Below are 51,655 nucleotides of genomic sequence, written 5' to 3'. Positions count from 1 at the left end.
CAGGCGGCGCGCCGCCTGTGCAGCCAGGGGATCCGCCAGGCGGTGCTGGCCGGTCACTGGGAACGTGAGCAGCAGTGGGCCTTCGCCCAGGGCTTTCAGACCCCCAAGGCGGAGGTGGAGTTGCAGTGGGCCACCTGTGACGAGGCTGACCGCGCCGAGCTGGAGGCCCGCTGGCTGTGTGGCCGCTGGGTGCGCGAGATGACCAACGCCACCCCGGAGCAGCTGGGGCCGCTCGAGCTGGCGGTCGAGGCGGCTGCCTTCATCACCGAGCTGGCGCCGGACAAGGTGAGCCACCGCATCCTCAAGGGCGAGGCGTTGCAGCAGGCGGGCTGGGCCGGGATCTGGGCGGTGGGGCGTGGCAGCGAGCGCGAGCCGGTGCTGCTCGAGCTCGACTTCAACCCGGGGCGCGATCCCAAGGCGCCGGTCGCGGCCGCCCTGGTGGGCAAGGGGATCACCTTCGACTCGGGCGGCTACTCCATGAAGAGCTCCGAGGGGATGCTCACCATGAAGAGCGACATGGGGGGCGCCGCCATCGTGACTGCGGCATTGGGGCTCGCCATCCTGCGCGGTCTGCGCCAACGGGTGAAGCTCATTCTCTGCTGCGCCGAGAACCTGGTCTCGGGCCACGCCTACAAGCTTGGCGACATCCTCACCTACAAAAACGGCACCACGGTCGAGATCGTCAACACCGATGCCGAGGGGCGGCTGGTACTGGCCGATGGCTTGCAGTTGGCGGGGGCATCCGGGGCTGCGCTCATCATCGATGCCGCGACCCTGACCGGCGCCGCCGTGATGGCGCTGGGGGGCCACTACAACGCCCTTTTCGGCCTCGACAAGGCGCTGGTGGAGCGGGCTCGCCAGGTGGCGGAGGCAGAGCATGAGCCCGCTTGGCCACTGCCGCTTGAACCCTGGCATCAGGGGATGTGCCCCTCCCACTATGCGGACACCGCCAATAGCCGGCCGGTGAAGGGAGGTGGCCCAGGCGGCGCCTCCAATGCGGCGGGTTTTTTGTCGCGCTTTGTGCCGCGCGAGGGGGAGGGGTGGCTGCATATCGATCTGGCGGCCTGTTTCAGCGACAGCGGTGATGGACTGTGGGCGCCGGGGGCGACAACGCTCGGCATGCGCACCATAGCGCGCCTGCTGGATGAGGCCTGAGCATAAAAAAAACCACCTCGTATGAGGTGGTTTTTGTTTGGGGGCCTTACTGGGGCTGGTGGGGCCAGCTCTGTTCAAAGATGCGGGCCCGCTCCCAAGGCGCATCAGGCAGGGAGGAGGAGAGTCCCTGGTACTTGCCGACATCATCCACCACCAGGGCGGAGAGGATCGGCAATTGATGCTCAGTGCAGTACATGCGGATGCGTTGCAGCAGGGTGCGTAGCTCATCCTGGTCGTGTTCCAGCCCGGCCAGTTTGGCCAGCTTGGAGTAACGGATGGTGGCCCGCTCGTGGGCCAGACCGGTCAGAATCGTCCATAGTCGGGTATCGCACAGACCTTGTGCCGGAATGGATGAAAGCGTCATGAGATGTCTCCGGTGCGATGGTCGCTCGGGTTGGATAGTGAGCGTCACGGCGCCAGAGTACCATGATCTGGCGCAAAACTGGGGATGCTAGAGCACCATGGGGGCGGCAACCTGGCGTGCCAGCTCGGGGCCGGCCAGCTGCTTGAGGATGGCCAGTACGAACTCGATGCTGGTGCCCGGCCCCTGGCTGGTGATAAGGCGGGTGGCCTCATCGACCACCACCCGCTCGCGGCTGCGCTGCGTCGCTGGCAACTGCTCCCAGAAGCCGGGATGGCTGGTGACCTTGGCCGCGCCGAGCAGATCGTGGTGAGCCAGCACCAGAGCGGGCGCCGCGCACAGGGCGGCGCGCCAGCGACCTTCTGCCGCCTGAGCGCGCAGCAGGGCGATCGCCGCAGGACAGTCGCGGATCGCCTCGCTACCGGGCACGCCGCCGGGGACGGCCACCAGATCCCAGGGATGGGCAGGGAGTTCACCGATATGGCAGTCGGCCACCAGCTTAACGCCGCGCGAGGCGGTGAGCTGCAGGGCACCGTCGGCGGCGCAGGAGGCGAGCGTCACCTGCACTCCTCCGCGCACCAGTACATCGACCAGGGTGACGGTCTCGATCTCTTCCGAGCCGGGGGCAACCAATACGACGGCGTGCATCATCATCCTCGCTTACAGGCCCTGGGCCTGTTTTTCCTTGATCGCCTGATAAAGAGTGCGGCTGACGGGCACGGCGATGCCGTGGCGCTCGGCGCATTCGAGTAAAAAGCCGGTGATGGCCTCGATTTCGGTCGGCCGGCCAGCCTCCATATCCTGCAACATGGAGGAGTGGTTCTCGGCCGTCAGCTCCGCCACCGCCAGGGTACGGCGCAGCAGTTCATCGGCGCTGACGCTCATCCCTTCGGCCTGCATCACATCGGCCAGCTCGACGGAAAGCTGCTCCAGCGCCTCGGCAAAGCGCGGTGCGGTCAGCTCGCCATTGGTGACCCGGTGCAGGGCGGTGAGGGGGTTGATCATGCAGTTGATGGCGAGCTTTTGCCACTGACGCCCGGTTATCTGCTCATCCCAACCGGCCTGGCCGAGGGCGCGCGCCAGATCGTCGGCCAGCGCCGTGTGCTGCTGCGCTGCCGGGTTGTAAGGGCCGACCCAGCTCTCCCCCTTGCCGGTGTGGCGGAAGGTGAAGTGGCCACTGCGCAGGGCGCCGTGGCTGGTGACGGCGAGCAGCAGCGGGTTATCGGGGAACAGGGCCGCGACCTGCTCGGCGATCCCCATGCCGTTGTGCAGCAGCACGATGGGCACCTCGCGCGGCAGTTTACCGACCAGGGGACGCAGCGCCGGCAGGATCTGACCTGCCTTGGTGACGACCAGCAGGCGCCGGGTCTGGGCGATGTCGCTTGGGAAGGCGCGGGGGATATCCAGCACATGCTGGTTGCCATCGAGGGAGGTGAAATCGAATTGGGGATGCAGTCGGGCGCGCTGTTCGTCGCGCAGCATGACCCGCACGCTTTGGCCGCTCAGCTGCAGCAGGGAGGCCAGGACGCCGCCAAGCGCCCCCGCACCGAGGATGGTCCAAAGGGGGGGCTGGGAAGCCGGCATGATTCTGCGTGGCATAGTGCTCTCGTGGTTTCGCTGTTGGTTTGGGCTCCGCCACACCATGACAGCCTTGACGTCGTTGAGGGGGGTGAGGCCTACCAAGGCCCATCCATGACTCACCGAGCGAGGATTCTAGCAGGGGGCCGATCGAGGATCAGCATTTTTACCGGGATTTTGGTAGAGTGAGCGCCTGCAAATTGAGAGAGGAGGCCAAGATGCCGTCATTTGATATTGTGTCCGAAGTGAAGATGAACGAGGTGTTGAACGCAGTCGACAACGCCAATCGCGAGCTGTCGACCCGGTTCGACTTCCGCGGGGTCGAGGCTTCGTTCACCCTCAGCAAGGAGGTGGTAAAGCTGGAGGCCGATGCCGACTTCCAGCTCAAGCAGATGGTCGATATTCTGCGCGAGAAGCTGATCAAGCGCGGTATCGAGACCAACTCCATGACGGTGGGGGACTCTGTCCACTCCGGCAAGCGTTTCTCCCTGGACGTCTCCTTCAAGCAGGGGCTGGAAAAAGAGGCCGCCAAGAAGCTGGTGAAGCTGATTAAGGATTCCAAGCTCAAGGTGCAAGCCGCCATCCAGGGCGAAGAGGTGCGGGTGACCGGCAAGAAGCGCGATGACCTGCAAGAGGTGATTGCCCTGCTGCGCGCCACCGAGTTCGAGCAGCCGCTGCAATACCAGAATTTCCGCGACTAAGCCGTCTGCGGGGATAAAAAAACCGGAGCCATGGCTCCGGTTTTTTGTTTCCGCCTGACCTTAGAACTTGTAGGTCACGGAGAAGTAGTGGCTGAAGCCGGAGCTCTTCCACGGGGTACCGTCGAACGCGGTGGAGCCATCCTTGGTGCCGTAGGCATCCATGAAGTACTTCAGGCCGTAACCGACGGCGTAGCGGTCGGAGTGCCAGTAGATACCGTGGAAGGTGGCCAGGTTGTCGCTGGTACGATCGGTACGGTTGTGCTTGTCCAGATCGAAGGCGTAATCCAGGTAGCCCTGATAGGAGATGAAGCTGCCGTTGGAGAAGGTGTAGAAGGGCTTGAACCAGTTCATGGCGAACCAGTAGCCGTTCCAGTCACCCTCTTCTTCCTGGAAGAACTGGTTCTCGGAGGAGTAACGGGCATAGACGTTCATGCCGACCTTACCGAACCAGGGAACCATGACATCGGCACCCAGACCGATCATGTTTTCCATCTGGTGGTCACCCACGTTGTTCAGGGAGGCGATGTAGACCTCTTGCACCGGGCCAAAAGAGAGATCCTTGCCGGTCAGGGCGTCCAGCGACATGCGCGGGGCGAACTTCATGAACAGGTTTTGGTCTTTGTGCTTGTTGCTGTGCTTGTTATCGAAGATATCGAACACATCGACATAGCCGTAGAGATCGAACAGGCCGGAACGACCGCCGAATTCCATTTCCAGGTAAGTGTCGTTGTAGTCATCCTGACCAGTGGTGAAGGGACGCTGGTCGATGGTGTGCATCACGTTGAACTGCATCCACTTGTAATCGTTCTTATGGATGTCACCGCTGTAGTCGGCCGCCATTGCCGGTGTTGCGGAGGCAGCCAGCACGCTGGCAGCGATCAGAGATTTGCTGAATTTGGCCATGTTTTCGGTCTCTTGTGGTCCGTTAGTTGAGGTTTTCCGTAGCCTGCTCCAGTGGAGCGGAGGGATTCTAGGCCAAACATGGGTGGGGGATAAACGATTTATTAGGAACTTTCGTAGTGAAGTGTGAGTCTAATCACCCCTCACTCTTGCGCGAACGTTTGTCTTGTGTACAGCCTGGCGCCGCTATTTTGACCCGGCGGGCCACCAACGGAATGAGACACATGGCCGGAATGCCAAGCAGGGCCGTACCGATGAAGAAGTGGCTGTAGCCTATCTGCTCGACGATGGTGCCGGAGAAGCCGGCCAGAAATTTCGGCAGCAGCAGCATGATGGAGCTGAACAGGGCGTACTGGGTCGCGGAGAAAGCGACGTTGGTCAGGCTCGACAGGTAGGTGACGAAGGCGGCGGTGGCGATGCCGGCGCACAGGTTATCCAGCGAGATGATGACCGTGAGCAGCCAGGTGCTGTGGCCGACTTGCCCCAGCAGGGAGAAGAGCAGGTTGGTGGTGGCGGTCAGCACGGCGCCGAGCATCAGGATGCGCAGGGTGCCAAAGCGCATCACCAGCACGCCGCCGAGGCTGGCCCCGACCAACGTCATGATGACGCCATACACCTTGGTGATGGTGGCCACTTCGGTCTTGCTAAACTGCAAATCGACATAGAAGCTGTTGGTCATCACCCCCATCACCACGTCCGAGATGCGATAACAGGCGATGAGCGCCAGGATCAGCAGCGCCGTCTTGCCGTAGCGCTCGAAAAAATCGGCGAAGGGGCGCCAGATAGCCTCAATACACCAGGCGCCGGTGCCGGCCATCCCATGGCACCATCCCCGCTCCAGCAACATCTGTTTGCGTGCTACCTGATCCTCGCTCTGACGCGCCAGATCGATATCCGGTTCATGGCAGAGCAGGGTCGTCAGCACGCCCACCCCCATCAAGGCGGCCATGATGAAGTAGGTCTGCCGCCACCCTTCCAGGTCATATTCCACATTGCTGCCGAGCCAGGCGGCCAGCGCCAGCGCACCGGCGCCGGCCATGATCATGGCGAGGCGATAGCCGGTCATGTAGGCCGCCGCCATGGCGGCTTGCAGCCGCTCCGGGGCCGACTCGATACGAAACGCGTCGATGACGATATCCTGGGTGGCGGAGGCAAACGCCACCAGCAGAGCAAACAGGGCCAGGTGGCCGAGATCGCGCTGGGGATCGCTCAGCGCCATGCCGCACAGGGCCAGTACCACCAGCGACTGGGAGAGCAGCATCCAGCTGCGGCGACGCCCCATCAGGCGCGAGAGCAGCGGCAACGAGAGGCGATCGACCAGAGGGGACCACAACCACTTGAAACCGTAAGCCAGGGCAACCCAGCTCATGTAACCGATGTCGGTGAGGCTGACCTCGGCTTCGCGCAACCAGAAGGAGAGGGTGCCGAACACCAGCAGCAGTGGCAGGCCGGAGGAGAAACCGAGCGCAAGCAGGGTCAGCACCCTGGGTTCGAGGTAGATGGCGAGGGACTGCAGCCAGCCCGGTACGGTGCGCGGTGTGGTCATGAACGGCTCTGTGTGGTGCAAATGAAACGGGCAGGTTGCCCTGCCCGGTTGCTTACTTGGTGCTCGTGTCGGCGAGCAGAGTGATGTGGCGCAGGATCACCGGGGTGGTCGGCACATTCTCGGCACGCAGTATGCTGCTGTACTGGGTCGGGGTCTGGGCCACCTTGTCCAGCACCTCCATGCCGCTCACCACCTTGCCAAAGACGGTGTAACCGGCATGACCGGTGCCATCCAGGCTGGGGTTGTCCACCAGATTGAAGTAGAACTGGCGAGTGGCGCTGTCGACGGCCTGAGTGCGGGCCATGGCGATGGTGCCACGCAGGTTGGGCAGACCGCCGATAGACTCGTTGACCACAGGGTCGTAGGTGGGCAGTTGCTGGTATTGCTGGTTGTAGCCACCCCCCTGCACCACGAAGCCCGGTACGATGCGATGGAACAGGGAGCCATCGTAGCTACCGTCGGCCACGTAACGCAGGAAGTTCTTCACGGTTTGGGGCGCCTGCTTGGGGGCCAGCTCGATCACCAAATTGCCGTGATTGGTCTCAATCTGTACCTGAGGCGCGGCCAGCAGGGTGGGGGAGAGCAGGGCCGCGGCCAGCAGCAGCGCCCCGCGAATCAATGAAGGCATGGTGACTCCTTAGGATGCGCTTGGTTGGCCTTTGAGGTAGCTGCGCAGCTGCTGATCGTCGAGGATCTGCTGCATCAGGTTGCTCAAGTGGACGTTGAGGATGGCCTCGAGATCGACCACGTTAGGCTGGCCCGGCCCCTCCTTGGAGGAGGAGGCGTTGAACTGCTTGCTGACCCGGTTGCCCTGGAAGTCGGCGGTGGCGCGCAGGCTCACCTTGGACTTGGTCACATAAGTGAACGTCTTCTCCTCGACGTCAACCGAGGCTTGCACGACCTCGACCCGCAGGTTGGTGGTGCCGATATTGGCCACGTTCAGCCCCTGGCTGCGGAACCCTTCGGTCAGCCGTGCGGCGATGATATTGGGCAGCGGTTGTCCGCTGTTGATGAGGACGACCGGTTTTTCCTTCTTCTTAACCGAAATGACATAGGCGGACGGGCGGCTGTCGACCCCTTCCAGCGTGACGCTGTTGCCCGAGTAGTACTGCTGGTTGGCGGGCACGATGGGCGGGTTGATGTAGGCCGTTTCCGGCCAGCTGGTGGCGCAGCCACCCAGTAGCGTGGCGGCCAGCAGCAGAGCTGTCTTTTTCATTGCGGTTCCCTTTAGCGTTTGATGGCTCTCAAGATAACGAATTTTTTATTGGCTGCAACGACTTGTGCGTTGCCAAACAGCCGCTTGAGCTTGTGGTGATAGTCCAGGTGGCGGTTGCCGATGACCCAGATATCACCGCCCCGTGGCAGTACCCTGTGGGCATCCTTGAACATCTGCCACGCGATATGATCCGTGATGGCCTGCAACTGATGGAAGGGGGGGTTGCACAAAATGCGATCAGCACTGCCTGGCGTCACGCCATCGAGACAGTTGTTGACCATGAAGGCCGCCCGTGCGCTGGCCTCTGGCAGATTGTGCTCCACGTTCTCTCTGGCGGAGGCGACCGCCATGGTGGATTCATCGCAGAAGGTGACGTGCACCTCGGGGTCGCGTGCCAGCAAAGAGAGGCCGAGCACGCCGTTGCCGCAGCCAAGATCAACCACCTGGCGCGCGCTCATCAGCGGCAGGTGCTCCAGCATGAAGCGGGCGCCGATGTCGAGGCTGGTGCGCGAGAAGACGTTGGCGTGGTTGCGGATCACCATGGTGGTCCCTTCCAGCGGCCAGAGCGTCGGATAGGGGCTGGGGGCGTTCAGCGGTTGCGCCCGCGGGGTGCAGTGGATGAGGCGCGCCTTCTTCCAGGCCAGCGAGGTGGTGGTGACGCCGAGCCATTTTTCAAACAGTTGCAAGGTCGAGGTGTGGATCTCCTTGGCCTTGCCGGCGGCGAGGATGCGGGTCTGCGGCGTGACCACCTGGGCCAGGGCGATGAGTTGGTGCTCGAGCAGCGCCTGGTACTTGCTGACCTTGATCACCACCAGTGCCGGGGCGCTCGGCAGGGGGGCGAGGGCATCGAGCCATGTCACCGCCGCGCCGTCCAGGCCGTTGCGTCTGAGGTTCTCCTCGGCACCGCGGCGACTGATGAAGGAGTCGCTCACAAAATAGGGCTGGTGGGAATGCAGGTAGGCGGTCAGGGCGCCGAAGCCGTCGTTCATGACGATGACCCCCCCCTCGGGCACACCTTCGTCGGCCAGGGTGTTGATCAGGTATTCGTCGGCGGCATCCCAGGCTTGCAGCGGATCGTCCGCTTGTGACGGATAGCGCAGCAGCTCAAACTGGCAGTGCGGGGTGACGAGTCGGGTCAACATCTTGGCTCCGGCGGGATGACGATGAACGGGGGCGCTATTCTAGCGGCTTGCGATGGGAAGTAACACGGTGCAGTGGCAGGATCTGGGAGAAGGGGCGCTGACCCTGTGGCCCGATTGGCTAACGGCGGCGGAGTGTCAGCGGCTGTGGGCGGAGTTGCAGGCGCTACCTTGGCGGCAATATTCCCTGCGCCTGTTTGGCCGCGAGGTGCGGCAACCCAGGCTGACCGCCTGGGCCAGCGATGCCGATTATCGCTATTCGGGCCTTATCCTGCCGGCAACTCCCTGGCCGGACGAACTGGCCCGCCTGCGCGATCGGGTGCAGGCAACCACGGGTCAGCGCTTTAACTCTGTGCTGCTCAACTATTACCGCGATGGTCAGGACTGCATCGGCTGGCACAGCGATGATGAGGCGAGCCTTGGCCCCCAGCCCGCCATTGCGTCGTTGAGCCTCGGGGCGACCCGCCGTTTCCTGTTGCGCCGGCGCACAGACCACGGCGAGCGCCACGAACTGCGGCTCAATGCCGGTGATCTGCTGCTGATGGGGCCTGGCATACAGGAGGCGTGGCAGCATGCTCTGCCGCGCCAACGCCAGCTGACGCAAGAACGCATCAACCTCACCTTTCGTTTGCTCCATCCTGACCGTTACAATGTTGCAACCATTGCCCCTATTGAGGAGTCATCATGAACCTGCAAACCCAGCTGGAGCAGAAGCTGCGCCAGGCTTTGTCGCCCAGCCATCTCGAGGTGATCAACGAAAGTTACATGCACCGCGTCTCTCCCGGTGCCGAGAGTCACTTCAAGGTGATTGTCGTGAGTGATCTGTTTGAAGGGGAGCGCCTGTTGGCGCGGCACCGGCGGGTCAATGCGGTGCTGGCCGATGAGTTGGCGGGAGCAGTCCATGCCCTGGCTCTGCATACTTACACCGCGGCAGAGTGGGCCGCCAGGGAGGCGGCGCCCATCACGCCCAGTTGCATCGGTAAGCCGGGGGCGTAGACGCCATCGCGGTTTTATTCATTAAAATTTCTTGACTGATGAGGCCCCCAATATGGGGTGTCTCCCAAGGGGCGATATTATCTCTTTCCCTGCTATGGCTGGCCCAGCGGCAAGGTAATCTGCTGATTAATTTTGTGATTGCGGATGAATTTTCCTGTTTTGTCATGGCAGGGCCAAAGCGTGAAGTGATAAACTCGGTCGCTTGTTGAATTTCCATGACGTGGCCCGTGGCGTCTCGCCGGCAGTAAGGCCATATCCTGGAGAGTCAATCCGCCCGTCGGGAGCTCTCTCGACGCTTACCAACCTGTCTTCCCGTAACGGTAGTGCAAGTGAGTATGATTACAATTAAAAGAGGACTGGACATCCCTGTGCTGGGTGCGCCAGAGCAAGTAATCTACGATGGCCCCGCCATCACCCGTGTCGCTACACTCGGCGAGGAGTACGTGGGGATGCGACCCACCATGACCGTCAAGGTCGGGGATCGCGTCAAGAAAGGTCAGGTTCTCTTCGAAGACAAGAAGAATCCTGGCGTGAAATTCACGGCCCCTGCTGCCGGTGTGATCGCAGAGATCAACCGTGGTGACAAGCGTGTCCTGCAATCCGTCGTTATTGATATCGACGGTGACGAGCAGATCACCTTCCCCTCCTTCCCTTCAGCCGAATTGCCCAAGCTGGAACGCGCCAAGGTCCAAGAGACCCTGGTTGAATCCGGATTGTGGGTTGCGCTGCGGACTCGTCCGTTTAGCAAGGTGCCCGCCATCGGCAGCGCGCCGCGCGCCATCTTCGTGACGGCCATGGATACCAATCCGCTGGCGGCCAGCGCTGAGCTTATCATCCGCAGCGAAGAGCAGGCCTTCCTCGACGGTCTGGCGGTGCTGACCCGTTTGACCGACGGCAAGGTGTATGTGTGCAAGGCTGAGGGCAGTCTGCCCAAGTCATCGCTGGCTCAGGTGCATGAAGAGGTCTTCGTTGGCCCGCATCCGGCCGGTCTGCCGGGCACCCACATCCATTTCATCGAGTCCGCCAGTGCCCAGAAAACCGTCTGGCACATCAACTACCAGGATGTGATCGCCTACGGCAAGCTGTTCACCAGCGGTGAGCTGCCGGTCGAGCGTATCGTCTCCCTGGCCGGGCCCAGTGTGCTCAAGCCGCGTCTGCTGCGTACCCGCATCGGTGCCAGCCTGACCGAGCTGACCGACAACGAGCTGCGTGCCGACGAGAACCGTGTCATCTCCGGTTCGGTGTTGAGTGGCGTGCATGCCAAGGATGTGGTGGCCTATCTCGGCCGTTACCACAACCAGGTCAGCGTGCTGGGGGAAGGGCGTGAGCAGGAGTTCCTTGGCTGGGTTAACCCGAGTGCCAACAAGTTCACCATCACCCGTACTACCCTGTCTCACCTGTTCAAGGGCAAGCTGTTTCACTTCACCACCACCACCAACGGGAGTGATCGTGCCATGGTGCCTATCGGCAACTATGAGCGCGTGATGCCGCTCGATATCCTGCCGACCCTGCTGCTGCGGGATCTGGTGGCCGGTGATACCGACAGTGCCCAGACCCTCGGCTGCCTTGAGCTGGATGAGGAAGACCTGGCCCTGTGCACCTTCGTCTGCCCGGGCAAGACCGAATATGGTCCGCTGCTGCGCCAGTGCCTGACCAAGATCGAACAGGAAGGTTAAGCGATGAGTTTCAAGCAACTTCTGGAGAAGATGGAGCACCACTTCGAGCCGGGCGGTAAGTACGAGAAGTACTATGCCCTGTTCGAGGCGGCCTACACCCTTTTCTACACCCCGGGTTCCGTAACCCGTAGCAGCTCCCACGTGCGTGATGCGATCGATCTCAAGCGCATGATGATCATGGTGTGGCTGGCTGTGTTCCCGGCCATGTTCTGGGGCATGTACAACGTCGGTAACCAGGCCATCGCCGCGATTGCCCAGATGGGCAGCGCCGCCGGTGCCGATTCCTGGCGTTATGCCCTGGCGACCCTGTTCGGTGCCTCGCTCGATCCGGCCGTGGCCGGTGTCGGCAGCAAGATGCTGATCGGGGCGGCCCACTTCCTGCCCATCTACCTGACCGTGTTCCTGGTCGGTGGTTTCTGGGAAGTGCTGTTTGCCATGGTGCGCAAGCACGAGATCAACGAAGGCTTCTTCGTCACCTCTATCCTGTTTGCCCTGATCGTGCCGCCCGATCTGCCCCTGTGGCAGGCCTCCCTCGGCATCACCTTCGGTGTGGTCATGGCCAAGGAGGTGTTCGGCGGTACCGGTAAGAACTTCCTGAACCCGGCCCTGGCGGGTCGAGCCTTCCTGTTCTTCGCCTACCCGGCGCAGATCTCCGGTGACGCCGTGTGGGTCGCCGTGGACGGCTTCTCCGGTGCCACGGCCCTGAGCCAGTGGGCACAGGGCGGTCAGGCTGCGCTCATCAACGCTACTTCCGGTCAGACCATCAGCTGGATTGATGCCTTCCTCGGCAATCTGCCGGGCTCCATCGGTGAGGTCTCCACCCTGATGATCCTGCTCGGTGGTGCGATGATCATCTATATGCGCATCGCCTCCTGGCGCATCGTGGCCGGCGTCATGCTCGGCATGGTCGCCACCTCCCTGCTGTTCAATGTGATCGGCTCCGACACCAACCCCATGTTCAGCATGCCGTGGCATTGGCATCTGGTGTTGGGTGGTTTCGCCTTCGGCATGATGTTCATGGCCACCGACCCCGTCTCCGCCTCCTTTACCAATACCGGTAAGTGGTGGTACGGCGCCCTGATCGGGGTGATGGTCGTGCTGGTGCGCGTGGTCAACCCCGCGTTCCCGGAAGGCATGATGCTGGCCATTCTGTTTGCGAACCTGTTCGCCCCGCTGTTTGACCACTTCGTGGCCCAGGCGAACATCAAGCGGAGGATCGCTCGTGGCGTTTAATAAAGATTCCACCCTGGGCACCATCGGCGTCGTTGCCGTATTGTGCCTGGTCTGCTCCATCGTGGTGTCTGTCGCAGCCGTCGGCCTGCGTCCGGCGCAGCTCGCCAACAAGGCGCTCGACAAGCAGACCAATATCCTCGCCGTCGCCGGTCTGGATGTAAGCAACGTCGCCAAGACCTATGGCGACAGGATTGAAGCCCGCCTGGTCAACTTGACCACCGGTGAGTTCGTGACCGACGGCAGCTTCGGCGATCCGGACGACTTCGACATGCTGGCGGCCGCTAAAGATCCGGCCAAGAACCAGCTCCTGGCTGGGGCTGATGACCGTGCTGGTCTCAAGCGCATCGCCAAGGTGATGCCGGTCTATCTGGCCAAGGGTGAAGACGGTCAGGTTGACTCCATCATTCTGCCCATCTACGGCCAGGGTCTGTGGTCCACCATGTACGCCTTCCTGGCGGTGGCACCGGACGGTCAGACCGTCAAGGGCATCACCTACTATGACCACGGTGAAACCCCGGGTCTGGGCGGTGAGATCGAGAATCCGGCCTGGCGCGAGCTGTTTATCGGCAAGAAGTTGTTCGGTGACGACGGCAAGCTGGCCCTGCAGATCATCAAGGGGCATGCTCCCGAGGGTTCCGAGCATGAAGTGGATGGCCTTTCCGGCGCCACGCTGACCTCCAACGGCGTCCAGCACACCTTCGAGTTCTGGATGGGTTCCAATGGCTTTGGTCCGTTCCTGGCCAAGCTGCGTGCAGGAGAGCTCAACAATGGCTGACAAGAGCGAAATGAAAAAGCTGCTGCTCACCCCGGTGCTCGGCAACAACCCCATTGCCCTTCAGGTGCTGGGTGTCTGTTCCGCCCTGGCGGTGACCAGCCAGATGAAGACCGCGTTCGTGATGACGCTGGCCGTGACTGCGGTGACCGCCTTCTCGAACCTCTTCATCTCGATGATCCGCAACCAGATCCCCAACAGCGTGCGGATCATTGCCCAGATGGCGATCATCGCCTCCCTGGTTATCGTGGTGGATCAGGTGCTCAAGGCCGTGGCCTATGACATCTCCAAGCAGCTGTCGGTGTTCGTCGGTCTCATCATCACCAACTGTATCGTGATGGGCCGTGCCGAGGCCTACGCCATGAAGAGTGCGCCGCTGCCCTCCTTCCTGGATGGTATCGGTAACGGTCTTGGCTATGGTGCCGTGCTGCTGGCGGTTGCTACTGTGCGTGAAATCCTGGGCTCCGGCTCCTGGTTCGGCATCGAGCTGCTGCCGCTGGTGAACAACGGTGGCTGGTATGTGCCCAACGGCCTGCTGCTGCTGCCGCCGAGCGCGTTCTTCCTGATCGGCCTCATCATCTGGGCAGTTCGTACCAAGGATCCCAAGCAGGTGGAGGCGAAGGAGTAAGAGATGGAACACTATATCAGCCTGTTGATCCGTTCGATCTTCATCGAAAACCTGGCGCTCGCCTTCTTCCTCGGGATGTGTACCTTCCTCGCGGTCTCCAAGAAGGTGAAGACGGCCATTGGCCTCGGTATTGCCGTGGTCGTGGTGCAGACCATCGCCGTGCCGGCCAACAACCTCATCTACAACTTCGTGTTGAAAGACGGGGCCCTGGTGTCCGGTCTTGATCTGAGCTTCCTGAGCTTCATCACCTTCATCGGGGTGATTGCGGCCCTGGTGCAGATCCTGGAGATGGCGCTGGACAAGTACTTCCCGGCCCTCTACAACGCCCTCGGCATCTTCCTGCCGCTCATCACCGTGAACTGTGCCATCTTCGGTGGCGTCTCCTTCATGGTGCAGCGTGACTACAACTTTGCCGAGTCTGTCGTCTATGGCGTTGGCTCCGGCTTTGGCTGGATGCTGGCGATCGTGGCCATGGCGGGGATCCGCGAGAAGATGAAGTACTCCGATGTCCCCGATGGCCTGCGCGGTCTGGGCATCACCTTCATCACTGCCGGCCTGATGGCGCTGGGCTTCATGTCCTTCTCTGGTATCTCCCTGTAATCGGAAAGGAACGATAGATGGAAATTATTTTGGGTGTGGTCATGTTTACCGTGATCCTGCTGGCGCTGGTGGCAGTCATTCTGTTCGCCAAGTCCAAGCTGGTGGCCGCGGGCGACGTGACAATCTTGATTAACGACGACGCAGGCAAGGCGGTGAAGACCCCGGCCGGCGGCAAGCTGCTCGGCGCCCTTGCCGGCAGCGGTATCTTCGTCTCCTCCGCCTGCGGTGGCGGCGGCTCCTGCGGCCAGTGCCGCGTGCGCGTCAAGTCCGGTGGCGGCGACATCCTGCCGACCGAGCTCGATCACATCAGCAAGCGCGATGCCCGCCACGGCGAGCGTCTGGCCTGCCAGGTGACCGTGCGCCAGGACATGGACATCGAGCTGCCGGAAGAGATCTTCGGCGTGAAGAAGTGGGAATGTACCGTCATCTCCAATGACAACAAGGCCACCTTCATCAAGGAGCTCAAGTTGCAGATCCCCGATGGGGAGAGCGTGCCGTTCCGCGCCGGTGGTTATATCCAGATCGAGGCGCCGGCCCACCACGTCTACTACAAGAACTTCGATATTCCCGAGGAGTATCGCGGTGACTGGGATCGCTTCAAGATCTTTGAGCTGGAGTCCAAGGTCGATGAGCCGATCATCCGTGCCTACTCCATGGCCAACTATCCGGAAGAGTTCGGCATCATCATGCTCAACGTGCGGATCGCCACCCCGCCGCCGAGCAACTGGAGCGCCCCTCCGGGACAGATGTCCTCCTACATCTTCAACCTGAAGGCGGGTGACAAGGTGACCATCTCCGGGCCGTTCGGTGAGTTCTTTGCCAAGGACACCGATGCCGAGATGGTGTTCATCGGTGGTGGTGCGGGCATGGCGCCGATGCGCTCCCACATCTTCGACCAGCTGCGCCGCCTGAAGAGCAAGCGCAAGATGAGCTTCTGGTATGGTGCCCGCTCCAAGCGCGAAATGTTCTACGTGGAAGATTTCGACATGCTGGCAGCCGAGAACGAGAACTTCGTCTGGCACGTGGCGCTGTCTGATCCGCAACCGGAAGACAACTGGGACGGTTACACCGGCTTCATCCACAACGTGCTCTATGAGAACTACCTCAAGAACCACGAGGCGCCGGAAGACTGCGAGTTCTACATGTGCGGGCCTCCCGTGATGAACGCCGCCGTCATCAACATGCTCAAGAGTCTGGGTGTGGAAGACGAGAACATCCTGCTCGACGACTTCGGTGGCTAACCGGTGCGTTTGGCAGTAAGGACATGGCTGGCCCTCTTCGGGCTGGCCTTTTTCTTGACGGGGTGCGGTCAGGAAAAGGTCCAAACCCGGCCGGAGATCCACATCACCGGCAGCACCATGGGGACCTACTACTCCATCAAGGTGGCTGACGATGTCATCCCCGACGTCAAGGCCTTCCAGACCCAGATCGACCTTCTGCTCGAGCGGGTCAACGATCAGATGTCCACCTACCGCCCCGAATCCGAACTGTCGCGCTTCAACCAGAGCCGTGACAACCGGCCCGTGGTGGTCTCCCGCGATACCGCGCGGGTGGTGATCGAGTCGCTGCATCTGGGGCGCGAGAGCCGCGGAGCCCTCGACGTGACCGTGGGGCCGCTGGTCAATCTGTGGGGCTTTGGCCCGGACAAACGGCCGACCAAGGTGCCAAGTGACGAGCTGATTGCCCAGACCCGCCAGAAGAGCGGCCTTGGCAACCTGCACGTAGTCACTTCGGCCGATGCCGACACCTTGCAAAAAGATATCCCGGATCTCTATGTGGATCTCTCCGCCATCGCCAAGGGGTTTGGCGTCGATAAGGTGGCCGAATACATCGAGTCGCTCGGTGCGCGCAACTACTTAGTCGAGATTGGCGGTGAGCTGCGCCTCAATGGTCACAACGGCAAGGGGCACCCGTGGCGGGTTGCCATCGAAAAGCCGGTGGCCGGCAGCGAGCAGGGCTCGGTGCAGGAGGTGATCGTGGTGGGCGACAACGGGGTGGCCACCTCGGGGGATTACCGCAACTATTACGAGATGGATGGGCAGCGCTTCTCCCACACCATCGATCCGGCCACCGGCAAGCCGATCCAGCACCGGCTGGTCTCGGTCACCGTGGTGCACCCCTCCTGCATGACTGCAGATGGATTGGCCACGGCGCTGACCGTGATGGGGCCGGAGAAGGGCATGGCCTTTGCCAAGGAGAAGGGGCTGGCCATCTTCATGGTCGTCAAGACCGACGAAGGGTTCCGCGAGGAGTACTCGGAGGCCTTCAAGCCGTATCTGGTGAGAAAGTGATATGCAAGTCTTCCTGATTACCTTTGTCGTCTTCCTGTTGGTGGTGCTGGGCATGGCCATCGGCTACATCGTCAAGAAGAAGACCATCTCCGGCTCGTGCGGGGGGCTTGGCTCCATCGGCATCGAGAAGGAGTGCGACTGTCCCGAGCCGTGTGACAATCGCAAGAAGAAGATGGCCGCCGAGGAGGCGCGCCGCAAGATGCTCGAAGAGAACCGCATCCTGTAATGCAACGACGGGGCCCACTGGGCCCCGCCGCTTTTTTCCTCCCCATCGCCTCAGTAGTCGTACTGGCGGCACTGTTTGTTATGAAACTCCACCCGCCAGCGCGCCAGCTCCTCCCGGGTACCTAGGGTATCCCCCTGCTTGATGGCCAGCTCGAGGGCGGCCATCCGGTCATACAACCAGCGGCACTCGGCGGTCGGGTGGTTCTTGGCGCTCAGCGGCAGGGCCAACAGGCTCAGGATGAAGATAACGGCTCGCATGGTGATGACTCCTCGGCAATGAAATGAGAGAGATAGGCCGCTTTTCCTATCTGGGGGCTGTCAAAACTGGCAGTTAACTGGGGTATACTGGGTTTTTATCCAGTTAAGGAGGCGGCCATGGGGTTTTCATCGTCCGAGCGCACGGCACTGCTCTCCCTCAAGGGGGTGGGGCCGACCGTGTTGACCCGGCTCGAGGCCGTGGGCATCGACAGTCTGGCGATCCTGGCGCAGAGCGAGGCGGATGAGCTGCTGCGCACCCTTTCCCTGATGCTCGGCTCGACCTGTTGGCGCAACAGCCCGCAGGCGCACGCCGCCATCACCGCCGCCATTGCGCTGGCGCGTCAGCACGGTGAGGAGCGCCCCCGGTGAGCGAGGGCGTGCGCAAGATCATCCATGTGGACATGGACTGCTTCTATGCCGCGGTGGAGATGCGCGACAACCCGGCGCTGTGCGAGCTGCCCATCGCCGTGGGGGGCGCGACAGAGCGGCGCGGCGTCATCTGCACCTGCAACTATGTGGCGCGCCGTTTCGGGGTTCGCTCGGCCATGCCGACGGCGCTGGCGCGCAAACTCTGCCCGCCGCTGGTGCTGCTGCCGGGGCGCATGAGTTATTACAAGGAGGTGTCGCGTCAGCTGCATGGCATCTTCCGCCGCTATACCGAGCTCATCGAGCCGCTCTCCCTCGACGAAGCCTATCTGGACGTGACCGGCAGCCCGCAGTGTGACGGCTCGGCCACCCTGATCGCCGCCGAGATCCGCCAGACCATCCGCCGCGAGCTGGGATTGACCGCCTCGGCCGGGGTGGCCCCGAATAAGTTCCTGGCCAAGATCGCCTCCGAGCACAACAAGCCGGATGGTCAGTTCGTCATCGCCCCGCATCAGGTGGATGAGTTTGTGCGCCAGCTGCCGCTCTCCCAGATCCCCGGCATTGGCCGCAAGAGTGCCGAGCGGCTGGCGGCCTTTGGCCTGTTCACCTGCGAGGACGTACGGGGCCTCTCGCAAGAGGAGTGTCACCGCCACTTCGGCAAGATGGGAGACGTGCTGCAAGAGCGCATCTGGGGCCGTGATGAGCGGCCGGTACAGGTGAGCCGCGAGCGCAAGTCGGTCGGGGTTGAGACCACCTATGAGAGCGATCTGCCGCCGGATGAGGCTCTCTGCTGGCAGCAGATCGAGCGATTGCTGCCCGAGTTGCAACGGCGTCTGCTGCGCTACCACGGCGAGCGCCCCATCGGCGGGCTCGGTCTCAAGCTCAAATTTGCCGATTTCCAGCAGACCACCGTCTATCGCAGTTGCGATCACATCCAGCTCGAGCTGCTTCACTCCCTGCTGCGTGAGGGGTTGCAGCGGGGGACGGGCCGGGGGATCCGCCTCATCGGCCTGGTCGCCGGGGTGGGCGTGCGCCGTGAACAGCTCTCTTTCGATCTCTAGCCGCTTCCCCGATAACCCACCCGGCTCAGCCTGATGGCGAGCATGCGCATGGGCCCATGCGGCGCAGCCCTTGGGCACGACGGTGTTGGCATCCAGTGGGGTCGGCTCGAGTCGATGGGCGGCCACTCTCTGGCTAAGCGCAGAGGCCGAGGCGGGACGTTCTGACCGTGTTAGGGCGGGGAGGGGAGGGGCACAGTGCCGGCAGAAAAAAGGCGCCAACACAGGAAGGCGCCAAGCTATTCAGATGACAGACAGGGTCAAATCGGAGGATTTGAACCTTTTCTCCCCGCACGGGGAAGAGAACACAACACCACAATCGGTCGCCATGGGCTCCGGCAGAGGCCGCACATCGAGCAGGCATCATGGATGCGAGCCATATGACAACGAATTGTTGACGCGAATTATGTTTATTCGCTGGTGGGCTGGCAACCGACAATTTATAATGCCGTTCATTAGAAAAACTCATCTTTTCGGCAGGAGTCATGTCGCGTCGTCTCCCCCCCCTCAATGCGCTCAAGGCCTTCGAGGCGGCTGCTCGGCATCTGAGCTTTACCCGGGCTGCAGAAGAACTTTTTGTCACCCAAGCTGCCATCAGCCACCAGATCAAGGCGCTCGAGGAGTACCTTGGTATCAAGCTGTTTCGCCGTAAGAACCGCTCGCTTCTGCTGACCGAGGAGGGGCAGGGCTACTTCCTCGATATCAAGGATATTTTTGCCTCTATTTCAGAGGCGACCGACAAGCTGCTGGCGCGCAGCGCCAAAGGGGCGCTCACCGTCTCGTTGCAGCCGAGTTTCGCCATCCAGTGGCTGGTGCCGCGGCTGGTGCGCTTTAGTGAGCGCCACCCGGATATCGATGTGCGCATCAAGGCGGTCGACATGGACGAAGGCTCGCTCACCGATGACGTGGACGTGGCCATCTACTATGGCCGGGGCAACTGGCCGGGAGTGCGGGCCGACAAGCTGCACACCGAGTACCTGATCCCGGTCTGCTCGCCGCTGCTGCTGACCGGCCCCAAACCGCTGCGTACCCCCCAGGATCTGACCGGCCACACCCTGCTGCACGACACCTCGCGCCGCGACTGGAAGGCGTGGTTCCGTCAGCTCGGCATCGATGCGCCCAACGTCAATCAGGGGCCCATCTTCAGCCACTCCACCATGGTGATCCAGGCCGCCATTCATGGTCAGGGGGTGGCCCTTGGCCACAGCGTGCTGGCCCAGCCCGAGATCGATGCGGGTCGCCTCATCTGCCCGTTCGAGCAGGTGCTGGTGAGCAAGAACGCCTTCTATCTGGTGTGCCAGGAGCAGCAGGCCGATCTCGGCAAGATAGTGGCGTTTCGCGACTGGATGCTCGAGCTGGTGGAGCAGGAGGAGGCGCGCCGCCTCTCCCAGGTGTCGGCATGAGTGAGCACGCGTGGGTGCGCGCAGGCGATCCGGCGGCGCCAGTGCGTCTGCTGCTGGCCCATGGGGCGGGGGCTGGCATGGATCACCCCTTTCTGGCCCGCCTGAGCGAGTTGCTGGCTGGTGCCGATATCGAGGTGGTGCGCTTTAACTTTCCCTATATGATCGCCATGGCCGAGAGCGGCAAGCGGCGTCCGCCCGATCGGGCCCCGCAGCTGCTGGATCACTGGCGCTCCATGATGGCGCGCTTTGCCCACCCCAGGTTGTTTCTGGCCGGCAAGTCGATGGGGGGACGGATGGCGGCCGAGCTGGCCGATGAGAGCGGCGTCGCCGGGCTGGTGCTGCTGGGCTACCCCTTTCATCCGGTCGGCAAGCCGGAGCGCTGGCGTGGCGAAGTGCTCAAGTCGATCCAGACGCCCACCCTGCTGCTGCAAGGGGAGCGCGACAGTTTTGGCTCGCGTGCCGAGCTGGCCGATTTTCCCTTCTCGGCGCGGGTGAGCAAGCACTGGATCCCCGATGGGGACCACAGTTTTGTACCGCGCAAGGCGAGCGGGCGTGACGAAGCGGCCAACCTGAGCCTGGCGGCGGGTCTTATCACCCGCTTTATCGAGGAACGAGCGTCATGAGTGAAAAACGTCACTGGGTGGTGCTGGCCGCCCTGTTTGGCCTCTCGGCCACGGCGCTGGGGGCGTATGGCGCCCACGGCCTGCCTGCCACCGGCATCGCGGCCGACAAGCTCTCCGCCTTTCACAGTGCGGTGCAGTACCAATTTATCCATGCCCTGGCGCTGCTTGCGCTCGGGATCTCTTCCCTGCGCGGGCGGGCCGTGGCCATTGCCTGCGCCCTGTTCGTGCTGGGGACCCTGGGTTTTTCCGGTAGCATCTATGCCATGGTGCTGCTCGGCACCAAGGGGATCGGCCTGCTGACCCCGGCCGGCGGACTCTGTTTCATGTTGGGATGGGCAACTCTGATCTGGGTTGGCTGTCGTCTTGGAGGAAAGAATGAATAACCTGCTGATTTATTGCCGTCCCGGCTTCGAGAAGGAGGCGGCGGCAGAGATCACCGAGCGAGCCAGCGAGCTGCAATGCTACGGTTTTGCCCGGGTCAAGGACGACAGCGGCTATGTGCTCTTCGAGCTGTATGAAGAGGGGCAGGCCGATCTGCTGGCGCGCAAGCTCCCCTTCCGCGAGCTGATCTTCGCCCGCCAGATGCTGGTGCTGACCCACGATCTCTCCGATCTCGATCCGGGCGATCGCATCCGCCCTATCGTCGACGCCTGCCGTGGCTACGCCATCTGCGGCGATCTGCGGGTTGAGACCGCCGACACCAACGAGGCCAAGGAGTTGTCGGGTTTTTGCCGTAAGTTCACCGTCCCCCTGCGCCAAGCCCTGCGCAGCAACGAGATCCTGACCCAGAAAGAGACCCGGCATCGCCCGGTGTTCCACGCCTTCTTCCTGGCCACCGACCATGTGCTGCTCGGCTACTCCTACTCGTTCAACAACTCCGAGTTCCACATGGGGATCCCGCGCCTGCGCTTCCCCTCCGATGCCCCGAGCCGCTCCACCCTCAAGCTCGAGGAGGCGTTCCACGTCTTCGTACCGAAAGAGGAGTGGGACGTGCGCCTGACCTCGGGCATGAAGGCGGTCGATCTCGGCGCCTGCCCAGGGGGCTGGACCTATCAGCTGGTGCGCCGTGGCATGATGGTCACCGCCGTCGATAACGGCATGATGGCTGACTCCCTGATGGAGACCGGCCAGGTGAAGCACCTGCGCGAAGACGGCTTCCAGTGGAAGCCGGTCAAGAAGAATAACTACTGGCTGGTGTGTGACATGGTCGACAAGCCGGCACGGGTGGTGCACATGGTGGCGGACTGGTTCCAGGATGGACTGTGCCAGGAGGCGATCTTCAACCTCAAGCTGCCGATGAAGAAGCGCTTCGTCGAGGCCGAGCACAACCTGAATGTGCTGCGCGAGCGGTTGGCCGAGGTCGATCCGAGTTTTGTCATCCAGGCCAAGCAGCTCTATCACGATCGCGAGGAGATCACGGTACACGTCTATAACCGTTATGCCCTCTCCAAGCTGGTGCCTCAGTCTCAGAAGCGGTAATCGAAGCGCAGGCTGGACTCGTCGTCGGTCAGTTTGACCTCGACCTGTAGCGGGATGCGTTTGTCGGTCGGGTTGAATTGCAGTTTCAGCCCGTCCCCCCTGAGCTTGACCGCCGTGTTGATGCCACCGGCCTTGAACTTGACCCTCGGCTTGTAGTGCTCAAACGAGAGGGAGACGCTCTTCTCCGGGGTCAGGTTGAGCTGATGGTAGGGGGTAATGGTCTGCTGGCCGTTGCGGTCGATCTTCACGTCGAGCCCCATGCTGTAGCGCGACGAGCGGCCCAACAGGCCGTTGCTGTCCAGCGAGGTCTCCAGTGGGGCGTTGTTGGGCAGCTCCTGCGCCTGTTTCCAGGCGGTGACATCCGGCTTCTCCAGCCCCATGGCTGGCAGCGATATGAGCATCAATGCGAGCAGCAAGCGCATGGTGGAATCTCCCTGTTTCCTGCCCTCAACCATAGCTCATGGTGTTACGGGAAGAGGGGGCGCCACCCACAAAAAAAGGGAGCCGTTGGCTCCCTTTTCTCGTCGTAAAGTGGTTACAGGCGGGCAATGACGGCCTGGGTAAACTCGTCCGTGCTGGCGCTGCCGCCGAGATCGCGGGTGACATGCTCACCGGCTTCGATGGTGGCGCGCACGGCCCCCAGAATGCGTTCGGCCTTCTCTTGCATGCCGAGGTACTCCAGCATCTGCACTGAGGCCAGGATGACCGAGGTGGGGTTGGCGATGTTCTTGCCAGCGATGTCCGGTGCCGAGCCGTGCACCGCCTCGAAGATGGCGGCGCCACTGCCGATGTTGGCGCCCGGCGCCATGCCAAGCCCCCCGACCAGACCGGCGCACAGATCCGAGAGGATGTCACCGAACAGGTTGGTGGTGACCATGACATCGAAGCGCTCCGGGTACATCACCAGATTCATGCAGGCGGCGTCGACGATCATCTCTTCGCACTGGATCTCCGGATAGCGGGCTGCCACCTGACGGGCCACCTCCAGGAACAGGCCAGAGGTGGACTTGAGGATGTTGGCCTTGTGTACCACGGTGACCTTCTTGCGTCCCTCGTTCTTGGCCAGCTCGAAGGCGAAGGTGGCGATGCGTTCTGCCCCTTCGCGGGTGATGATGCTCATCGCCTCGGCGCTGTTGTTGTCGTCGCTGCGCTTTTGGCCCGCACCTGAGTACATCCCCTCGGTGTTCTCGCGCACCGTGATGATGTCGATGTTCTCGTAGCGGCTCTTGGTGCCCTTGAAGGAGATGACCGGGCGCACGTTGGCGTAGAGGTTGAACTTCTTGCGCAGGGAGACGTTGATGGAGGTGAAGCCGCCACCGACCGGGGTGGTGAGGGGGCCCTTGAGGCTCACCTTGTTGCGCTCGATGAGATCCAAGGTGGCTTGTGGCAGCAGTTCACCGTGCTTTTCGAGGGCAACCAGGCCGGCGTCGGCGTAGTCGTAGTCGAAGTCGCAGCCGGCGTGCTGCAAAATTTGAATGGCGGAGTCGATGATGCTGGGGCCGATGCCGTCGCCCGGGATGACGGTAATTCTGGTTTTGGACATAGGGCACTTCCGAGGTACATAAAGAGGTAGAAGTCGGTGTTTCTTATACCATTTTATAAAGATTTACACCATTTTTCTTTACAACCAAGGTCGTATCCTCGTCGATTATTCTGACTTTCCCCCCGGCAACGGAAGACGCAGGTCGCGCAGGTTGAAGCCGAGCTCAATGTCATCGCGCAGCCGCACCAGCTCGCAGGCCAGACGCGCCTCATCGGCATGGGCATGCACCCGCTTCACCGCCTTGTCATCACGCTCGCTGCTGAGGATGGCTTCCAGCGAACCATGGGCTTGCAGCAAGGCCGCGGCGCTTTTCGGGCCGATCCCCGGTACCCCCTTGATGCCGCTGCCGGACACGCCGGTCAGCGCCCAGTAATCGACCAACTGGGCCGACGTCACCCCAAACTGGCTCTGCACGAAGGGGAGATCGAGCCAGCGCTTGTTGAAGTAGTCGCGGATGCGGATCTCGGGGCAGAGCAGCTGGCAGAACCCCTTGTCGGTGGAGATGATAGTGACCGCCTGGCCGTGATGGGCCACCTTGCGGGCCAGGGTAGCAATCAGATCGTCCGCCTCGTCGGTCTGGGAGAGCAAGGAGTCGATGGAAAGCTCCCAGAAGGCGTCCTGCAAGGTCTCGAGGCCGGTGCGCAGCTCGGTCGGCATCGGCGTGCGTCCCTCCTTATAGGCGGGGAAACGCACCTTGCGCCAACCGCGAACCTCGGCGTCGAACACGGCGATGGCGTGAGTGGGGGCAGCCTGAGCGAGCAGTTTGCGGGTGGTATTGATGAGGGTTGCCCGGGTCGCGATGAGGGCCTGTTCGGGCGTCAGCGATTGCCCCGCCTGCACGGCGTGGATGCGGCGGATAAGGTTGAGGGCGTCGATGATCAGCAGGTGGGACATGGGCGGCTCGCTCGGTTCGGGCCGCCCATTGTAACAAAAGGGGGCGCCATGCGCCCCCTTTGGGTCATCCGTGATTAGCGTACTATCTCGTAGCAGGGCACGTAGGCGCTGCCCGGCAGCTTCATGCGCTGCTGCTTGACGAAGCTTTGCAGCAGTTTATCCATCAGTTGCATCAGCTCCTTGTCGCCGTGGATCTTGAACGGCCCCTTCTTCTCGATGGCGCGGATGCCGGCCTCTTTCACGTTGCCCGCCACGATACCGGAGAAGGCGCGGCGCAGGTTGGCCGCCAGGGTCTGGGGTGGTTGATCCCGGTGCAGGTTGAGGCTGGCCATGTTGTCATGGGTCGGCTCGAACGGCAGCTGGAACTCGGGCTCAATCTTGAGCGACCAGTTGAAGGAGTAGGCATCGCCCACCGACTTGCGGTATTCGCGGATCTTCGGCATCCCCTCTTTCATCACCCTGGCCACCTCGGGAGCGTCGCCAATGATGATGCGATAGAGGCTGGTGGCCGCCTCACCCAGGGTGGCGCGCACGAAGTCATCGATCGCCTTGAAGTAGTCGGCGCTCTCCTTGGGCCCGGTCAGCACGATGGGGACGGGCTGACGCTCGTTGGCCGGGTGCATCATGATGCCGAGCAGGTAGAGCAGCTCCTCGGCGGTACCTACCCCGCCAGGGAAGACGATGATGCCGTGGCCGAGGCGCACGAAGGCCTCCAGCCGCTTCTCGATATCCGGCAGGATCACCAGCTCGTTGACGATGGGGTTGGGCGGCTCGGCGGCGATGATCGAAGGCTCGGTCAGACCGATGTAACGGCTGCTCTTGATGCGCTGCTTGGCGTGGCCCACGGCGGCTCCCTTCATCGGCCCCTCCATGGCGCCGGGGCCGCAGCCGGTGCAGATGTTGAGCTCGCGCAGCCCCAGCTCGTTACCCACCTGGCGGGTGTAGCGGTACTCCACCTCGTTGATGGAGTGGCCGCCCCAGCACACCACCAGATTGGGATCAGCGCCGGGCAGCACCGCCTTGGCGTTGCGCAGGATGGAGAACACCACGTTGGTGATGTGGGTGGAGTTGGTCAGGTTGACCTGGCGGTTCGATTCGAGCTGGTTCGACACATACAGGATGTCGCGCAATACCGAGAAGAGGTGCTCTTGAATGCCGCGGATGATCTCGCCGTCGACGAAGGCGTGCTCGGGGGCGTTGAACAGCTCCAGCTTGACCCCGCGCTCACGGCGGATCACATGGATATCGAAGCTCTTGTAGCGCTCCAGTATCTCTTTGGAGCTGTCGGTCTGGCTGCCGGAGTTGAGCACGGCCAAGGAGCAGTTGCGAAACAGTTGGTAGATGTCGCTGGTGGCGGTCTGCTTGAGGCGATCTACCTCGAGCTGCGACAGCAGATCCATGCTGCCGACCGGATTGATATGGGTAATCATAGGGCCCCCTTCGGGTCATTGTTATTGTGGCGTACAGCTCCGTGCGGGAGAGGCGTGGCGTGGCGCCGGTCGCTAGATACTAGATGCAAGCCTAGGGGGAGGGGAATAGCAACGGGGCGCGACCGCTGGTTTTTCAACCAGTTGCCGCACCCCGGTCACAGCACTATGTTGACCTGATCGCGGCCCGAGTGCTTGGAGCCGTAGAGTGCCTGATCGGCCCGCTCGAAGGCGTCGGTAGTCTGATCGCCCTCCTTGAACAGGGTGGCGCCGATGGAGATGGTGATCTCCACCCGGGCGTCCTTGAAGCGAAACGGGATGCTCTTGATGGTCTGACGCAACTTGTCGAGAGGCTTGTGGAACTTCTCCGGGTTGATGTTGGGCAGCAGCACCACAAACTCCTCGCCGCCGAAGCGGGCGATGAAGTCGGTGTCGCGCAGCGAGCGCTGCAACGCCTTGGCCACCACCTTGAGTGCCTTGTCGCCGGCCATGTGGCCGTAGTTGTCGTTGATGGTCTTGAAGTGGTCGATGTCGATCACCGCCAGACACAGGGGGGTCTGGTAGCGCAGCCAGCGCTTGTATTCGAGCTCGAGCCGCTCCTCCAGCGCCGCCCGGTTGTGCACCTGGGTCAGGCTGTCGAGAAACAGCTTGTGCTTTTGGATGGTGAGCCGCTTCTTGTACTCGGCGGTCTCCTCCTTCATCAGGCGCAGCTTGGCCTCCATGGAGGAGAGGCGGGTGATGAGGTGACGCTCCCGCTGATAGAGGGCATCCCGATCGCTGAGCAGCAAGGAGATGGCATCCATGTGGCGATGCATGTCCTGCTTGAGCAGCTCCAGGGCGTCGGCCTGGGCCAGGGTCTCATCGATGGAGCGCAGCTCCTTGTTGAGGGCCTGACGGCTGCGGCTGGTCTCCTCTTGCAGGGTGCGCCCCTCATCGAGGCTCTCGGTGAAGCTGAAATGCACCGCGTGCAGCCCCTCGTTGAGGCTGATCAGGAAGGCCTGGGACGCTTTGCGCTCCTCGCGGGTCCCCTGAATGATGAGTTCAATCACTTGCAGCGCCAGCTCGGAGAGCTTGGCGAGGGTGACACCGCCGAGCAGTTCGCGGCGCACCATGTCGAGGCGATCCCCGACCTCGCCGGCGAAGTCCAGTTCGGTGATGAGGCGTTGCAGCTCGTCAGCCAGCTTGCCATAACTGCGCCCGCCGAGTTCGACGGACGGGTTATCGTCTTCCCGCAGCAGTGGTTCCCCCAACTGCTGGAACTTCAATGCCTGCTGGTAATACTCAAGCAGTTTCAGCACCTTGCGGTGATAGTCACCAAAGCTGTAGCCATCGTCGGCGAGCAGATGCTCGCGCAGTGCCTGACAGGCCCGCTCCGGGAAATCCTTGACCGGCTTGATGTGTCTGGCGCCGTACTGGATGGCGCTGCGAGCCGAACCGATGGAGTCCTTGACTGAGTCACCGTGGTGTTGCAGCAGTCGCTCGATCAGCGCCAGCTCGGCATCGAGGGTGGTGTAGGGCTGATTGATGTCGATCTTCTGCTTGAGCTTGGCCAGCTTGGTGTCGAGCTCACGGTCATGGCCGCGGCAGGCGAGCATCAGCTTGCCGATGAACTGCGTCACCCTGGTCCGTTCGGCGACCATGCTCTCCCTAAGCTGGGCCAGCTCGGGATGCGTGTCCGGTGCGTCGCTGGATGGCGAAAGAGCCTTGTCCTTCATGAAAGAGTCGCCTGTTGCTGTCTTTGTTATTGCGAGTGGTCGACGACTCCAGCAGGCTGCTTCCGTGCCAGCTCATGCCACTCAACCCATTGTTTTTCGTGAGAAGAATTCACTTTAACCAGTCCCTTGTCAATTGCCATCAGACAGCGCTCCCACACGTCGCCATGGAAGAAGGCCGCCTGCTGGCAATCGACGGCCGCCAGCTCCAGCCAGACCGCCTCGCCGCTGCGCTCGGCCAGCTGCAATGCCCCGGCCAAGGCGAGGAAGCAGAGATCGAAAAGGCGCTGGTGATCGACCGCACCGGCCGCCTTGGGCAGGAAGGGGTAGCTGACGATGCCGAGGGCGCAGCGGCGCTCGAGCGGCAGCTCGCTTGGGAAGTCATGCAACCACGCCAGCAGCTCGCCCGCCAGCTTTGGCAGGTCGGTGACGTGGCGTTGGGGGATCACATAGAGCAGGTGCCCCTCGCGCAGGTCATAGATGCGTCCATCGGGGGGATTGCCGGCGGCGAGGTAGCGGCCGAACTGCTGCTCCAGCTCGCTCGCCACCTGATGGCCGAAGCGCTCACGGCAGTCGGCCAGGAAGGGCACCTTGAACAGCAGGTAGTGCAGCTTGTCATCGAAGGCCTTGTCGCCCTGCTCGCCGAGATACCAGCGATCCGAGCTCTGGCGACGCTTGGCGATTTCGACTGGGGTGCGTTGCAGCAGGCGTTGCCAGTTGGGCAGTCCGCTGCGCGGCTCGCGTTGCAGTGACTTGCCCAGCAGCTTGTTCTGCTGGCGGGCGGTGCGCAGTTTGATCCAGAGGGTGAAGAAGAGCCAGGCGAACAGGGCCAGCGAAAGGCCGGTCACCACCGAGGTCCACTGGTAGCGCTGGCGCTCGCTCCTCTCCTGCTTGAGTTCATGGGTGAGCTGGCTGAGTTGCTGCTGATACTCCACCTGCTGATAGTGCTCGGTGAGACCGTCTTGATAGAGGGCTGCCTCCTGCTGGCGCGACAGCTCGCTGCTCTGGTGGTACTTCTTGTAGCTGTCGAGCGCCTGCTGGTAGTAGCCCTTCTGCTCATAGGCGGTGGCCAGCAGGCGATGGGTGTTGCGCTGGCGCAGGCTGTCGCCGATGCGGTTGGCCAGGGTCAGGGCATTCTCGAGCTGGAGGATGGCGATGCCTGACTCGTTCTGGCGCAGGTGCAGCTCGCCGAGCAGCAGCAGGGTGTCTATCTGGGCCTCTTTACTGTCGCCAAACTCGTAGGCCTGACGGGCGGCGGTGAGGTAGTTGCGGGCCTGCACCAGATTGCCGTTTTGCAGATAGGTCTTGCCTATCTCGAACTTGAGGCGGGCGGTTTCGCTGCGCGAGGGATCATCCCCTTGCAGATCGAGGGCGTTGAAGAAGTAGACCAGCGCCATGTTCATGTCGCCGAGTTCACGGTTGAGGCGGGCCAGCTCGATCAGCGCCTCACTGAGCGGACGGGGATCGCCCTGATTCTGGTAGTGATCGGCCGATTCGCTGGCGAAGCTGAGCGCCTTCTTGAGATCCCCCTCGCGCCGGTAGAGGGCCGCTATCTGGCCGGTCAGCCGGCCGAGGAAGGCGTGCTCTTCGCTCTCCTCCACCCGCTTGAGGGCGTCGAAGTATTGGCCAAGGGCCAGCTCGGGCTGCTTTTGCAGCAAGAAGAGATCCCCTTGCACCGCATTGACCCAAGCCAGCCGCAGGGGCTCACTGCTGCGCTCTGCGGCCTGTTGTGCCAGCGTCATCTGCTGCTTGGCTTGCTCGATGCGATGCTCGCTCATGGCCAGCGAGGCTTCGAACAGGTGGCTGTAGACCTGCAAGGCATGCCGGTAAAGGGGGGGCGTATTGAGTTCTTTGTCGAGCTGCTCCAGCAGAGGGCGGGCCAGATAGGCGCGGCTCTCATCCTGAGCCAGCAGGCGCGCTTGCAGATAGAGTGCACTGGCGGCTTGGCCGGGGAGCTTCTCCTGACGCGCCGCCTCCAGCGCCAGGGCGAAGGTGCGCATGGCCGACTCTCCCTGTCCGGCCTTGGCCTGACAAAATCCCTTGAGCAGTTGGGCGCTATTGACCTGCTCTACGGTGCGGTAGTTGAGCAGCGGCTCGCGATAGGCGTGACTTTGGTTGTTGCCGAGCACCTGGGAGGGGTGGTCTGCCAGACGCTTGAGAAAGGCGTTGGTCAGGCGCAGGCACTCATCTGGGCGACTGAATGCCAGGCTTTGGGCCGGCAGCAACTCGTTTGGCAACGACTCGCGGGCCAACTCCAGATCCGGAGTCGACAGGGAGGAGATCATCATTGCCAGAAAGAGCAGAGAGTTCATCATCGGTTACAGCGCGCAAGGGGTCATGGCATGTTATCTAGGGGCCCCTTGCACGTCCAGTTCAGAGGAGGGATTACTGACGAATCAATCGGATATTCGCGGGTGAACGCTCAAAATCGCTGCGAAAAGGGTTGATATCGAGGCCGCCGCGACGGGTGTAGCGGGCATAGACGGTGAGTTGCTGGCAGCCGCAGTGGGCCTTGAGATCGGTGAAGATGCGCTCGACACACTGCTCGTGGAACTCGTTGTGCTGGCGAAACGACACCAGATAGCGCAGCAGCTTCTCCCGCTCGATGCGCGGGCCGCGGTAGTGGATCACCACGGAGCCCCAGTCCGGCTGGGCGGTGACCAGGCAGTTGGATTTGAGCAGGTGGCTGTGCAGGGTCTCCTCCACCTCCTCTGCTTGTGCCGCGCCGCTGAGCCAGTCGGCGCTGAAGTGATAGTCGTCGATCTCGATGTCGAGATCGTCGATGCACTCCCCCGGCAGGGTGGCGATGGTGGCGGGGGCCTGATGCAGGTGCCACAGGGTCACCGCCACAGGCGCGCCGGCGCAGGCGCTGAGATCTTGCTCCAGCAAGGCCCGGACCGCGTCGATGCTCGCGCAGCGGGTCTGGTTGAAGGAGTTGAGATAGAGCTTGAACGATTTTGACTCGATGAGGTTGGCGCTGGTGGCGGGCACCCGCACCTCGCCCAGCGCCACGACCGGCTTGCCCTTGCCGTCGAGCCAGGAGAGCTCATAGAGGGTCCAGATGTCTTCGCCCTGGAACGGCAAGATCTCCCCCAGTTGCAGATCGTCGCGGTTGAGGCTGCGTGGCACCGGTTGCAGCAGCCCCGGCGTGTAGTGGCTGATGTAGTCGGACTTCTGCCCGAGGGCCAGTTGGGAGAGCGCCTTGGCGCCGGCGTAGCGGTCGTGATTGGTCATGGTGTCGATGTCGCTTAGAATGACGGACTTTGGCGGCAATTGTGGTGAATTTGCATGGCGGATCAAGTGTTGTCTGCGCTGGAGCGGCTATTTGCGCGTTGGCAGCAGCAAGGGGAGAGTCGGGGCAGCCTGCCCCTGTGTGAGGTGGAGGAGGGGGGGCGCTCCCCCTGTGAGCTGGGGGAACCCCACGCCGGCATGGTGGCCTGGCGCCCCTTTGCCCGCGAGGAGCCGGAGGATTTCACGGCCCTCGAGGAGGCGCTTGAGCTCACGCTGCACCCGGCGGCCAAGGCCTTCTATGGCCACTGGTTCAGCCGTCCGCTCACCCTCTGGTACAAGGGGATGACACTCTCCTTGATCCAGCCCTGGAACGCGCAGGACATGGATTTACTCAAGGAAAACCTCATCGGTCACCTGTTAATGCTGCGCAAACTCAAGCGCACACCGACCCTGTTTTTAGCCGGTTGCCGCGATGAGATGGGGCTCATCAGCCTTGACAACGAGAGCGGCGCCGTGTGGTTCGAGCGCCTCGACAGCGGGCGGCGCACCCAGCTTAGCCCGGATCTGGCCACCTTCCTCGACCGGCTCGTGCCTTAGCGCCGGGTCGCCCACCAGCACAGCAGCGAGCCGGCGGTCACCATGGTCACGCCGGCGAAAAAGCCGCCCCCCGGCGCCACCCCGAGCCAGAGACTGGCCAGCGCCATCGAGAGCACCGGCGTGAAATAGGAAAAGGCGGCGAGCTGGGTTAGGTTGCCAGCCAGCACCCCGTGGTTCCAGCAGGAGTAGGCCGCGGCGGTGAGGCCGCCAAGCAGCAGCACCTGGCCCAGCCCCGGCAGATGCAGCGGCAGGGGCGGCTCGTCACTGCCAAGATAGTGGCCCCACAGCAGGGCAGCGGTGATCGCCAGAAACAGCGGGATCACCGGCTCGCGGCTGCCCCAGCGCCGGGTCACCAGCGAGTAGCAGGCCCACAGCAGGGCGGCCGCGCCGGCCAGCAGGTAGGCGGACGGATTTTGCAGCAGGTTGTGCCACAGCAGCGCCGGTGACCAGGCGCGTTCCCCCTTCATGACCCAGACGATCCCCATCAGGCAGAGTGCCAACCCCGGCAGCAACAGGCGTGAGCCTCGCTGCTGGCGGGTCAGCACGGCCAGCAGCACAGTCAGGCTCGGCCAGAGGTAGTTGATCATCCCCAGCTCCAGCGCCTGGGGGCGGTCATGGGCCCAGCCGAGGGCCAGCGCCAGTGCGACCTCATAGGCGACAAACAGGGTGCCACCGAGCAGCAGATAGGGGAGGGGAATGGCGCGCAGGCGCGGCCACCCCAGGGCCAGGGTGGCGAGCAGGGCGCTGGTGGTAAAGACCAGCGCCGCGCCACCGGCGGCGCCGAACAGCTCGGCGATGCTGCGAAACAGGCCGACCGAGGCGCTCCACATCAGGACGGCGCCCATGCCGATCAGGGTGGCGCGGCGGGAGGCGGGGAGGGGGTGGTTCATCTGGGCTCCTGCTGTGGTCATTGCGCCATGGGCAAGGCGATTACGGCCAGCGCCGGCTTACTCCTTGAAGTCCCATGAGAGATTGGAGACCAGCCGGCAGGCATCGCATTTGAAATCGAAGATCTCGTGCAGCGGCTCGGCCAGGCGCCAGTCACCACCACACTGGGGGCAGGGACGGCGCTGCTCCTCCTCGCGGTTGCCGCCGACCCGGTACAGGTAGTAGTAGGTGGGGGTCTTCGTCAGGAACTCGATGCGCTTGCACAGATCCCAGCCACGGCGAAACAGCCGGCTGCCCACCTCGCTCATCTCGTGCAGCGCCGCGTGCTCGGCGATGGAGCCGTTCATCTGCAACTGATCGCACGCCTCCCAATCCTCCTGCCACTTGATCACCTGCTTGTGATCGCCATTGGCCACCGGCGGGATGCGGTAGAGCGGGATGGGGGCGAAGTGCTCGCCACAGCGCAGCGGCGAGCAGGTGTGCAGGAAGCTGGTATAGAGCACCTGCCAGTGCGGCTGGGAGCACGCATCTGTGCTGTCGGAGAAGAGATCGGGCCCGTCCAGCTCCACCTTGGGGGCCAGCAGGCCGGCCTGATGCAGGCGGCGCTCGGCCAGTTGCACCTGCTCGCTGTGATGGCGCGGGTGCAGGCTGTCGGGCTCGGGGCAGACGACCCGGCTTTTAAACCAGCCATCTTGAATGCTGGTGGGCAGTTCGCGGCCGATGATCTGGCCGTTGTAGCGCAGGGCGTCGAGGTAGCCGAGGATGGCCTGCTCGGCGCGTGAGAGGGTGGTGTCTTCGAAGCACTCGAAGAGGAGATCGACAAGGTACATAGGGTTCCGGTACAGGGCGGCGCGGGGCCGCCTCAGCGTGATTGCAGCAAGGAGATCAGGGTATCGAGCTTGACCTCGATGCGCTCAAGCCGTGCCTCGATGGGGTCGGCTGGGGCGGCGGGGAGCACCTCTGGCGCGCCGCTCTGCTCGGTGTGGCCCTGCTTCCAGTGGGCCAGCACCGAGAGCAGCTCAGCCATGGGCACCGCCTGGCCGAGGCGGGCCTTGACCATGGCGGTGGTCGGGGTGGTGCCACGTTCGGCCAGCTCGTTGGCTATGCGTAAAATCTCATCGCGATGGGACATGGGGTTCTCCATAACGGGTTAGCGGCGCAGCATGCGATCGAGCTCGTCGATGGGGGTCGACCAGTCCGAGTCGTTGTAGAGCGCATCGCGCAGGAAATCGGCCTGGGAAGGGCTCCAGAAGGGGGCTTCGGGCAGCAGGGTGCCACTGTCGAGGGGGTGGCTGTTGACGAAGCGGCGGATGCTCAGATCATCCGAGGGCAGGCCCAGTTGATCGAACAGGGTATTCATGGTGTGGTAGGGGCTTTCCATGCGTTTTTTCTCCAGTTTGGCCGGCTCTGAGTATAGTTCTCCCTCCATGGCATCCTGCCCCGGATCGCCGTCATAGACCCGGTGCGGCGGCAGCTCGATGCCGGCCAACTGTTGGCCGCGCAGGCGCAGCAGGCCGGTGTAGTGGCTCTCGCCGTCGCTGGAGAACTCGAACTGGTAGCAGGTGATGAGGCCGGGGGGCGAACGGCTCCAGCTGCGGTGGCTCAGGGCCACCGAGAGCAGTTGCAGCCCCTGCGCCTTGCAGTAGCGGCGCAGCATCAGGGTCGCCAGCTCGCCGCGCTGGCGCTCACGCCAGAACAGGGCGGCCCCGAGCAGGAGCAGCAGGATCAGTACCACTTCGGTCAGCATCAGGCCCCCGCTGCCTTGAAGAGATCGCCGATGGCGCGCCCGAGCGCCTCGCTGCGATGGGGATCGCGCAGCTTGCCGAGCAGTTGCAGACGCAGGGCCGGCAGGGTCACCAGCTCGGCGAAGAGCTGGCCAAACAGGGCCGCCTCTGTGGTGGCAAGCGCCTCGAGGAAGGCACTGAGCAGGGTCTCGTCCTCCAGATCGCCCGGCAGTCGGCCGGCGATGGCGAGCAGCAGCGCCGGGCTCGGCTGGGTGGTGAGCAGGGTCTGCAACTTGGCGCGGCGCAGAGCTTGCGGCGGGCAGGAGGCCTGGGCCCGGCACAGGTGGGCCAAGGTCTCCGGGTTAGGGGCGCCGCGCTCTTGCTCCTGATTGATGCGCTCAAGCAGGGCCCCCTGCAATGCCGGCGGCAGGGCCACCGACTCGAGGGACTGACACAGGGCGTGCAGCACCGGCTCGGGCAGGCGCGGCAGGCTCTTGCACACCAGCGGCAGTATGTCGGGCATCGCTGATGCGCTCGGCCAGATCGGCAAAGCCCTGTAGCCCCAGTTGCTGCCAGCCATCCCCCTTGGGGTCGGCCAGATAAGCGCACAGCGGGGCCAGATAGGCCGAGGAGGGTTGGGCCAGCTGACGCGACAGGCGCGCGTGCAGGGCCGCCATCTTGGCTTCGGCCGGGCGGAAGGTCCAGGGGTTGCTGGCGAGCTTTTCGGCCTTGGCCTCATCCAGCTCGCCGCTGAGCTGATAACCCAGGGTCTCGACCACCAGCTCCATGAACTGCTTGGGGCCGGCGCTCATCAGCAGGCCCCGCTCGTCGAGGGGGAAGCTCAAAAACCAGAGGTAGTGCTTGCCCGCCTCCTGATGGAAGTGCACTGCCAGCCAGGCCTTTTGCTGCAAGGGCCAGGGGTAGGGCTCCTCTTGGCGTTCGATGCGCTCGAAACGGGCGCGCTCCAGCGGTCGCAGTTGGCGGCCGAGATCGAACAGCTGGAACTCGGTACCGGCCTGGGTCAGGAAGTGGGTCAGGGTGTCGATGGTGGACATGCCTTGCTCTCGGATGCGGGATATGGCGCCCGATTATAGGGAGCCGGCGGGGCGGCGCAAACCGTTCCCTGCCATTCATACTCAAAACGGAACGTCGGGTGACGGCTCCGGCCCTTGCCGCGCCGACGGCCCGACGTGGTATAGTGACGCCCCCCTGCGCGCCAGCGCACCATGCAATAGAGGACCTTCCCATGTTCAACAAGCACCTGCTGGTTTCCGAACTGCTGCTGGAGCTGACCCGCGAGATGCAGCGCATCGGGCGCTGGCAGAGCGAGGCCCCGAGCAACGAGGCGCTGGCCAGCCAGCTGCCGTTCTGTGTCGACACCCTCTCGTTCGATCAGTGGATCCAGTTCATCCTGATCCCGCGCATGCAGCAGCTCATCTTGCTGGAGGCCGAGTTGCCGAGCAGTGTCTCTCTCTACCCCATGGCGACCGAGGTCTACAAGGAGGAGCTGGCCGAGGTTGAAGATCTGCTGCGCCTCATCGGCCGCTTCGACCTGCTGCTGTCGGGCAAAGTGGTGGACCGATGACGCTCGAGCTGCTCTATCAGGACGACTGGCTGGTGGCGGTGAACAAGCCCTCCGGCCTGCTGGTGCACCGCAGCTGGCTCGATAAGCACGAGACCCGCTTTGCCATGCAGATGACCCGCGATCTCATCGGCGGGCGCCACGTCTACCCGGTACACCGCCTCGATCGTCCCACCTCTGGAGTGCTGCTGTTCGCCCTCGACCCGCAGACTGCGCGCACCCTGATCGAGGCGTTTGCTGGCCGTCAGGTGCACAAGGAGTACTTGGCGCTGGTGCGCGGCTGGGCGCCCGAGCAGGGGCTCATCGACTACCCGCTCAAGGAGCAGCTCGACAAGATTGCCGATGCCTTCAGCGACCAGGACAAGCCAGCCCAGGAGGCGGTCACCAGCTATCGTCGCCTGCATCAGGTGGAGCTGCCCTATGCGGTGTCGAAAAAGCACCCCACCAGCCGCTACAGCCTGGTGCGTCTGCACCCCCACACCGGGCGCAAGCACCAGCTGCGCCGCCACCTCGATCACATCTTTCACCCCATCATCGGTGACACCACCCATGGTGACGGGCGCCACAACCGCTTCTTCAAGCAGGAGTTGGGCTCGGATCGGCTGCTGCTGGTGTCGCGCTCTTTAAGCTTCACCCACCCGGTGCTCAAGGTGCCGATGCGTATCCAGGCGCCGCTTGGACCCGAGGTGCTGGCCCTGTTCGAGCGGCTCGGCTGGCCCGCTAGCGAGAGTGACTATTGAGCCCCGCCTGTGTCATGCTGTGACCGGTTCAATGGAACAAGGACACAGGGAATGGCGCGGATCGATCTGTTTATCGGCACTGTATATGGTCAGGCGGCACTGGTCGCCGAGCGGCTCGCCAGCGAGCTGGAGGGGCGGGGTCACAAGGTGACCCTGAACGAGGCGGCGCGGGCCAAGCACCTCTCGCCCGAGCGCTTCCTCATCCTGGTCACCTCCACCACGGGGCAGGGGGACATCCCCGACAACCTGGCCCCGTTTGCCGATGATCTGCGCCACAAGGCGCCCTGGCTCGCCCCCCTGCGCTACGCCCTGGTGGCGATGGGCGACAGCGCCTACGGCGACACCTTCTGCGGCGCCGGGCGCACCCTGGACGGCCTGTTGCAAGAGCTGGGGGCCAGCCCCCTGGTGGCGCGCCTTGAGATTGACGCCAGCGAGGAGGACGAGCCCGAGCGTCCGGCCCTGGCCTGGCTCAAGGGGTGGGCCGACAGGCTCGATAGCCTGTGACGTGATGCATGAAATGACAAAAGAGGGGGCCAGTGGCCCCCTCTTTTGTGGAGTTTGGGTGGGTCGCCTTAATCTTCGGGGGTTCGCAGCGCCTTGAGCACATCCTCGCCGGGGGCCAGCCCCTCCACGTGGTTGAAGCTCTCGATGCCGCCTGCGTTTACCGTGAAGGCGTCGGCCGAGAGATAACTGCCGCTGCCGGCGCTTTGGGCGATCACCACCAGCTCGGGGGCGAGATCGCCACTGAGCTCGGCCAGCTTGACCTCCTTGATGGTGCCGTCGCGCGGCAGCACCACGCCGGCGATGAACTCATCAAGTGGAAACTGGGGCTGGCTGCCCGCGTAGAGGCGCACGTCGTAGCTGCCGATGGAGGCAGGCTCGCCGCGCCCGCTGGCGACGGTCACCACCAGGCCTCCCGGCAGGGTCAGTTGCTGGAAGAAGGGCTCGGCAGCCTGGGCACAGCTGGCCAGCAGCAGCAGGGAGGAAAGCAGGTATTTCATGGCTCGGTCTCTTGCAAGGGGGGCGGCAGCACCGCCCCGGATCACCAGATCTTCACACGTTTTTGCGGCGGCAGGTAGAGCTTGTCGCCGGGCTGTACGTTGAAGGCGTCATAGAAGGCGGGGAGGTTGGGCAGCACGCCGTTGACCCGGTACTCGGGGGGCGAGTGGGGGTCGGAGCGCAGCAGCATCTGCATCAGCTCGGGGCGATACTTGCCCTTCCACACCTGGGCCCAGCCGAGGAAGAAGCGCTGCTCGCCGGTGTAGCCGTCGATGACCGGCGCCTCTTGGCCGTTCAGTGACAACTGATAGGCCTTGTGGGCGATGGTGAGGCCACCCAGATCGCCGATGTTCTCGCCCAAGGTGAAGGCGCCGTTGACGAACTGGCCTTGGATCGGCTCAAAGCGGTTGTACTGCGCCACCAGCCGGCTGGTGCGCAGGCGAAACTCCTTGAGATCCTGCGGCGTCCACCAGTCGCGCAGCACCCCGTCACCGTCGGATTTGGCTCCCTGATCATCAAAACCGTGCCCCATCTCGTGACCGATCACGCCGCCGATGGCGCCGTAGTTGACCGCGTCATCGGCCGCCATGTCGAAGAAGGGGGGCTGCAAGATGGCGGCCGGGAAGACGATCTCGTTGTTGCTCGGGTTGTAGTAGGCGTTCACCGTCTGCGGCGTCATGTGCCACTCGTTGCGATCGACCGGCTTGCCGAGACGGGCCAGGCGGTCGGCATACTCCACTTCGCTGGCGCGCAGCAGGTTGCCCACCAGATCGTCGCGGCGGAGGGTGATGGCGCTGTAATCCTTCCAGCTGTCCGGGTAACCGATCTTGGGGCGGAACTTGGCCAGCTTCTCGAGCGCCTTGGCCTTGGTGGCCTCGCTCATCCACTCCAGTTCGCGAATGCTCTGGCCGTAGGCGCTGCGCAGGTTCTCCACCAGCTGCTCCATGCGCGCCTTGGCTTCGGGCGGGAAGTAGCGTGCCACGTAGCGCTCGCCCACCGCCTCGCCGAGGTGATTGTCGAGCAGCCCCATGGCGCGCTCCCAATCCGGACGCTGCTGCGGCGTGCCGCTCAAGGTGGTGCCGAAGAAGGCGAAGTTGAGGCGATCGGTCTCTCTGTCGAGGTAGGGGGCCCAGTCGCTGATGAGGTGCCAGCGCAGGTAGGCGCGCCAGTCGGCGAGCGGGGTCTCGGCCATCAGGGCGTCGATGGCGCTGAGGTAGTCCGGCTGGCCGACGATGAGGCTGGGTTGTCCGGCCAATCCGGTGTCGGCCAGCCAGCGGCGCCAGTCAAAGCGCGGGGCGTGCCCCCGGATCTCGGCCTGGCTCTTGGGGTTGTAGCCCAGCTCCCGATCGCGCAGCTTCACCTTATCCCATTGCAGGGTGGCCAGGCGGGTCTCGAGGGCCAGAATGCGGCTGGCCGCCTCTTGCGCCTGCGCCTCTGGGGTGCCGCTGCGCGCCAGCATGGTGGCGATGTGAGCCCGGTACTGCTGGCGTAGCGCCTCGGCCTCCTGGCCCGTTTTGAGGTAGTAGTCCCGATCTGGCAGCCCCAGCCCGCTCTGATAGAGGGTGACGCTGTAGCGATCCGGGTGCTTCTCATCGGCACCGATCCAGAACGAGAAGGGGGCGCCGCCGCCGATCTGGGCCGTGCGGGCGAAGGCGTGGGCCAGATCGCTCTGGCTCTGCACGGCCTCAATCTCGGCCAGCAGCGGCTGGATCGGAGCGAGGCCGCAGGCATCGCGGGTCGCCCTGTCCATGAAGCTCTGGTAGAGATCGGCAATCTGGCGGGTGCTGCTGCCGGCCGGGGCATCGGCCTTGATCGCCTCGTCGACCAGCACTCGCACGTCTGCCAGTGACTTGTCGCGCAGGGCGTAGAAGGCGCCGTCGGCGGGGCGATCCGGGCGGATCGCGCTGCTCTTGAGCCAGTGGCCGTTGGCGTAGCGGAAGAAGTCATCGCCCGGCTTGATGCTCTTGTCCATGTTGGCGGGCAGCAGGCCACTGTGGCGCGGCGCAGATGACTGACTGCAGCCGGCCAGCAGGGCCAGGGCGACCAAGGTGGCCGCCAGGGTGTAGCGTTGGGTCATTGTGGAGTGTCTCTTTGCTTGAGCCAATGATAAGGGGTGCGCGGCTCTCTTCTGGAGCCTGTTGGCCCTTGCCACTGTAACAGTGCGCCATCCCCTTGATAAGCCTCACTTGGTGTTATCATGGCCGGCGCTTGTATCTGCTGATGGACTCCCTATGACCCAGCCTTCTCCCGCCGCCACGGCGCTGCATGCCGCCCTGGCCGAGGATACGCTAGCCCCGCTGCGCCTGGCGCTGAGCGGCGGCCTCGACTCCTGCCTGTTGCTGCACCTGCTGGCGGCCGAGCCTGACTGGCGTCGCCGCCTCGAGGCCGTGCATGTCCACCACGGACTGAGCCCCCATGCCGATGAGTGGGCCGCCTTTTGCGTGGCGCAGGGGGCGGCGCTGGGGGTGCCGGTGCGGGTGGAGCGGGTGCAGCTTTGCCCCGGCAATGGCGAGAGCCTGGAGGCGCAGGCGCGCCGTGCCCGTTATGAGGTGCTGGCCCGCCACCTGCCGCCGGGCGGGGTGCTGCTCACCGCCCATCATGGCGACGATCAGCTCGAGACCCTGCTGCTGGCCATCAAGCGCGGCAGCGGGGTGCGCGGGCTGGCCGGCATGGGGGCTCGCCAGCCCTTCGCCGGCGGGGTGCTGGTGCGCCCCTTGCTCGGGTTTGCCCGCGCCGAGCTGGCCGCGCAGGCCGGCGTGCTGGGGCTTACCTGGGTGGAAGATGAGAGCAACGGCGACGAGCGCTTCGATCGCAACTTCGTGCGCCAGCAGCTCGCCCCACCGCTGCGCGCGCGCTGGCCGGCGATCTTGCAGACCGCCGCGCGCAGCATGAGCCTGTGCGCCGAGGCCGCCGAGCTGCTCGACGAGCTGGCCCAAAGCGATCTGGCGGCCATCGGGGAGGGGGAGCGGCTGCCGGTGGCGCCGCTTAACGCGCTCTCGCCTGCGCGCCGCGCCAACGTACTGCGCCACTGGCTGCGAGAGCGCGGGGCCACTCCCCCTTCCCGCGAGCAGTTGACCCTGCTGTGGCAGGAGGTGGCGCAAGCTCGCGCCGATGCCAATCCCAGCCTGTGCTGGGATCTGTGGAGCTGCCGTCGTCATCAGGGGGCGCTGGTGGTGCTGCCGCGTGATGAGCCGGCCGCCCCCCTGTCATGGGAGGCCGAGCTGGAGGTGGGGCAGTGGCTGACCCTGCCGGCCGGGCTGGGCCGGTTGCGGCTGGTGCCCTCGCCGGCAGGGCCGCTGCGCGCGCCGCAAGGGGGGGAGCGGCTCTTACTGCGCTTTACGGTGGCGCCGGGCTGCCGATTGCACCCTATCGGGCGCGCCGGCAGCCGGCGGCTCAAGAAACTGTGGCAGGAGTACGGCGTGCCCTCGTGGCAGCGCGGCAGGGTGCCGCTGCTCCATTACGACGAGACCCCGGCGGCGGCGCTCGGGGTCTTTGTCTGCGAGGGATTTGCCGGCACGGCGCTCGGCTGGGAGTGGCAGCGCTAGGGACGCAGGCTCTTGCCCCGGTAGAGGTCGGCGTCGGCCAGCTCATAGAGCTGGTACACGCTCATGCCACTTTGCCAGCTGGCCGCCCCCAGGCTGCACCCGACGCCAAACGAGAGCAGCTCCTGATGGCTGCGCAGCTGATCGCACAGGCGCTGCTGCACCGGCTGCCAGGCCAGCGCCTCGGCCGGTTGCAAGATCAGGGCAAACTCGTCACCGCCGAGGCGAAACGCCTGATCGGTGGTGCGGATCACCTCGCGCAGCAACTGGGCAAAGCGCGCCAGCACCAGATCGCCGACCGGGTGGCCCCAGGTGTCGTTGATGAGCTTGAAGCGATCGAGATCGACCAGAACCAGCACCAGGCCGTGGTGCTCGCGGCAGTTTTGCTCCACGGCGCGGCCGATGGCCTCGTCGAAGTGGGCGCGGTTGCCAAGGCCGGTGAGGTGATCGAGGCGCACCTGTGACTGCAACTGCTCCAGGCGCAGCATCAGACGCAGCGGCATGCTGAGCAGCTGGTGATATTGCTGTAGCGCCCGCTGCTGGGTATGGCTGAGCGGTAGCTCAAGGCCGTAGTGCAGCAGACCGAGCAGGCAGTGGTTATCGTCGCGCAGCTCGAAGCTGCAATGATGGGGCGCCCCCTCACCGTTGACGATGTGGCGCGGCTGGCCACAGTCGATGAGCAGGCTGTGCAGGCGGACAATTCTTGCCACTCGGCTGGCAAAGGTTGTCAGCAGCTCATGCAGGCTGCCTTGGGCCAGCAGCAACTCTAGCAATTGCAACTGCTCGCTGCTGTCGAGGGTGCTCGCCCTTTCTGTCTGTCTCGACCACTGTTCCGCTCCTTGTCCCCACATGCCAAACGCGATGGTGTTTTCCACGCCGACTCCTCACTACGCATCGAATCACTGCCAGGCGGGGTGGGGGAAGCAATAGTCATACCTATTTATGAACAATGTGTGACCGTTTAGCGTTGGTTTATACAATGCGTTGATTAGACAGGATAAATAAAAGAAACACCGCCCGAAGGCGGCCTGGTTGCTGCCGCTTCAGCGGCGAGGGGCGGGGACTAGGTCGAGAAAGTGCCGGATACTTGACTGCTTGTCCCAGGTGTCTTGGTAGCCGAGCTGGATCAGGTTTTGACAGTACTCGGGCACGAACATCAGGAAGCTGGCCAGGGTGCTCGGCTCATCCCCCTTGACGCCGAGCACCCGCAGCAGCCGGCGCAGATGGCGCGGCAGGTGGGGGAGGTGGGGCAGTGCCAGCTGGTCGAGATCCTGGCTTGGCCCCAGCACGCAGGGCTCGATGAGGCGCAGGTTGAGGCGTTCGCGCTCGCGCGGCGCCAGTTGGGTCAGGGTGGCGTTGATGCGGGCAAGCCGCTCCAGATCCGAGTTGAGGGTGTCGCTGAACACGGTGTTGAGCAGATGGCTGGCGATCTGTGAGCTGGTGATGGCGTGGGGAGCGCTCCCCATGTCGTGGCGGGCATCCAGGGTGATCGCCAGGATGTGCTCGGCCCCCAGATGGATGGCCGGGCTGAGTGGGCTGAGCTGCTGGATCGAGCCGTCGCCGAAGTCGTGATCGTCGATGCGCTGGGGGGCGAACACGAACGGCAGCGCCGACGAGGCGAGCAGGTGCTCGGTGGTGATCAGGGTCGGGATGCCGCGGCGGCGGGCCCGCTGCCAGGCGTGCCGGTTGGGGCGCCCCTGGAAGAAAGTGGTCGACAGCCCGCTGCGGTAGTCGGAGGCGGTGATGGCCAGCGCCTCCAGATTGCCATAGAGCAGTTGCTCGTCTATCCGGTCGTAGTTGATGAGCTGATCGAGCAGGCGCTTGAGCGGCTCCTGGGAGAAGAGGTGAAACGCCGGGTTGGGGGTGGCGCTGATGAGGCCGGCCGATCCCTCGAACAGCAGGCGGCGCAGCAGCTGCCCCGGCTGGAAACGAAAGATGTGGTGGGTCTCGCAGCGGCGCCACACCCACTCGAGCTTGCGCACCCCGAGTTGGAAGTGGGAGGCGTAGCAGGCGAGGGCGGTGGCGTTGAGGGCGCCGGCCGAGGTACCGCACAGGATGGGAAAGGGGATCCCCGCCTGGCGGGGGTAGAGTTCGGCGATCGCCTTGAGCACGCCAACCTGGTAGGCGGCGCGGGCGCCGCCACCGGTCAGCAACAGGGCTGTGCTGGGTTTTGACATGGCCCCTCCACGGGTTGCCTTTTCCTCACTATAACGCGTTGTTTTGTGGTGAGAAATGGGCAGAGGGGCCGGTTTTTTCGGTTACAGCAGCGTGGTGGTCAGCAGGTAGCCCACCGTACTGGCCACGCTCACCCCGATGAGGCCGGGAATGATGAAGCTGTGGTTGAGAATGTACTTGCCGATGCGGGTGGTGCCGGAGCGGTCGAAGCCGATGCAGGCGAGATCGCTCGGGTAGGTCGGCAGAATGAAGTAGCCGTAGCTGGCCGGCAGGAAGGCGATCAGCAGCTTGGGATCGACCCCCAGCGCCAGCCCCATGGGGGCGATGGCGGTGAGTGCCGCCGCCTGGCTGTTGACCAGCTTGGAGATGAGAAACAGCACCAGGGCGTAGGTCCATGGCTGGGCCTGCACCACGTGGGAGAGCGCCTCTTTGAGCTCGCTCATGTGGCTGTTGAAGAAGGTGTCGCTCATCCAGGCCACGCCAAACACCGAGAAGATGGCGACCATGCCGGCCTTGAACACCGGGCCGTTGGATATCTCGCCCGGTTTGACCTTGCAGCTCATCAGGATCACGGCGCCGGCGATCAGCATCATCATCTGGATCACCAGGTTCATGGAGAGAGGCCCGGTCTTGCCCCCCATCTCAAACACCGGGCGCAGCGAGGCATCGGCCCCCAGCACCACCACGGCGGCGATGGCGGCGAAGAAGATCCAGGTCGACCAGTAGGCCTCTTTCGGGAAGCGGGTGCCGAGCAGGGTCTCGCTGCCGCCATAGATGAAGGCGCGTTGCTGCGGATCTTGCAGCTTGGCCTGGAACTCCTGGTCCTTATCGAGATCCTTGCCGCGGCGCAGGCTCCACAGGGCGGCGGTCAGCACGCCGCACAGGGAGGCGGGCACCGACACCATCAGGATCTCGAGCAGGCTGTAGGCGTGGCCCACGCCAGCCTTGGCGGCCAGGATAGAGACCAGCGAGACCACGGCCACCGACACCGGCGAGGCGCAGATGGCCATCTGGGAGGCGACCGAGGCCACCGCCATCGGCCGCTCCGGGCGGATGTTCTTTTGCAGCGCGATGTCGGCGATGATGGGGAACATGGTGTAGACCACGTGGCCGGTGCCGCACAAGAAGGTCAGCGTCCAGGTGGTGAGGGGGGCCAATACCGTGATGTACTGCGGATGGCGGCGCAGCAGGCGTTCGGCCACCTGCATCATCAGGTTGAGACCGCCGGCGGTCTGCAAGGTGGCGGCGCAGCCGATCACAGCGAGGATGGTGAGCATGACCTGCACCGGTGGCTCACCCGGGGTGAGGCCGAAGATAAAGCTCAATATAAACAGACCGATGCCGCTGATAAGGCCCAGCCCCATACCGCCAAAACGGGTGCCGAGCAGCAGACAGCCGAGCACCACTAAAAACTCCATCAGGATCATTCCCTGTTACCTCCATCAGTTGAAACAGCGCCGCCCGTGGCCGGCGCACACTCCATCGTGCCTTGTCATGTTAGCCCTAAAGGGTTAGGTGGATTATCGGGGGTGGCGGCGGGCGAAAAATTGCGGCATCTCAAGGTGCGCCAATAACAACTTAAAAACTGCGAGATCAGGGGAAATGCAAAAGGCCGCCCCGGAGGGCGGCCTTTGAGGTCATGTCGGTGTGCTTAGAACTCGGCGGTGCGCGGAGTACGCGGGAAGGGGATCACGTCGCGCACGTTGCCCATGCCGGTCACATAGACCACCAGGCGCTCGAAGCCGAGGCCAAAGCCGGAGTGGGGCACGGTGCCGTAGCGACGCAGGTCGCGATACCACCAGTAGTCCTCTTTCTTCAGGCCCATCTCCTCGAGACGCTGATCCAGCACGTCGAGACGCTCTTCACGCTGGGAGCCGCCGATGATCTCGCCGATCCCAGGAGCCAGCACGTCCATGGCGGCGACGGTCTTGCCGTCGTCGTTCAGGCGCATGTAGAAGGCCTTGATGTCCTTGGGGTAGTTCTTCACCACCACGGGGGCCTTGAAGTGCTCCTCGGCCAGATAGCGCTCGTGCTCGGAGGAGAGATCGATGCCCCAAGAGACCGGGAACTCGAAGGTCTTGCCGCAGTTTTCCAGGATGGTGATGGCATCGGTGTAGTCGATCTGGGCAAAGTCAGAGGCGACGAAACGCTCGAGGCGGGAGATGGCCTCCTTGTCGACGTGCTGGGCGAAGAACTCCAGATCGTCGCGGCGCTCGGTCAGTACGGCGTTGAAGACGTACTTCAGCATGGCTTCGGCCAGGGCGGCGTTATCTTCCAGATCGTTGAACGCCACTTCCGGCTCGACCATCCAGAACTCGGCCAGATGGCGGCTGGTGTTGGAGTTTTCGGCGCGGAAGGTGGGGCCAAAGGTGTAGACCTTGGAGAGGGCGCAGGCATAGGTTTCGGCGTTGAGCTGGCCGGAGACGGTCAGGAACGCCTCTTTGCCGAAGAAGTCCTCGGCGTAGTCCACCTTGCCGGCATCGGTGCGCGGCAGGTTTTCCATGTCCAGGGTCGAGACGCGGAACATCTCGCCGGCGCCTTCGGTATCGGAGGCGGTGATGAGCGGTGTGGCCACCCAGATGAAGCCCTGCTCGTGGAAGAAGCGGTGGATGGCCTGGGCCAGGCTGTTGCGCACCCGGGTCACGGCGCCGATCAGGTTGGTGCGGGCGCGCAGGTGGGCGTGCTCACGCAGGTATTCGATGCTGTGGCGCTTGGCGGACATGGGATAGGTGTCCGGATCTTCGACCCAGCCGACTACCTTGACCTCGGTGGCTTGCAGTTCGAAGGACTGGCCGCTGCCCTGAGACTCGGACACGGTGCCGGTCACTTCGACGGAGCAGGCGGTGGTCAGATGCAGCACGTCGCTCTCGTAATTGGCCAGGGTATTGGGCACGACCGCCTGCACCGGGTGGAAGCAGGAGCCGTCGGATACGGCCAGAAACGAGATCCCCGCCTTGGAATCGCGGCGAGTCCGGATCCACCCCTTGACGGTCAGGGTGGTGCCGACCGCAAATTTGCCGGTCAGCACATCAACTACGGATGCGTGCGTCATCGAAATAAAGTCTCCAACTGGTGCTTGCACAGTTTTTCTTGCAATAAAAAAGAGGGCGGCGCAAGGCCGACCGAATGCCACATCTTACCCGCGCCGGCTTGATAAACAAGCAAAAGATGGCGCGTTGGGCTGGGTGGCAAGGGCGCTTTTAGCCCCGTTTGGGGTCCGCTGCGGCGCTCATGGTTCGGCTGGGTGCGCCCGGTTCGGATGGCCGTGGCGCGAGCCGTCGCTCCATGCTGTCGAGCATCTGGTTGTAGGCGGCGGCCACCCGGCCAATCTCATCTTCTTCTTCTATCTCGAGGCGTCGGCCGGGGAGCGGGGCATCGGTGGCCTCTTCCATGGCGCGGGTGAGCTGACCGAGCGGGTTGACCACCCAGGTACGCAGCACCCAGAGGGTGAGCAGCAGGCCGGCGCCGAACAGGGCGGTGAGTGCCAAGGTGGAGCCGAGGATGCTGCGCTCGACCTGGGCGAACAGGGCGTCGAGGTCGTACTCAAAGCGCACCGCACCGAGCACGGTTCCCTCTTCGACTTGATGGCAACTGGTGCAGTCGGTGCCGCGATAAGCCTTGCTGGCGCGCAGGGGCAGGGTGGCAATCAGCCGGCTGCTGGCCCCCTCCTGGATCACCTCCAGACTCCCCTTGCCCTCGAGGGCGAGGCGGTCAAAGTCATCCTGCACCGTCTCTTCTGCCCGCCCCGGCCCGTATTGGCGGGTGAGGGCGGTGCCCCGCACGATACGGGCATCCTTGACGTGGCTATGGCGCTTGAACTTCTCGCGCAGGGTGTCGCGCGCCGCCATCTGGCCGGTCAGCATCAGCATGTTGAGGCTGTCGAAGTAGGCTTCGGTCTGCTCCTGGCTCTGATCCTTGATGAGGCTGAGGATGAGATCGCGCTCGCGCACCGCCTGGTAGCAGGCCGAGAAGACCAGCACCATGGAGAAGATGAAGAGCAAGAAGAAGTTGAGTTTGGCGGCGATAGAGAGGCGCATGGGCAGTGTGATGGGGCGGGTCAATAAACCGCCCCACTCTACGCTTCTTTTTCACATGGGTCTGATGGCTGGGTCACAAAGCGGCGTCAGCGCCAGCTCCCCTCTTCCAGCACGGTGGCGATGGCTCGGGTCAATACCGTCAGCTCCTGTGCGGTGATGACAAACGGCGGCATCAGGTAGACCAGCTTGCCAAACGGGCGGATCCAGGCGCCGAGCTCGACGAAACGGCGCTGGATGGCGGCCACATTGACCGGCTGATGCAGCTCGACCACCCCGATGGCGCCGAGCACCCGCACATCGGCCACCGCCGCATGGCGCGTGAGCGGCAATAGCTCATCGCGCAGCTGCGCCTCGATCCGTTGGACCCGCTCCTGCCAGGGGGAGGCCAGCAGCAGATCGATGGAGGCGCAGGCGATGGCGCAGGCGAGCGGGTTACCCATGAAGGTGGGGCCGTGCATAAAGACCCCGGCTTTTCCTTCACAGATGGTGGTGGCCACCGGTTCGGTGGTCAGCGTCGCCGACAAGGTGAGGTAGCCCCCGGTGAGCGCCTTGCCCAGACAGAGGATGTCGGGGCGGATGCCGGCCCAGTCACAGGCGAACAGTTGGCCGGTGCGGCCAAAACCGGTGGCGATCTCGTCGGCAATCAGCAGCACCCCGAACTCGTCGCACAGGGCGCGCACCCATTGCAGGTAGCGGGGGTGGTAGAAGCGCATGCCGCCGGCCCCCTGCACTATGGGTTCGAGCACGATGGCGGCGATGTCCTCGTGGTGATCCGCCAGCAGGGTGGCAAGTTCCACCACGCACTGCTCGTCCCACTGGTCGTGGAAGCGGCAGCTGGGGGCTGGGACGAAATGGTGCTCGGGCAGGAACCCCTTGTAGAGCTCATGCATGCCGCCATCCGGGTCGCACACGCTCATGGCGCCGAAGGTGTCGCCGTGATAGCCGTTGCGCAGGCTGACAAACTTGGCCCTTGGCGTTCCCTTGGCGTGCCAGTACTGCTGGGCCATCTTGAGCGCCACCTCCACCGCCACCGAGCCGGAATCGGCGAGAAACACCCGATCCAGCCCCGCCGGGGTGATCTCGACCAGCTTCTGGCACAGTTGGATGGCCGGTTGGTGGGTGATGCCGCCGAACATGACGTGGGCCATGCGCCCGAGTTGATCGCGCGCGGCCGCATCGAGCTCGGGCACCTGGTAGCCGTGAATGCAGGCCCACCACGAGCTCATGCCATCGACCAGCTGGCGGCCATCGGCCAGGGTGAGGTGCACGCCGCTCGCCTCGCTCACTTCGTAACAGGGCAGGGGGCGGGTGAGGGAGGTGTAGGGGTGCCAGATGTGGTGTAGGTCAAAATCGCTCACAAAATAATCCAATGTCAATGTGGTGCAACTGGTTGGTGTTGACAGGATATCGGCAATCCCTACACTGGCCAACCATTAACGGCCCGCGAGCCTTCACAACGAGAAGCACTGCATGAGCACCGAACCGCGCCACGACTGGACCCTGACCGAGGTACAGTCCCTCTTAGCCCTTCCGTTCAACGATCTGCTGTTTCGCGCCCAGAGCGTGCACCGCGCCCATTTCGACCCGAACGAGGTGCAGGTGAGCACTCTGCTCTCCATCAAGACCGGCGCCTGCCCGGAGGATTGCAAGTACTGCCCCCAGAGCGCCCGCTACCAGACCGGCCTCGAGGCGGAGCGGCTGATGGAGGTGGAAAAAGTGCTCGAGCGGGCCCGCGAGGCGCGCCAGAACGGCTCGTCGCGTTTTTGCATGGGCGCCGCCTGGCGCAACCCCAAGGAGCGCGACATGCCCTACCTCATCCAGATGATCGAGGGGGTGCGCGCCATGGGGATGGAGACCTGCATGACCCTCGGCATGCTCAGCGCCGAGCAGGCCGGTCGGCTGGCCGAGGCGGGGCTCGACTACTACAACCACAACCTCGACACCTCGCCGGAGTTTTACGGTGACATCATCACCACCCGCACCTATCAGGATCGGCTCGATACCCTGGCGCATGTGCGCAGTGCCGGCATGAAGGTGTGCAGCGGCGGCATCGTCGGCATGGGCGAGCAGCCCAGCGATCGGGCGGGGCTTCTGATGGCGCTGGCCAACCTGCCGCGCCACCCGGAGAGCGTGCCCATCAACATGCTGGTCAAGGTCAAGGGGACGCCGCTCGAAGACGAGGCGAACCTCGATCCGTTCGAGTTCGTGCGCACCATCGCCGTGGCGCGCATCATGATGCCCTACTCCCACGTGCGCCTCTCGGCCGGCCGGGAAAAGATGAACGATCAGCTGCAAGCCCTCTGCTTCATGGCCGGCGCCAACTCGATCTTCTATGGCTGCAAGTTGCTCACCACGCCGAACCCGGACGAGAGCAGCGACATGCAGCTGTTCCAGCGCCTCGGCATCCGCCCCGCCCAGTGTGCCCAGAAGCCCGACGCGGTGCAGGAGGAGGAGCTGACCGCCACCCTGGCGCGTCAGGCGGCGACCCAGCCAGCGCCAGAGGATCTCTTCTACGACGCCACGGCTCGCTGATGGGCTCCCCGTTTCATCTCGCCGACGCGCTCGATGCCCGGCGCGAGGCGGCGCTGCTGCGCACCCGCACCGCGGTGCGCCATGAAGGGGCGCACCTACACGTGGCCGGGCGCGACTATCTGCACTTTGCCGGCAACGACTACCTGGGGCTGGCGCGCGAGCCATTGCTGGGCGCGGCGTTTGCCGAGGGGCTCACCCGCTTTGGCGCCGGCAGCGGTGCCTCGCCGCTGGTCACCGGCTACCACGAGGCGCACCAGCGCCTTGAAAAGAGCCTGTGCGACTGGCTCGGGGTCGAGGCGGCGCTGCTGTTTAACTGCGGCTTTTCTGCCAATCAGGCGGTGCTCAACGCCTTGCTCGGCAAGGGGCACCGCCTGTGGCAAGACCGGCTCAACCACGCCTCCTTGCAAGAGGCCGGCAGCCAGCTCCCCTGCACCATGCAGCGCTTCGGTCACAACGACATGCAGGCGCTGGCGCGCCAGCTCGAGCCCGGCGCCGGCCTCATCGTCTCGGAAGGGGTGTTCAGCATGGACGGGGATCTCGGCGACTGGCCGGCCCTGTGCGATCTGGCCGCACAGAGCGGCAACTGGCTGATGATCGACGACGCCCACGGTCTCGGCGTGCTGGGGCCGGAGGGACGTGGCACCCTGGCTGCGCTCGGCATAGGGCCAGAGCGGGTGCACATTCACATGGGCACCTTTGGCAAGGCGCTCGGGGTGGCCGGGGCCTTTGTGGCCGGTAGCCGCGAGCTGGTGGAGTATTTGACCAACTTCGCCCGCACCTATGTCTACAGCACCCATATGCCGCCGGCCCAGGCCCACGCCATCACGGCGGCGATTGATCTGGTGCGTGCCGGCGAGGCGCGGCGCACCCATTTGCACGGGCTCATCGCGCGCTTTCGCGCCGGGGCGCAGGAGCAGGGCTGGCGGCTTGGTAGTAGCCACACCCCGATCCAGCCGCTGCTGGTGGGGGAGAGCGAGGCGGCGCTGCATCTGGCGGCGCGGCTGCGCGAGCGCGGCATCTGGGTCACGGCGATCCGCCCGCCCACCGTGCCGGCCGGCACGGCGCGCCTGCGCATCACCTTAAGTGCCGCCCACCGCGAGGCGGACGTCGATGCTCTGCTGGCGGCGCTGGCCGAGTGCCGGGAGGTGCGCCATGGGTGAGCAGCCCCCGTTCCAGCGGGTCGACAAGGCCCAGTTGGCCCGCCGCTTCGGGGCGGCGGCCCGGCGCTACGACGCCCACGCCGCCTTTCAGCGCGAGGTGGGGCAGGCGCTGCTCGGCTGGTTGCCGGCGCACAGCGATCACCTACTCGATCTCGGCTGCGGTACCGGCCACTTCCTGCCCATGCTGGCAGCGCGCAGCCATCGCCTCACGGCGCTCGATCTCTCGCCCGGCATGCTGGACGAGGCCCGCCGGCGTGGCAGTGGCGCCTCGCTCTTATGCGGCGACGCCGAGGCGCTGCCGCTGCCCGGCGGCCAGTTCGATACGCTGTTCTCCAGCCTGGCGTTGCAGTGGTGCGAGCGCCCCGAGCGCGCCTTTGCCGAGGCGGGCCGGGTGCTCAAACCCGGCGGCCGGCTGTTTTTCTCGACCCTGCTGGCCGGCTCCTTGCACGAGCTGCGTGCGGCCTGGCAGGCGGTGGACGGCGCGGCGCACGTGAACCGCTTCCTCGAGCGGGCGGCGCTCGAGCGCGCCCTGCTGGCCGGCGGGCTCGTCATCGAGCGCCTCGAGGTGCACCCCTGGCAGCTGCGCTATGGGGCGGTCGAAGGGTTGCTGCGCGATCTCAAGGGGATCGGCGCCAGCCAGGTCAATGAGGCGCCGATCCCCTTGAGAT

General features: G+C 63.9%; 54 protein-coding genes and 2 pseudogenes. 26 read left to right on the top strand and 30 right to left on the bottom strand.

Going from position 1 to position 51,655, the window contains the following annotated elements:
- On the top strand, positions 1-1,155 hold a 1,155-nt coding region (gene pepB, locus BN1134_RS02900), incomplete at its 5' end, for an aminopeptidase PepB (protein ID WP_042045142.1).
- A gap of 46 nt (positions 1,156-1,201) precedes the next feature.
- Here pepB and BN1134_RS02895 read toward each other — a convergent pair.
- From BN1134_RS02895 to BN1134_RS02885, 3 genes are all read right to left on the bottom strand, one after another.
- Entirely contained in the window at positions 1,202-1,519 is a 318-nt protein-coding gene (locus BN1134_RS02895; protein ID WP_042045141.1) for a hypothetical protein, read from the bottom strand.
- Positions 1,520-1,606: 87 nt separating this feature from the next.
- Positions 1,607-2,164 carry a DJ-1 family glyoxalase III gene (locus BN1134_RS02890; RefSeq protein WP_042045151.1) on the bottom strand — a complete coding sequence of 186 codons (558 nt, stop codon included), beginning with the start codon at positions 2,162-2,164 and terminating at the stop codon, positions 1,607-1,609.
- Between the two features lie 12 nt (positions 2,165-2,176).
- Entirely contained in the window at positions 2,177-3,115 is a 939-nt protein-coding gene (locus BN1134_RS02885; protein ID WP_042045150.1) for a ketopantoate reductase family protein, read from the bottom strand.
- A 197-nt stretch (positions 3,116-3,312) separates the two neighbouring features.
- On the opposite strand from BN1134_RS02885, the gene BN1134_RS02880 reads away from it, so the two are divergent.
- Complete coding sequence (locus tag BN1134_RS02880; protein ID WP_042045140.1) at positions 3,313-3,795, top strand: YajQ family cyclic di-GMP-binding protein; 483 nt, start codon at positions 3,313-3,315, stop codon at positions 3,793-3,795.
- A gap of 60 nt (positions 3,796-3,855) precedes the next feature.
- Here the strand turns inward: BN1134_RS02880 and BN1134_RS02875 are convergent, their stop codons facing one another.
- From BN1134_RS02875 to BN1134_RS02855, 5 genes are all read right to left on the bottom strand, one after another.
- Positions 3,856-4,698 carry a nucleoside-specific channel-forming Tsx family protein gene (locus tag BN1134_RS02875; RefSeq protein ID WP_042045139.1) on the bottom strand — a complete coding sequence of 281 codons (843 nt, stop codon included), beginning with the start codon at positions 4,696-4,698 and terminating at the stop codon, positions 3,856-3,858.
- Positions 4,699-4,831: 133 nt separating this feature from the next.
- Positions 4,832-6,241 carry an AmpG family muropeptide MFS transporter gene (locus BN1134_RS02870; RefSeq protein WP_042045137.1) on the bottom strand — a complete coding sequence of 470 codons (1,410 nt, stop codon included), beginning with the start codon at positions 6,239-6,241 and terminating at the stop codon, positions 4,832-4,834.
- Positions 6,242-6,293: 52 nt separating this feature from the next.
- On the bottom strand, positions 6,294-6,869 hold the full coding sequence (locus BN1134_RS02865) for a peptidylprolyl isomerase (protein ID WP_042045136.1): 576 nt from the start codon (positions 6,867-6,869) through the stop codon (positions 6,294-6,296).
- 9 nt (positions 6,870-6,878) lie between these two features.
- Complete coding sequence (locus BN1134_RS02860; protein ID WP_042045135.1) at positions 6,879-7,457, bottom strand: YajG family lipoprotein; 579 nt, start codon at positions 7,455-7,457, stop codon at positions 6,879-6,881.
- Between the two features lie 11 nt (positions 7,458-7,468).
- A complete protein-coding gene (locus tag BN1134_RS02855; RefSeq protein ID WP_042045133.1) occupies positions 7,469-8,599 on the bottom strand; it encodes a methyltransferase in 1,131 nt (376 codons plus the stop codon).
- Positions 8,600-8,651: 52 nt separating this feature from the next.
- Here BN1134_RS02855 and BN1134_RS02850 point away from each other — a divergent pair, with 52 nt between their 5' ends.
- From BN1134_RS02850 to nqrM, 10 genes are all read left to right on the top strand, one after another.
- Positions 8,652-9,284: an alpha-ketoglutarate-dependent dioxygenase AlkB family protein gene (locus BN1134_RS02850; protein WP_042045131.1), complete on the top strand. Its 633-nt coding sequence runs from the start codon at positions 8,652-8,654 to the stop codon at positions 9,282-9,284.
- The gene (locus tag BN1134_RS02845) at positions 9,281-9,592 is read left to right on the top strand and encodes a BolA family protein (RefSeq protein WP_042045130.1); all 312 of its coding nucleotides are present in this window, start codon (positions 9,281-9,283) and stop codon (positions 9,590-9,592) included. Before BN1134_RS02850 ends, BN1134_RS02845 begins: the two co-directional genes overlap by 4 nt.
- Before the next feature lie 335 nt (positions 9,593-9,927).
- Positions 9,928-11,268 (top strand): Na(+)-translocating NADH-quinone reductase subunit A, encoded by a 1,341-nt coding sequence (locus tag BN1134_RS02840; protein WP_042045129.1) that lies wholly within the window; start codon positions 9,928-9,930, stop codon positions 11,266-11,268.
- Between the two features lie 3 nt (positions 11,269-11,271).
- Complete coding sequence (locus BN1134_RS02835; RefSeq protein ID WP_042045127.1) at positions 11,272-12,501, top strand: NADH:ubiquinone reductase (Na(+)-transporting) subunit B; 1,230 nt, start codon at positions 11,272-11,274, stop codon at positions 12,499-12,501.
- Complete coding sequence (locus BN1134_RS02830) at positions 12,491-13,276, top strand: Na(+)-translocating NADH-quinone reductase subunit C (protein WP_042045126.1); 786 nt, start codon at positions 12,491-12,493, stop codon at positions 13,274-13,276. Before BN1134_RS02835 ends, BN1134_RS02830 begins: the two co-directional genes overlap by 11 nt.
- Complete coding sequence (locus BN1134_RS02825; protein WP_042045125.1) at positions 13,269-13,901, top strand: NADH:ubiquinone reductase (Na(+)-transporting) subunit D; 633 nt, start codon at positions 13,269-13,271, stop codon at positions 13,899-13,901. Before BN1134_RS02830 ends, BN1134_RS02825 begins: the two co-directional genes overlap by 8 nt.
- A gap of 3 nt (positions 13,902-13,904) precedes the next feature.
- Positions 13,905-14,501: an NADH:ubiquinone reductase (Na(+)-transporting) subunit E gene (gene nqrE / locus BN1134_RS02820; protein WP_042045124.1), complete on the top strand. Its 597-nt coding sequence runs from the start codon at positions 13,905-13,907 to the stop codon at positions 14,499-14,501.
- A 17-nt stretch (positions 14,502-14,518) separates the two neighbouring features.
- On the top strand, positions 14,519-15,742 hold the full coding sequence (gene nqrF, locus BN1134_RS02815; RefSeq protein WP_042045123.1) for an NADH:ubiquinone reductase (Na(+)-transporting) subunit F: 1,224 nt from the start codon (positions 14,519-14,521) through the stop codon (positions 15,740-15,742).
- Positions 15,743-15,745: 3 nt separating this feature from the next.
- Positions 15,746-16,792, top strand: coding sequence for an FAD:protein FMN transferase (locus BN1134_RS02810; protein WP_042045122.1), 1,047 nt, complete (start codon positions 15,746-15,748; stop codon positions 16,790-16,792).
- Between the two features lies 1 nt (position 16,793).
- A complete protein-coding gene (gene nqrM / locus BN1134_RS02805; protein ID WP_042045121.1) occupies positions 16,794-17,018 on the top strand; it encodes a (Na+)-NQR maturation NqrM in 225 nt (74 codons plus the stop codon).
- Between the two features lie 50 nt (positions 17,019-17,068).
- Here nqrM and BN1134_RS02800 read toward each other — a convergent pair whose 3' ends face one another.
- Positions 17,069-17,275 (bottom strand): hypothetical protein, encoded by a 207-nt coding sequence (locus BN1134_RS02800; RefSeq protein ID WP_042045120.1) that lies wholly within the window; start codon positions 17,273-17,275, stop codon positions 17,069-17,071.
- Between the two features lie 117 nt (positions 17,276-17,392).
- On the opposite strand from BN1134_RS02800, the gene BN1134_RS02795 reads away from it, so the two are divergent.
- The 6 genes from BN1134_RS02795 (at position 17,393) to rlmM (ending at position 22,204) form a co-directional block, all read left to right on the top strand.
- Positions 17,393-17,644 carry a helix-hairpin-helix domain-containing protein gene (locus BN1134_RS02795; RefSeq protein WP_042045119.1) on the top strand — a complete coding sequence of 84 codons (252 nt, stop codon included), beginning with the start codon at positions 17,393-17,395 and terminating at the stop codon, positions 17,642-17,644.
- An 8-nt stretch (positions 17,645-17,652) separates the two neighbouring features.
- A complete protein-coding gene (dinB, locus tag BN1134_RS02790) occupies positions 17,653-18,702 on the top strand; it encodes a DNA polymerase IV (RefSeq protein ID WP_042045149.1) in 1,050 nt (349 codons plus the stop codon).
- A gap of 482 nt (positions 18,703-19,184) precedes the next feature.
- Positions 19,185-20,102 carry a transcriptional regulator GcvA gene (locus tag BN1134_RS02785; RefSeq protein WP_042045117.1) on the top strand — a complete coding sequence of 306 codons (918 nt, stop codon included), beginning with the start codon at positions 19,185-19,187 and terminating at the stop codon, positions 20,100-20,102.
- Positions 20,099-20,725 (top strand): alpha/beta family hydrolase, encoded by a 627-nt coding sequence (locus tag BN1134_RS02780; protein ID WP_042045115.1) that lies wholly within the window; start codon positions 20,099-20,101, stop codon positions 20,723-20,725. The genes BN1134_RS02785 and BN1134_RS02780 overlap by 4 nt, the downstream gene beginning before the upstream one ends.
- A complete protein-coding gene (locus tag BN1134_RS02775) occupies positions 20,722-21,108 on the top strand; it encodes a DUF423 domain-containing protein (protein ID WP_042045112.1) in 387 nt (128 codons plus the stop codon). The genes BN1134_RS02780 and BN1134_RS02775 overlap by 4 nt, the downstream gene beginning before the upstream one ends.
- Positions 21,101-22,204 carry a 23S rRNA (cytidine(2498)-2'-O)-methyltransferase RlmM gene (gene rlmM, locus BN1134_RS02770; protein WP_042045111.1) on the top strand — a complete coding sequence of 368 codons (1,104 nt, stop codon included), beginning with the start codon at positions 21,101-21,103 and terminating at the stop codon, positions 22,202-22,204. The genes BN1134_RS02775 and rlmM overlap by 8 nt, the downstream gene beginning before the upstream one ends.
- On the opposite strand, the gene BN1134_RS02765 is transcribed toward rlmM, so the two are convergent.
- From BN1134_RS02765 to queF, 7 genes are all read right to left on the bottom strand, one after another.
- On the bottom strand, positions 22,192-22,626 hold the full coding sequence (locus BN1134_RS02765; RefSeq protein WP_042045110.1) for a hypothetical protein: 435 nt from the start codon (positions 22,624-22,626) through the stop codon (positions 22,192-22,194). The two genes, rlmM and BN1134_RS02765, sit on opposite strands and share 13 nt — an antisense overlap.
- A 113-nt stretch (positions 22,627-22,739) precedes the next feature.
- The gene (locus BN1134_RS02760; RefSeq protein WP_042045108.1) at positions 22,740-23,747 is read right to left on the bottom strand and encodes an isocitrate dehydrogenase; all 1,008 of its coding nucleotides are present in this window, start codon (positions 23,745-23,747) and stop codon (positions 22,740-22,742) included.
- A gap of 105 nt (positions 23,748-23,852) precedes the next feature.
- Positions 23,853-24,641, bottom strand: coding sequence for a flap endonuclease Xni (gene xni / locus BN1134_RS02755; RefSeq protein WP_042045106.1), 789 nt, complete (start codon positions 24,639-24,641; stop codon positions 23,853-23,855).
- 74 nt (positions 24,642-24,715) lie between these two features.
- The gene (gene ppnN, locus BN1134_RS02750; protein WP_042045105.1) at positions 24,716-26,071 is read right to left on the bottom strand and encodes a nucleotide 5'-monophosphate nucleosidase PpnN; all 1,356 of its coding nucleotides are present in this window, start codon (positions 26,069-26,071) and stop codon (positions 24,716-24,718) included.
- Between the two features lie 155 nt (positions 26,072-26,226).
- A complete protein-coding gene (locus BN1134_RS02745) occupies positions 26,227-27,783 on the bottom strand; it encodes a GGDEF domain-containing protein (RefSeq protein ID WP_042045104.1) in 1,557 nt (518 codons plus the stop codon).
- A gap of 26 nt (positions 27,784-27,809) precedes the next feature.
- Entirely contained in the window at positions 27,810-30,092 is a 2,283-nt protein-coding gene (locus tag BN1134_RS02740) for a tetratricopeptide repeat protein (protein WP_042045148.1), read from the bottom strand.
- A gap of 73 nt (positions 30,093-30,165) precedes the next feature.
- On the bottom strand, positions 30,166-31,014 hold the full coding sequence (gene queF / locus BN1134_RS02735; protein ID WP_042045103.1) for an NADPH-dependent 7-cyano-7-deazaguanine reductase QueF: 849 nt from the start codon (positions 31,012-31,014) through the stop codon (positions 30,166-30,168).
- Positions 31,015-31,068: 54 nt separating this feature from the next.
- Between queF and syd the strand changes: the two genes are divergently transcribed.
- The gene (gene syd, locus BN1134_RS02730) at positions 31,069-31,608 is read left to right on the top strand and encodes a SecY-interacting protein (protein ID WP_042045102.1); all 540 of its coding nucleotides are present in this window, start codon (positions 31,069-31,071) and stop codon (positions 31,606-31,608) included.
- Here the strand turns inward: syd and yddG are convergent.
- From yddG to BN1134_RS02700, 6 genes and pseudogenes are all read right to left on the bottom strand, one after another.
- Positions 31,605-32,498 carry an aromatic amino acid DMT transporter YddG gene (yddG, locus tag BN1134_RS02725; RefSeq protein WP_156991635.1) on the bottom strand — a complete coding sequence of 298 codons (894 nt, stop codon included), beginning with the start codon at positions 32,496-32,498 and terminating at the stop codon, positions 31,605-31,607. The genes syd and yddG overlap by 4 nt on opposite strands.
- Positions 32,499-32,555: 57 nt before the next feature.
- Positions 32,556-33,326, bottom strand: a complete 771-nt coding sequence (locus BN1134_RS02720) for a Zn-ribbon-containing protein (RefSeq protein WP_042045099.1) — start codon at positions 33,324-33,326, stop codon at positions 32,556-32,558.
- Positions 33,327-33,358: 32 nt separating this feature from the next.
- Positions 33,359-33,628, bottom strand: a complete 270-nt coding sequence (locus BN1134_RS02715) for a DNA-binding protein (protein ID WP_042045098.1) — start codon at positions 33,626-33,628, stop codon at positions 33,359-33,361.
- A gap of 18 nt (positions 33,629-33,646) precedes the next feature.
- Entirely contained in the window at positions 33,647-33,877 is a 231-nt protein-coding gene (locus BN1134_RS02710) for a DUF2789 domain-containing protein (protein WP_042045147.1), read from the bottom strand.
- Between the two features lie 75 nt (positions 33,878-33,952).
- Positions 33,953-34,240 (bottom strand): annotated as a pseudogene (locus BN1134_RS02705) (DUF3301 domain-containing protein); the annotation flags it as partial.
- A gap of 2 nt (positions 34,241-34,242) precedes the next feature.
- Positions 34,243-35,275, bottom strand: a pseudogene (locus tag BN1134_RS02700) (DUF3549 family protein).
- A gap of 191 nt (positions 35,276-35,466) precedes the next feature.
- Here BN1134_RS02700 and BN1134_RS02695 point away from each other — a divergent pair.
- The 3 genes from BN1134_RS02695 to BN1134_RS02685 are packed head-to-tail and all read left to right on the top strand — an operon-like array spanning position 35,467 to position 37,046.
- On the top strand, positions 35,467-35,805 hold the full coding sequence (locus BN1134_RS02695; protein WP_042045097.1) for a YqcC family protein: 339 nt from the start codon (positions 35,467-35,469) through the stop codon (positions 35,803-35,805).
- Positions 35,802-36,542 carry a tRNA pseudouridine(65) synthase TruC gene (gene truC, locus BN1134_RS02690; RefSeq protein ID WP_042045096.1) on the top strand — a complete coding sequence of 247 codons (741 nt, stop codon included), beginning with the start codon at positions 35,802-35,804 and terminating at the stop codon, positions 36,540-36,542. The genes BN1134_RS02695 and truC overlap by 4 nt, the downstream gene beginning before the upstream one ends.
- 51 nt (positions 36,543-36,593) lie before the next feature.
- Positions 36,594-37,046, top strand: coding sequence for a flavodoxin (locus BN1134_RS02685; protein WP_042045095.1), 453 nt, complete (start codon positions 36,594-36,596; stop codon positions 37,044-37,046).
- 68 nt (positions 37,047-37,114) lie between these two features.
- On the opposite strand, the gene BN1134_RS02680 is transcribed toward BN1134_RS02685, so the two are convergent.
- Positions 37,115-37,543, bottom strand: a complete 429-nt coding sequence (locus tag BN1134_RS02680) for a PliI family lysozyme inhibitor of I-type lysozyme (protein WP_042045094.1) — start codon at positions 37,541-37,543, stop codon at positions 37,115-37,117.
- Positions 37,544-37,584: 41 nt separating this feature from the next.
- A complete protein-coding gene (locus BN1134_RS02675) occupies positions 37,585-39,618 on the bottom strand; it encodes a M13 family metallopeptidase (RefSeq protein ID WP_042045093.1) in 2,034 nt (677 codons plus the stop codon).
- A 154-nt stretch (positions 39,619-39,772) separates the two neighbouring features.
- Here BN1134_RS02675 and tilS point away from each other — a divergent pair, with 154 nt between their 5' ends.
- A complete protein-coding gene (tilS, locus tag BN1134_RS02670; RefSeq protein ID WP_084214687.1) occupies positions 39,773-41,086 on the top strand; it encodes a tRNA lysidine(34) synthetase TilS in 1,314 nt (437 codons plus the stop codon).
- On the opposite strand, the gene BN1134_RS02665 is transcribed toward tilS, so the two are convergent.
- The 6 genes from BN1134_RS02665 to bioA form a co-directional block, all read right to left on the bottom strand.
- Positions 41,083-41,934 carry a GGDEF domain-containing protein gene (locus BN1134_RS02665; RefSeq protein WP_042045144.1) on the bottom strand — a complete coding sequence of 284 codons (852 nt, stop codon included), beginning with the start codon at positions 41,932-41,934 and terminating at the stop codon, positions 41,083-41,085. The genes tilS and BN1134_RS02665 overlap by 4 nt on opposite strands.
- A gap of 192 nt (positions 41,935-42,126) precedes the next feature.
- Positions 42,127-43,260 carry a patatin-like phospholipase family protein gene (locus BN1134_RS02660; RefSeq protein ID WP_042045092.1) on the bottom strand — a complete coding sequence of 378 codons (1,134 nt, stop codon included), beginning with the start codon at positions 43,258-43,260 and terminating at the stop codon, positions 42,127-42,129.
- An 81-nt stretch (positions 43,261-43,341) separates the two neighbouring features.
- Positions 43,342-44,685, bottom strand: coding sequence for an anaerobic C4-dicarboxylate transporter (locus tag BN1134_RS02655; protein WP_042045091.1), 1,344 nt, complete (start codon positions 44,683-44,685; stop codon positions 43,342-43,344).
- Between the two features lie 224 nt (positions 44,686-44,909).
- Positions 44,910-46,310 carry an asparagine--tRNA ligase gene (gene asnS, locus BN1134_RS02650; RefSeq protein ID WP_042045090.1) on the bottom strand — a complete coding sequence of 467 codons (1,401 nt, stop codon included), beginning with the start codon at positions 46,308-46,310 and terminating at the stop codon, positions 44,910-44,912.
- Positions 46,311-46,458: 148 nt separating this feature from the next.
- Positions 46,459-47,295, bottom strand: a complete 837-nt coding sequence (locus tag BN1134_RS02645) for a HAMP domain-containing protein (protein WP_042045143.1) — start codon at positions 47,293-47,295, stop codon at positions 46,459-46,461.
- Between the two features lie 86 nt (positions 47,296-47,381).
- Positions 47,382-48,653 (bottom strand): adenosylmethionine--8-amino-7-oxononanoate transaminase, encoded by a 1,272-nt coding sequence (bioA, locus tag BN1134_RS02640; protein WP_042045089.1) that lies wholly within the window; start codon positions 48,651-48,653, stop codon positions 47,382-47,384.
- A 112-nt stretch (positions 48,654-48,765) separates the two neighbouring features.
- Here bioA and bioB point away from each other — a divergent pair, with 112 nt between their 5' ends.
- From bioB to BN1134_RS02625, 3 genes are all read left to right on the top strand, one after another.
- Positions 48,766-49,827: a biotin synthase BioB gene (bioB, locus tag BN1134_RS02635; protein WP_042045088.1), complete on the top strand. Its 1,062-nt coding sequence runs from the start codon at positions 48,766-48,768 to the stop codon at positions 49,825-49,827.
- A complete protein-coding gene (bioF, locus tag BN1134_RS02630) occupies positions 49,827-50,987 on the top strand; it encodes an 8-amino-7-oxononanoate synthase (RefSeq protein ID WP_042045087.1) in 1,161 nt (386 codons plus the stop codon). The genes bioB and bioF overlap by 1 nt, the downstream gene beginning before the upstream one ends.
- Positions 50,980-51,655, top strand: a 676-nt coding sequence (locus tag BN1134_RS02625) for a methyltransferase domain-containing protein (RefSeq protein WP_042045086.1), incomplete at its 3' end; no start/stop codon positions are given. The genes bioF and BN1134_RS02625, both read left to right, overlap by 8 nt.

Origin of the sequence: Aeromonas simiae, from assembly GCF_000820125.1 — a bacterium.
In the GTDB taxonomy this organism is placed as follows: domain Bacteria; phylum Pseudomonadota; class Gammaproteobacteria; order Enterobacterales; family Aeromonadaceae; genus Aeromonas; species Aeromonas simiae.
Note: the sequence above shows the minus strand (reverse complement) of the source record. Positions and strands in the feature narration are given on the sequence as shown.

Excerpts from the sequence above, each read along its gene's own strand:
- BN1134_RS02895 (WP_042045141.1), bottom strand. The coding sequence starts at position 1,519 with ATGACGCTTTCATCCATTCCGGCACAAGGTCTGTGCGATACCCGACTA.
- BN1134_RS02890 (WP_042045151.1), bottom strand. The coding sequence starts at position 2,164 with ATGCACGCCGTCGTATTGGTTGCCCCCGGCTCGGAAGAGATCGAGACC.
- BN1134_RS02885 (WP_042045150.1), bottom strand. The coding sequence starts at position 3,115 with ATGCCACGCAGAATCATGCCGGCTTCCCAGCCCCCCCTTTGGACCATC.
- BN1134_RS02880 (WP_042045140.1), top strand. The coding sequence starts at position 3,313 with ATGCCGTCATTTGATATTGTGTCCGAAGTGAAGATGAACGAGGTGTTG.
- BN1134_RS02875 (WP_042045139.1), bottom strand. The coding sequence starts at position 4,698 with ATGGCCAAATTCAGCAAATCTCTGATCGCTGCCAGCGTGCTGGCTGCC.
- BN1134_RS02870 (WP_042045137.1), bottom strand. The coding sequence starts at position 6,241 with ATGACCACACCGCGCACCGTACCGGGCTGGCTGCAGTCCCTCGCCATC.
- BN1134_RS02865 (WP_042045136.1), bottom strand. The coding sequence starts at position 6,869 with ATGCCTTCATTGATTCGCGGGGCGCTGCTGCTGGCCGCGGCCCTGCTC.
- BN1134_RS02860 (WP_042045135.1), bottom strand. The coding sequence starts at position 7,457 with ATGAAAAAGACAGCTCTGCTGCTGGCCGCCACGCTACTGGGTGGCTGC.
- BN1134_RS02855 (WP_042045133.1), bottom strand. The coding sequence starts at position 8,599 with ATGTTGACCCGACTCGTCACCCCGCACTGCCAGTTTGAGCTGCTGCGC.
- BN1134_RS02850 (WP_042045131.1), top strand. The coding sequence starts at position 8,652 with ATGGGAAGTAACACGGTGCAGTGGCAGGATCTGGGAGAAGGGGCGCTG.
- BN1134_RS02845 (WP_042045130.1), top strand. The coding sequence starts at position 9,281 with ATGAACCTGCAAACCCAGCTGGAGCAGAAGCTGCGCCAGGCTTTGTCG.
- BN1134_RS02840 (WP_042045129.1), top strand. The coding sequence starts at position 9,928 with ATGATTACAATTAAAAGAGGACTGGACATCCCTGTGCTGGGTGCGCCA.
- BN1134_RS02835 (WP_042045127.1), top strand. The coding sequence starts at position 11,272 with ATGAGTTTCAAGCAACTTCTGGAGAAGATGGAGCACCACTTCGAGCCG.
- BN1134_RS02825 (WP_042045125.1), top strand. The coding sequence starts at position 13,269 with ATGGCTGACAAGAGCGAAATGAAAAAGCTGCTGCTCACCCCGGTGCTC.
- nqrE (WP_042045124.1), top strand. The coding sequence starts at position 13,905 with ATGGAACACTATATCAGCCTGTTGATCCGTTCGATCTTCATCGAAAAC.
- nqrF (WP_042045123.1), top strand. The coding sequence starts at position 14,519 with ATGGAAATTATTTTGGGTGTGGTCATGTTTACCGTGATCCTGCTGGCG.
- nqrM (WP_042045121.1), top strand. The coding sequence starts at position 16,794 with ATGCAAGTCTTCCTGATTACCTTTGTCGTCTTCCTGTTGGTGGTGCTG.
- BN1134_RS02800 (WP_042045120.1), bottom strand. The coding sequence starts at position 17,275 with ATGCGAGCCGTTATCTTCATCCTGAGCCTGTTGGCCCTGCCGCTGAGC.
- BN1134_RS02795 (WP_042045119.1), top strand. The coding sequence starts at position 17,393 with ATGGGGTTTTCATCGTCCGAGCGCACGGCACTGCTCTCCCTCAAGGGG.
- BN1134_RS02785 (WP_042045117.1), top strand. The coding sequence starts at position 19,185 with ATGTCGCGTCGTCTCCCCCCCCTCAATGCGCTCAAGGCCTTCGAGGCG.
- BN1134_RS02780 (WP_042045115.1), top strand. The coding sequence starts at position 20,099 with ATGAGTGAGCACGCGTGGGTGCGCGCAGGCGATCCGGCGGCGCCAGTG.
- BN1134_RS02775 (WP_042045112.1), top strand. The coding sequence starts at position 20,722 with ATGAGTGAAAAACGTCACTGGGTGGTGCTGGCCGCCCTGTTTGGCCTC.
- rlmM (WP_042045111.1), top strand. The coding sequence starts at position 21,101 with ATGAATAACCTGCTGATTTATTGCCGTCCCGGCTTCGAGAAGGAGGCG.
- BN1134_RS02765 (WP_042045110.1), bottom strand. The coding sequence starts at position 22,626 with ATGCGCTTGCTGCTCGCATTGATGCTCATATCGCTGCCAGCCATGGGG.
- BN1134_RS02760 (WP_042045108.1), bottom strand. The coding sequence starts at position 23,747 with ATGTCCAAAACCAGAATTACCGTCATCCCGGGCGACGGCATCGGCCCC.
- xni (WP_042045106.1), bottom strand. The coding sequence starts at position 24,641 with ATGTCCCACCTGCTGATCATCGACGCCCTCAACCTTATCCGCCGCATC.
- ppnN (WP_042045105.1), bottom strand. The coding sequence starts at position 26,071 with ATGATTACCCATATCAATCCGGTCGGCAGCATGGATCTGCTGTCGCAG.
- BN1134_RS02745 (WP_042045104.1), bottom strand. The coding sequence starts at position 27,783 with ATGAAGGACAAGGCTCTTTCGCCATCCAGCGACGCACCGGACACGCAT.
- BN1134_RS02740 (WP_042045148.1), bottom strand. The coding sequence starts at position 30,092 with ATGAACTCTCTGCTCTTTCTGGCAATGATGATCTCCTCCCTGTCGACT.
- queF (WP_042045103.1), bottom strand. The coding sequence starts at position 31,014 with ATGACCAATCACGACCGCTACGCCGGCGCCAAGGCGCTCTCCCAACTG.
- syd (WP_042045102.1), top strand. The coding sequence starts at position 31,069 with ATGGCGGATCAAGTGTTGTCTGCGCTGGAGCGGCTATTTGCGCGTTGG.
- yddG (WP_156991635.1), bottom strand. The coding sequence starts at position 32,498 with ATGAACCACCCCCTCCCCGCCTCCCGCCGCGCCACCCTGATCGGCATG.
- BN1134_RS02720 (WP_042045099.1), bottom strand. The coding sequence starts at position 33,326 with ATGTACCTTGTCGATCTCCTCTTCGAGTGCTTCGAAGACACCACCCTC.
- BN1134_RS02715 (WP_042045098.1), bottom strand. The coding sequence starts at position 33,628 with ATGTCCCATCGCGATGAGATTTTACGCATAGCCAACGAGCTGGCCGAA.
- BN1134_RS02710 (WP_042045147.1), bottom strand. The coding sequence starts at position 33,877 with ATGGAAAGCCCCTACCACACCATGAATACCCTGTTCGATCAACTGGGC.
- BN1134_RS02695 (WP_042045097.1), top strand. The coding sequence starts at position 35,467 with ATGTTCAACAAGCACCTGCTGGTTTCCGAACTGCTGCTGGAGCTGACC.
- truC (WP_042045096.1), top strand. The coding sequence starts at position 35,802 with ATGACGCTCGAGCTGCTCTATCAGGACGACTGGCTGGTGGCGGTGAAC.
- BN1134_RS02685 (WP_042045095.1), top strand. The coding sequence starts at position 36,594 with ATGGCGCGGATCGATCTGTTTATCGGCACTGTATATGGTCAGGCGGCA.
- BN1134_RS02680 (WP_042045094.1), bottom strand. The coding sequence starts at position 37,543 with ATGAAATACCTGCTTTCCTCCCTGCTGCTGCTGGCCAGCTGTGCCCAG.
- BN1134_RS02675 (WP_042045093.1), bottom strand. The coding sequence starts at position 39,618 with ATGACCCAACGCTACACCCTGGCGGCCACCTTGGTCGCCCTGGCCCTG.
- tilS (WP_084214687.1), top strand. The coding sequence starts at position 39,773 with ATGACCCAGCCTTCTCCCGCCGCCACGGCGCTGCATGCCGCCCTGGCC.
- BN1134_RS02665 (WP_042045144.1), bottom strand. The coding sequence starts at position 41,934 with ATGTGGGGACAAGGAGCGGAACAGTGGTCGAGACAGACAGAAAGGGCG.
- BN1134_RS02660 (WP_042045092.1), bottom strand. The coding sequence starts at position 43,260 with ATGTCAAAACCCAGCACAGCCCTGTTGCTGACCGGTGGCGGCGCCCGC.
- BN1134_RS02655 (WP_042045091.1), bottom strand. The coding sequence starts at position 44,685 with ATGATCCTGATGGAGTTTTTAGTGGTGCTCGGCTGTCTGCTGCTCGGC.
- asnS (WP_042045090.1), bottom strand. The coding sequence starts at position 46,310 with ATGACGCACGCATCCGTAGTTGATGTGCTGACCGGCAAATTTGCGGTC.
- BN1134_RS02645 (WP_042045143.1), bottom strand. The coding sequence starts at position 47,295 with ATGCGCCTCTCTATCGCCGCCAAACTCAACTTCTTCTTGCTCTTCATC.
- bioB (WP_042045088.1), top strand. The coding sequence starts at position 48,766 with ATGAGCACCGAACCGCGCCACGACTGGACCCTGACCGAGGTACAGTCC.
- bioF (WP_042045087.1), top strand. The coding sequence starts at position 49,827 with ATGGGCTCCCCGTTTCATCTCGCCGACGCGCTCGATGCCCGGCGCGAG.